Source organism: Cupriavidus sp. 10L43_2, from assembly GCF_056395265.1.
Genome location: NZ_JBFTJE010000003.1, coordinates 222,767 through 277,714, shown reverse-complemented (window position 1 = coordinate 277,714; position 54,948 = coordinate 222,767). Strand labels below are relative to the sequence as shown.

Genomic DNA, 54,948 nt, shown 5'->3' with positions numbered 1-54,948 from the left:
AGCGATGGCCGGCCCGGATCCTCAGCGCAGGAAATGGTGGAGCCGCTGCATCGCTTCCTCGATGTTCTCCATGGCCGTTGCGTACGAGATGCGGATGTAGTCGCGCGCCGTATGCGGGCCGAAGTCCGTGCCGGGCACCATCACCACACCGGCGTCATGCAGAATGGCCTGCGTCAGCTTGTCGGCATCGCCCGCATGGGGGTGGTTCACGTGGCGGCAGTCGGCATAGACATAGAAGGCGCCGTCCGGCTTCACCGGCACGCGCAGCCCCAGCGCCTCCAGCGCCGGCACGATGGCGTCGCGGCGGCGGCGGAATTCGGCCTTGCGCTCGTCGTAGATCGCCAGCGCCTCGGGCGTGAAGCAGGCCAGCGCCGCGTGCTGCGCCACCGCCGACGCGCAGATGAACAGGTTCTGCGCGACCTTCTCGAAGGCCGGCACCAGCGCGTCCGGCACCACCAGCCAGCCCAGGCGCCATCCCGTCATATTGAAATACTTCGAGAAGCTGTTCACGGTGACCACGTTGTCGTCCAGCGACAGCGCGGACACCGGCGGGGCATCGTACGACAGGCCCTGATAGATCTCGTCGAGGATGGCGAAGCCGTTGCGGCGGCGGACTTCGGCGAGGATGCCGCGCAGCTCGTCCGGCAGGATCGACGTGCCGGTGGGATTGCTCGGCGACGCCAGCAGCACCCCGCGCGTGTCCGGCCCCCAGTTGGCGGCCACCTGGGCGGCGGTGAGCTGGAAGCGCTCGGCCGGCCCGCTCGGCACCATGCGCGCCCGGCCGTCGAAGGCGGCCACGAAATGACGATTGCAGGGGTAGCTCGGATCGGGCATCAGCACTTCGGCGCCAATCTCTACCAGTACCGCGCAGGCCAGCAGCAGCGCGCCGGAAGCGCCGGCGGTCACGATCACGCGGCGCTCGGGAATATCGATCCCATAGGCGGTCTTGTAGTAGCCAGCGATGGCCTCGCGCAGCGCGTGGATGCCCAGCGCCCCGGTGTACTGCGTCACGCCCCGGCGCATGGCCGCCTCCGCGGCATGCACGACCGGCGCGGCGGCGGTGAAGTCCGGCTCGCCAATCCCCATGTGGATGATGTGGCGCCCGGCCCGTTCGAGTTCGGCGGCCTGCTTGGCCAGTTCCATGACGTGGAAGGCGTCGATATTGGCGAGGCGGGAGGCAGTGGCAAGGCGCTGGAGGTCCATGGCGGTCAGGATAGGCAGAGGGCTGGGGTGGCTTGAGGGTAAGGGTAGGCAGCGCGGCGCGGATCCCAAAGGATCACGCGATGCGCGGAAATATGGCGCCGAAACAAAAACACCCGCCGGGGCGGGTGCTCTGGGCTGGTGCCAGCCAGCAGTGACGGGAGGCTTAGCGGCGCGCAGCGACTTCCGGCGCGCGAACCTGGGCGGCGAGCTTGTCCAGCACGCCATTGACGTACTTGTAGCCTTCCACGCCGCCGAAGGTCTTGGTCAGCTCCACGGCCTCGTTGATGACGACCTTGTAGGGAATGTCCAGACAATGCACGAGTTCGAAGCTGCCAACCAGCAGCGCGGCGCGCTCCACGGGCGACAGTTCGGCCACGGGGCGATCCAGGAACGGTTCGAACGCGGCGGTCAGGCGCGCTTCCTCGCGCACGGCGCCGTTGAGCAGGGCGTCGAAGTGCTCGCTGTCGGCCTTGTTGAAGCCTTGCGCGTCATGCAGGTGGGCTTGAATCGCACCAATATCGTTACGATTCAGCAGCCATTGATAGAGGCCCTGCAGTGCCAGCTCGCGCGACCGGCGGCGCGCGCTCTTCGGCGGGGCCTTGGGCTCGGTGCGGGCCGGCTTGGCGCCGCCCGGCTTGCCGGCGTCGCCGGTGTCGGTGGCGTCACTCATCATGCTTCCTCGTCTTCATCTTCGTCGTTCTGGCCGCTGCGCAGGGAGTCCAGCGCGACTACCAGGTTCGCCATTTCCACGGCGGCGCGGGCGCAGTCGCGGCCCTTCTCGCGCGTGCGGGCGTGCGCCTGCGCGTCGGTATCCACGGTCAGGATGCCGTTGGCGATGGGCACGTTGAAGTCCAGGCCCACGCGCGTGATGCCGGCGCCGGACTCGTTCGAGACCAGCTCGAAGTGGTAGGTCTCGCCGCGCACCACGGCGCCGAGTGCGATCAGCGCGTCGAACTGGCCGCTTTCGGCCATCTTCTGCAGCGCCAGCGAAATTTCCAGCGCGCCGGGCACCGTCACGACCAGCGTGTCTTCGCCTTCGACGCCGAGTTTTTCGAGTTCGGCCACGCAGGCCTCGCGCAGCTCGTCGCAGACGGGCTCGTTGAAGCGACCCTGCACGATGCCGATGCGCAGGCCTTCACCTTCGAGGTTGCTGGGGTAGAAGCCGTGATCCATTGTCAGTTCTCCAATTGTTCGGGGAAGGGTGGCTGGCCGCGCCGGAAGGGCGCTGGCCGCCATCGATATTCGTGAAAATTCGTTCGTCTTAGTCGCAGTTGGCTTCGCCGTGCATCGGCTGGCAGCCGGTCACTTCGAGATCGTAGCCGGTCATGCTCGGCATCTTCTGGGGCGAGCCCAGCACGCGCATCTTGCCCACGCCGAGGTCGCGCAGGATCTGGGCGCCCATGCCGTAGGTGCGCAGGTCCGGCTTGCGGCGCGGACGGTCTTGCGGGGCGTCCAGCGCGGCGAACTGCGAAAACAGCTGCTCGGGCGAATCGCCCACGTTCAGCAGCACCATCACGCCTTGCTCGGCGCCATGCAGCACCTCGAGCGCGGCCGGCAGGCTCCAAGAGTGCGTGGTGCGGGCCGATTCCAGCAGGTCGAGTACCGACAGGGGCTCGTGCACGCGCACCAGCGTCTCGGTGTCCGGGCGCGGCTGGCCCTTGACCAGCGCCAGGTGGGCGCGGCCGGTGGGCTTGTCGCGGTAGATCACGCCCTGGAAGGTGCCCCACGGCGTCTGCATGGTGCGCTCGCCCGCGCGCTCGATGATGCTTTCGGTGCGGCTGCGGTAGTGGATCAGGTCGGCGATGGTGCCGATCTTGAGATCGTGCTCGCGCGCGAACTCGACCAGATCCGGCAGGCGCGCCATGGTGCCGTCGTCCTTCATGATCTCGCAGATCACGGCCGCCGGCGTCAGGCCGGCCAGGGCGCCGAGGTCGCAACCGGCTTCGGTATGGCCGGCGCGGATCAGCACGCCGCCGGGCTGCGCCGTCAGCGGGAAGATGTGGCCGGGCTGCACGAGGTCGCTGGCCTTGGCGTCTTTTGCCACGGCAGCCTGCACGGTGCGCGAGCGGTCGGCGGCGGAGATGCCGGTGGTCACGCCTTCGGCTGCCTCGATCGACACCGTGAAATTCGTGCCGTGCACCGTGCCGTTGCGCGACACCATCGGATACAGCTCCAACTGGCGGCAGCGTTCGGCGGTCAGCGTCAGGCAGATCAGGCCGCGCCCGTACTTCGCCATGAAGTTGATGGCTTCCGGCGTGACGAAGTCGGCCGCCAGGACCAGGTCGCCTTCATTTTCGCGGTCTTCCTCGTCAACGAGGATGACCATGCGGCCGGCGCGAATGTCGGCAATGATGTCTTCGGTACGGGCGATAGTCATGGCTGGGGCAACGTCAGGGAATACAGCGGGTGGCAGTAGGCGGGCAGGGCCGGAGGCAGGTGCAACAAAGCCGGCGAAATCAAGCCCGCTATTGTACGCCAAGCGGCCGGGTTCGGTCCCGCCCTAGGCCGGCTCTAATATGGCGCATCAGGCACTTATATGCCGCGGTGTGACGGACGACAGTTACGGACGCGGCTGCCCGCTTATCATGTCACTCACTGGATACGTATCGGGAGCCTGCCGCATGACCTTGCCGCTGATGGGAATTCGTGTCGTTGAGTTCGAGGGGATTGGCCCCGGTCCGCTGGCGGGCCGGATGCTGGCCGACATGGGGGCGGAGGTCATCGTCATCGCGCGCCAGCAGAAAGTGGCCGTGGCGGCGCAACTTGGTGGCGATAAGGAGAGTCCGCTGCGGCGGGGCAAGACCATCGTGCCGCTCGACCTGAAGAACCCGGCGGGGCTGGCGGAAGCGCTCGCGCTGGTGGCCGGCGCCGATGCCTTGATCGAGGGCAACCGCCCCGGCGTGATGGAGCGGCTGGGACTCGGCCCCGCCGACTGCGCCGCGCGCAACCCGCGTCTGGTCTATGGCCGCATGACCGGTTGGGGGCAGGCCGGGCCGCTGGCCCAATCGGCCGGACATGATCTCAACTACGTGGCGCTCACGGGCATGCTGTCGCTGTCCGCGCGGCCCGGCGAGACGCCCGCCATCCCGCCGACCGTGGTGGGCGACGCCGGCGGGGCGCTGGGCCTCGCCTTCGGCATCGCCTGCGCGCTGGTCGATGCGCGCGCCAGCGGCCGGGGGCGCGTGGTGGACGGCGCCATCGTCGACATGGTGGCCATGCTCGGCGGTATCGCGCTATGGGTGCGCAACAACGGCCAGATCGACGGCCCCACGCCAAGCCCCTTCCATCAATCGCCGTTTTACGATGTTTATGCCTGCGCGGACGGTGGGCATATCACCATCGGCGCGCTGGAACCGCAGTTCTACGCGCTGCTGCTCGCCAAACTCGGCATGACCGATGTGGATCCCGCTGCGCAGTACGACCACACGACGTGGCCGGCGCTGAAATCGCGATTCGCCGACTTGTTCCGCAGCCAGCCGCGTGCCCACTGGGATGCGCTGCTCGGCGGCACCGATGTCTGCTACGCGCCCGTGCTGAGCGTGGCGGAAGCGGCCAGGCATCCGCACAACGTGGCGCGCGGCATTTTCATCGAGCGCCCGGACGGCACGCTCGACGTGGCCGGAGCGCCGAGGTTCTCGGACGCGTTGCCTTCAGAGCAGTGAGACGGACTCGCCCTGCGAAGCCGACAGCATCCGCTCCACGTACCGCGCGATCAGGTCGATCTCGAGGTTGACGCGCGCGCCAGCCTTGAGTTCGTTCAGCGTGGTCACTTCCACGGTGTGCGGGATCAGGTTGATCGAGAACTCGCAGCCTTCGGCCACATCGCTGACGCTGTTCACGGTCAGCGAGACGCCGTTGACCACAACCGAGCCCTTGTAGGCCAGGTAGCGGCCCAGCTCGCGCGGGGCGCGGATGCGCAGTTCGTGCGATTCGCCAACCGGGGCAAAGCGCACGACGTCGCCAAGCCCATCGACGTGACCGGACACGAGATGACCGCCCAGCCGGTCTGCCAGCCGCAGCGCCTTCTCGAGATTGACGCGGCCCGGCTTGTCGAGGCCCACGGTCTTGTCGAGCGATTCTCGGGAAACGTCTACGTCGAACTGGCCGTGCTGCAGAGCCACGACGGTCATGCAGGCGCCCTGAATGGCGATGCTGTCGCCGATGATCACATCGGTCAGGTCCAGCTCGCCGGCGGCGATGCGCAGGCGCACGCCAGCGTCGGCGTTGCCCAGCGGGGAGACGGTGTCGATGCGGCCAACGGCCGCCACAATGCCAGTAAACATGCTTGCCTCGGAATACGTAGGGTCTGTCTGTTCAGGGGGATGTCAGTGCTTGCTGTCGCCACGGCGGGCAATCAGCCGGAGGTCGTCGCCGATCTGGCGCACCTCGTGCCAATGGAAGTCGACGGCGTCTTCGAGCCTGGCCAGCGGCGGCAGGTTGAACATGCCCTGCGCATCGCCCAGCAGCCGGGGCGCAAGGTAGATCAGCAGCTCGTCGGCGCAGCCCTCGCGGATCAGGGATCCGTTGAGCTTGAAGCCGGCTTCCACATGCAATTCGTTGATGCCGCGCTTGCCCAGTTCCTGCAGCATGCGGCGAAGTTCGACCTTGCCGTGCGGATTGGGCAGGACCACTACCTCGGCGCCGCGTGCCTCCAGTGCACGCTGCCGCGCGGCGTCTTCCACGGCGCAGAAGACCAGCACGGGCTTGGCGAAATCCCCGGTGTCGCGGTTCAGGATCTGCGCATCGAGCGACACCTCCAGCCGGGAGTCCACCAGCACGCGCTGCGGCTGGCGCGGCGTGGGAATGGCTCGCACGGTCAGCGCGGGATTGTCGTCCCGCACGGTGCCGATGCCGGTGAGGATGGCGCAGGCCCGGGCGCGCCAGGCATGGCCATCGTCGCGCGCGGGTTTGCCGGTGATCCACTGGCTGGTGCCGTCATGCAGCGCGGTGCCGCCATCGAGGGAAGCGGCCACTTTCACGCGCACCCACGGCAGGCCGCGCGTCATGCGCGAGACGAAGCCGATGTTGAGGTCGCGCGCTTCTTTTTCCAGCAGGCCGCAGCGTACGTCGATACCGGCATCGCGCAGCCGTTGCAGGCCGCGCCCGGACACCGCCGGGTTGGGGTCTTCCATGGCGGCCACCACGCGGGCGATGCCCGCACGCACCAGCGCCTCTGCGCACGGCGGCGTGCGGCCGAAGTGGCTGCACGGCTCCAGCGTGACATAGGCGGTGGAGCCGGCGGGATCGTGGCCGCGCGAGAGGGCGTCCTTCATCGCCTGGATCTCGGCATGGTCCTGACCGGCCGGCTGGGTATAGCCCTGCCCGATGATCTCGCCATGCTTCATCAGCACGCAGCCAACGCGCGGGTTGGGCGTGGTGGTGAACATGCCCCGCGCGGCGAGCGCGAGGGCCAGTTCCATGGCGGTATGGTCGGAGTCGGAAAACATGGCGAGGCAGTCTGTGCCGTTAGGTGAGAAAGCAGGGCGATCAGTCGCAGTCGGCATCGGGGCCGGCGCCGCAGATCCGGATGCGCCCCTGGGCGCCGAGCCTGACCTGCCGCTGCGCACCGCGGCATCGCACATGGAACGTGGCCGCGTAGAAACCGCCGCGTTCCGATCGAGAGTATCCCACAGGTGTCAAGCGGAGCGCAGGCGGTCCCTTGGCGCCATCGGTGCCGCGCAGGGTCACGCGCAGGCAGGCGGCATCCAGCGCCGTCACGGCGATGGGCGGCCCGGTGGTCGCCTGGGGTGCCACCGGTGCGAGCTGCCATCCGCCATCGAGCGTGGTGGCGCCCGGCAAGGGCCCGAGCCGGATTTCGACGCGCCGGTTGGCCGCCGTGGTGCGTGCCATGGCCAGCGATGCCGCCAGCCGGTCTGCGGCGTAGGTCACGGTGTGCTCGGCCAGCATGTGGCGCAGGGTGGGCAAGGCGATGGCCGCGAGGATGGCGGCCACGGCCAGCGAGACCAGGAGTTCGGTCAGCGTCATGCCGCTGCGCCGGCGGACGTGCTTGATTGCAGCCTGTTGCATTTCAGCATCCTTCGGGGGTTCGAGCGGGCGGATTCGCCGCGGTGAGCAGGGAAAGCCACTCGCCCGTGCTCCGCAGCACGAGAGTGCCGCAGCGCGTATCGACAAAAGTGGGCGTGGCGCGGACTTCGACGCAGCGGGACAGGTCAAGTCCGGCGCAACTGGTGGCCGTCAGCCAGTGCCGGACCGGGGCGGGCGGCGCGGGCACGGGGCGGGGCCAATGGCCGGCCGGGGCGGTTGCGTCTAGGGCGCTCGCAAACGTCGACGCGCTGAGGGCATGCCGCTCGAGCGCCAGCATCGCGGTGACCGCTTCGGCACGTGCCTGCATGCGCCACGCCCGGTGGAAATGCTGCCGCCATGCCGGTAGCGCCATGGCGGCGAGGATCACGACGATCATCAGGGTGATCATCAACTCGACGAGGCTGAAGCCGCTGCTTTGGGTGCGCGGCAGGCAGGGTCGGTGCGTCATGGCGATGCTCATAGCGGTGTCCGGATCAGTTCGCGCCAGCCCAGCCGACCGCGCCGGCGTGTCAGGTAGGCGTGTTGTTGCAGGTAGGCGCCGTCGCCATCGACCTGCCACAGGGCAAGGGAATGGACATCGCGCCGGGAGATGCCGGGCGCCGGAGTGGCACCTTCGATGACCGGGGAGAGGCTGACGAACGGACCACCGAAGGCCGGATCGAACGGCAACCCTGTGATGGCGGCGCCGGGTTTGCCATCGGCCTGCAGGACGGTGACCGACTCCCCGGTAGCGGCGTCGATCAGGTAGCTCCGTGCACGGCCATCGGGTGCCAGCGTGGTGAAGGAGAGATGGGCAGGGCTGGCGGCGTCCAGTGTCTCGATCTGTTCGCCCGGATGGGGTAGCGCGAGCGTCCATCCTGTCGTGCCGGGGGGGTCCGACGAGGGGACGGCACGCAGCACCACGCCGTTACCGCTCGGGATTGCGCGGATCTGGCGTGGGTTGGCTGGCTTTTCGGTGTGGTCCGGAATGGCGGACACGGCGTTGCCGGTGCCGTAGACAATAAGCGGGGTAGCACCGGTGTACGTGATCACGGGTGGTTCGACACTGCCACGTCTGCTGGCGGTCTGGCGATGCAGGCATGTTGCGGGTGGCGTATCGGCGCCAAGGGCGTCGAGGGGGAACCGCCAGAGGCGGCCTACATCGTCGATGGCGTAGGCGGCGCGGGCGGCGCCACTGGCATCGCTCCGCACCGTGACGGCGAGGAGTTGCGTGGTGGCCGTCTTGCTGTCGCAGCCTTGTTCAGGTAGCGGCAGTCGCGGAACACGGCCGGTGGTCGCCCAGGCGCCTGCCGGCCGGTCCAGCGGAAGCAGCGCCAAGGCCGCCCGTGCACCCGCCGGCGTGCCCGGCGCGAGGATGCCGACGGCGAACCAGCGCCGCTCGTTGTCGACCCTGAGCATGGCGGCGCGTAGCGGGCCACTGCCGGTCAGCGGCAAGGCGTCGCTTCCCGTCACTTCCCAGATCAGTTGGATGGGTGTGTCGGCGTCCGGAGTGGATACGTCGAGGACGAATGCGGTGCCGGGCGTGCGCGCCGTAGCGGGTGTGGCGCAAAGGAGAAGGGTGCGCCAGCGGCCGTTTGGGTCAGCATCCACGCTATGGGGCCTTGGGCACGGCGGGGCCGGCACCCGCGTGCCCACGGCGGTTAGGGCGGCGGCTTCGGCCAGTGCGGCGCGCGGTAGGTAGCCGGCGCGTTCCCGGCCCGTCATCGCGTCGAAGCTGTGCAGGATGCCATCGCGCGTGCCCAGCCAGACGGTGGTTGGCCGCAGTGCATGTGCGTTGCGGAAGGCGGTGTGGCCCGGTTGCATGGGCTGCCACGCCGGTGGCGCCACCACGTGCACGCGCGCGCCGGCGGCGCTGGCAAGCCGGGTGTCGCGTGGGCGCATGAGCGGGTTGGGGCGGTTGCCACGAAGCCACGAGAGCCGGTCCGCGCCGTGGGTGTCGGGCTGGCCGGTTGTGGGATCGATGTTGAGATGTTGCTTGGCCTCCGCATCGATGGCGGGCCACCGCAAGGGCGTCAGCCGCGTCCCGCCCAGATAGAGGCGACGCGTGTCCGTGTCGCGCTGGTCGAGCCTTTCTCCCGCTTCCCAGAGGTGCAGTACCCCACGCCGGTTGGCATCGGCGGTGGTGCGGAAGCCGATGGCATGGAGGCGCCCGGTCCAGGGGTAGCCGGCAGGCGCCACACGGTAGCCCATCGGCAAACGGCCGGCCTCGCTGGCAACGGCGCCGGGGCAGCCGCTAAGCCCTAGCACGATCCCGATGCACCCCATGACAAGGCGGATCATGGCTGGAACTCCGTCTGGAGCAGCACGCGCACGGACGGATCGCGGGCAAGACCGAGCGCGGTAATGCGGAAGCGCGGCCACTGCGCCGTGCCGGCCAGTGTCTGGAGGGTCTGGTGGTGGTCGAGGACTTCGATGAGGTAGCGGGGCGGATGCGTCGCCCCGGCCACGCCTTCGGGCAGATCGGGCAGGCGCGCCCCGGTGAACGCACCAATCGATAGCGCCGGGACGCTCTCGGGTGGGCTGCCCTCGATCCATGGCCACCAGGCCGGCTGGCCGGTGCCCGTTCGACAGATGGCGCGCTGGGCCTCCACGCCGCAATGGCCCGGGTCCGGCCACGACGCCAGCCGAGCATGCGGCGACGCGGCAGCCGCAAGCAGATCCGCCTCCGCATCGAGCAAGGCCGCCTCCGCCGCGCGGAACGCGATCTCGCGGTCCAGTTGCAGCCCTGCCAGTTGACGGCCGGCGTGGAGGAAGTGCATCGCTGCGGCGCAGACGCTGGCCGTGAGCACCAGCATCGTCGTGACGAAAGCGAGAACGGCGATGCCATCCTGCGTGCGGCGGGTCAGCATAGGGTCTCCAGGCAGGGCGAAGGGTTGCGCAGGCGGAAGGTGGTGGTGAAGACGCGCCGGCGGACCGCATGCCGGGTCGCAGGGGGGAACGACAAGTCCTCGTCGGCGTCGCCATGGGTCAGCGCGGGCAGCAGGGTCAGCGGCTCTGGCCGGGTCGTCTGCCCGGTAGCGCGGTCGCCCCGGATCACCAGGGCGATCTGCACCGTGCGCACGCGATGCCAGCCGGCATCGCCCTGCGCCCGGATGTCGCGGGCGCGGAGATAGGTGTCCGCCTCCCCGTCGCCGTCCCGGTCGACGCCATAGCGCAGCTGCATGGCCTCCACGCCACGGACGAGCGTCCCCGAGGTGTAAGTGACGGCTTGCATCTGGCGCCCCTGCCGGCGCGGATAGCGGCACAGCAACTGCGGCACGCCATCACTGCCGAGGCCGATGTACAGCAGGTTCATCGCGGCGTGATGCGAGGTGGGCACGCCATCGACCGGTTGGGCGGTTGCCGCCAGCGCATGCCCGCCACAGTCGGTCATGGTGCCGTCGGGCCGCGTGGTCGCATCGCCGCTGCTGCTGCCGGAGAAGCGCAGGCGCAGGGCATCGCTCTGATGCCGGCCCCGGGTGCCGCACGGGGCAGATAGATCGACGGCGGGCTGGCCGCAGTCGTCGTGGCCCTCGAGCGGCGCGGTTGGCGCCGGATGCCCTGGGGTGAGCGAGGCCCGACCGGGAATCCAGCCCGCCTGACGCACCAGTTGAGCGACGATGCCCAGCGCCCGATGGCCGCGCTCCGCCATCATCACGCTGTCCGCGACGTTGGCGTATGCCTGCCGGACGACTTGGAACGTGGTGATGGCCAGTACGGATGCCAGCAGCCCGAGCACCATCCCCACCATCATCCCGGTGAGCGTGAACCCACGCTGGCGAGGGCGACGCGTCATGGCGCTACCCATAACGCCACGTGGGCGGGAGGTGCCGTCATGCCGGGCGAGGCGTCCGCCGTAATGCGGACCGGCCCGGCCAGCACAATGCGCGCACCGGGCGCGCAGAGCGGCCGAGCGCCGGCCCCGACGCCGAGCGCGCCACACAGCTGCGCGTGGCGCCCGCCGGGCGGCACCATCGAACCGGCACCGGCCGTTTCGGCGAACTCCGACGCCCACTGCGTGGTCTGCGCCAGACTCTCCTGCTCACCCGCCAGCCGGAGCCACAAGGGGCCGAGCACGGCCAGCGGCATGGCGCCGATGCCGATGACGGCAAGGCAGATCAGCGATTCGAGGAGGATGTAGCCGCTGGAGCGCCGCTGAGGGCGGCGGCCGGAAGGGGAGGGTGGAGCAAGGGACATGGCGCATCGGTTCGAACAGAACGGATGTCCACGATAGCCTCGGGCGAGGCCCTAAAACGTGTCCGGATGTGGAGGTTTTTTGGAAGTTTGTGTCCGAGGCCGACTCGGACGGTTCCCTTGCAGGATCAGGGCAGCACGCAGCTCGTTTCGCGGTTGGGATCGCATACGCGCGCGCGTCCCAGAAGGCTGACTTCGACGACACGCTTTGCATCACCGATCTGGAAGCCGGCGCTCATCGACATTTGGCTTTTTGTCGTCGTCTGCGAATACCCGACCGGAGAAAAGGAGATCGAAGCAAGCCCTGTGGGAAAGGTAGAGGTCGTCACCACGACATCGGACGGTGGCTTGTCGTATTGCGCAATGAGATTCTCGGTCCCCTCTTCGTAGGTGCCATTGGGGGTGAGACCTTCGGAGAAAACTTGCCACCCATTCTTCCAGTCGTTCCCGATCGGTGCCACGGTCACATAGCTATTGGTCGTGGCCGCGATGGATCGTGCCTTCGAAACCGCCGTGTTGAAGCTGTCTGCCACGGTCAACACGCGATGATTGCGCATGAACGTGGTCATGCTAGGCACCGCAAAGCCCACCAGAATCACGCCGACGGCCATCGTCGTGATCAGTTCTATAAGCGTGAAGCCTTGTTGTGGCTGGACGGCTCGTTTGTCGACGCGCATGGGGATCACCAGCAATTGGGAGTGTTGACTTCTTGGCCGTTCAGCATGTTGTTCTTGACGCCTGTGCTCTTGATCGTCAGAACGCCGCAGGTGGCATCGGCCCGCTTGGGTGTCGCACGCAACTCCACGCACTGGCCGCTGTTGCAATCGAACGCGGCGATCGTGTAGTTGCCGCTGGTCGCATTGTCGCCGGAGTACGCCTTGTAGCCGGTCCAAGGCGTCGTCGTACCCGCTGCATAGTAGGTGTTGACTTGCGAAAAGTGCCGCTCGAACAACTGCATGTTCTCCATCAGTGCCGCCTTGGCCTCGGTGCGCCGACCTTTCAGGATGAATTCCTGATAGGAGGGGTAGGCGAATGCACTGAGGATGCCGATGATGGCCACGGTGACCATCACCTCGGCTAGCGTGAAGCCGCGCGGCCACTTGCGGAGTCTATATGTCATGGCTGTCCTGGATGTCAGTTCGTTATCGTGAAATTGCGGATTTCCTTCCATCCCTTGCGCATAACGCGCTTGTCGGTCGCGTTGGTGCTGGTTGTGGTCAGCGTGCCCGCGGAGCCGAAGCCCAGTACCTGCGTCGTCGTGGATTGCACCCCACCTCCAGCGCCGGTACGGTCAGTCTTCGACACATTGATGACGATGATCGACGGCGCGCCAAGCAGGCCGACGGAGGACAACATGCCCGAGATGCCATTGGTAGGCAGGCCGGTCAGTGGGTTCAGGGCATAGCTCCGGCTACCGCCGGCGGTGCCGCATGTACCGGTGGCCGTGTAGATCGAGTTGAAGAAGATCATGCCGCTTGCGACGGCGGCGGATGTGACCTGCCGCTCGGTGCTATCGAGGAAATCGAGCACCCAGCCAGGTTTGCGCCCGCCCGTGTAGCCCGGATATGCAGCCGTGCCAGTAATGGAGATGGACTGCCCCCCCGAGGTATAGGCCGAGGACAACTGGCTTAACTGGCTCCGGCCGCCGCTCACATAGTCGGTGCCACCGCCGTCATAAATGCCGTAGAAGGAGTTGGTCTGCGTCGGGGTGGTACTCGTATCGGCCAGTTCGTAGTACTTGCCGGTGCCAAACAGGACCATGAAGCCACCCGGGGCGTACACCACCTCTGGCTGCATCGTGATTGGCTGGCGATTGCCGTTGCGGTCGGTTGCCACGAACAGCGGCTTGCCCGGCGTGCCGCCGTACGGCGGCAGTGCGCCGTCGCTGCCGGCGTTCCACGTGGAGGGCAGGCCGGAGACGTTGAACTTCCACAGATTGCCCTGCAGGTCGCCCGCATAGATGGCCAGGCCGATTCCGCTTGTGGAAGTGGTCACGGCTGGCGTGCTCAGGCCGTTTGCGGTGACATAGGGCGGCGTGGCCGAAGGCGACGGGGTGACGATCTTCCAATAATTGTTGTTCAGCGACCACGCTTCGCTGGGCGACTTGTCCAGCGAGAGGAGGAACAGCGCGCCCGGCGCCCGGTCGTTGGCGTAGCCATCGGCCTGATTGCTGTTCAGGCCGTTCCCGACAATGGCGAACCACTTGTACACGGGCACATTGTTGGTGTCCTTGCCGACAAGCATCTTGGCGATCACCGGGCGGCCCATGACGTTGCCCATGTCGGCGTCGTCCTTGTCCGTGAACTCCCACATGACATTCGATGCACCGAAAACGCTGCCTCGGCTACCGGTCGGGTCGGTTACATCCAGGGCGTACACCCCCTGCGCGCCGCCGCCCATGCCGCCCACCAGCACCGTTTTCCAGTTGCTGCCGATCTGGACTTCCGAAGTGACTGGCGTGGCATCGACATAGGCGCGATGCGAGTAGGTGGCGCCGGTCAGCTGGTTGAGCTTGCTGACGACTGCCGCCGGGACGTAGGCGAATACTTCGTCGCCAGTATTGGCATTGAAGCCGTGCAGCATGCCGTCGTTGGCGCCGACATAGACCATCGGCGTCCGGGTTGCGTAGTTCGTGGCGAATGCGGCGTAGCCGGCGCCGCTGCGGGTGGTGGAGGGCAGACCGACGAACGTCGGGCCGGAGTTGATGATGTCACCGAACACCGTCTTGCGTGCCCGGAACAGCCCGCCATTGCCCTGGCTGTCGGCTTCGTTGCTGCGATCTCCCCGCAGGTACTCCACGCGTTGCTGGCCCAGCCCGTCGCTGCTGCTCGTGCCCGGGTTGATGTTCAGTGCATCCTGCTGTGCCTTGCCGAGGTTGGCCCAGCTGAATGCGGCGCCCGTCCCTGTGGCGCCGCTCAAGGTGAAGATGGAACGCGTCGAATAGGTCCGGGCCGCGAGGCGCGAACCGGCCTCCCAGGCTGCCGTGGACGAGATCGAGACGGAACCGTCGCTATTTTTGAGTAGCGGGTAGGCGCTGAGCTTACCGTTCCATTGCTGATCAAAGCCCGGCGTGTAGACAAATTCGTTCTGGATGATCCGGGTGTTGCTCAGTGCCACGCCGGAGAGCGTGCCGGCTGCGGTCGTGATCTGCGTGAAGATTTGCTTGATCGCGCTGATCATCTGCGCCGGCTGGCTGGCGAGGAACCAGTTGGACGGGATGTTGGAGCCAATAGGGGCCGCCTCCCACTCCGTGTTGTTGGTCACCACGGCGCCGCCGGAACCCAGCGTCTTGAACGGGTTGCCGTCCTTGTTGCCGCCATCGTTGGTCTCTTCCTTGAAGCCGCCGTACTTGGCTGCGAGGAAGATCTGGCTTTGCCGCTGGCTGTCGCCGACCGTGCCGTTGCCGTTTTCGTTCACGTCGATACCGAAGGTGGTGACGCGAGCCTCGGGCATGGTTGGCCGGAATGCCGAGGTATGCGCCCAGTAGGCAATGCCGGCAAGGTAGTACGACGACTTAGAGGACGTGGGGTGGTTCTTGGTGCCGAGGCTCAGGAATGACGAGCCGAGCGGATTCGAGTTCCCGGCGGCGGGTGTGTTCGTCTCGAGCGCGCCGACCTTGTTGGTCCAATCCACCACGTCGAATTTGCTCCAGGAATCCTTCGCACGGGCCGGGTCGCCCTGGTTGGCGATGGTATTGCCGGGAATGTAGTGATCCTGGTGGGTGTTGATATCGCCAATCGTCAGCACGTAGTTGCGCTGACAACTGTTCAGCAGGGGGTCGGTGTCCCAACTTGTGTACACGGGAAAATTGTCCGTGTAGGCCGTGGTGAGATTGTTCACGGCTTCGGGAGTCGGGCCATCGGGGTGGAACTGCAGGTAGCGAATGCTCTCGTAGTAAAGCTCGCTCAGTGGATCGTACGTCTTGTATCTGCCTACCGGATTGTCGGTGGGTCCGCCGAGGTCGGTCACCATTGTGCGGCCGAACTTGTTCAGGTAATTGATCACGCCGCTATTGGCGTTGGTGGTCAGGTTGAGCGGGTTGTTCAGCAGCACCCCGTACGCATCCCATTCCTTGGCCGGGTTCGTGATCGTATTCAGCGAGGTATTTACTGCGTTGTCGCCCACATACTTCATCGGCGCCCGCAGTACACCGCCGTAACGCTCGTTCTGGGTCTTGCTTGTATCGTTGGTGGCATCGTTCAGGTAGCCGAAGGCCGCGAACCGCACGCGGTCGGCATTGCGCTGCATCTCGCCCACGGGCTTGTAGTTGGTGCCGTCGTAGCTGTAGCAGAGGTCCGTACGGCTGGTAGCTTCGCTGCTGTCGCAGACCTGCACCTGAACGCGGAAGCCGCGCCGTTCCGTCACCGTGCCGCGGCTGTTGGTCACGTCGGCGTACTTGCGCAAACTGGTACACGAGGCGGAGGAGTCGTCCGCGTCCGAGAAGTAAATATGGTTGCCGCAGGACGCCATGTACAACGTGGTGTACTTGAACGGCGTCACCTTGCTCGGCGCGCTGTTCGTGCCGCTGCCGTTGATGCTCTTGAGCGGGAAGTAAGACGAGCTCTTGAAGAAGTCGGCTTGCAGCAGGGCGCGTTGCAGGACAGTTTGCGTGCGCGTGTCGACCACGCGGTCGCCGCCGGTCATGGCGAGGCGCAGCTCGTCAATGGCGGACGAGGCCGCCCAGTTCATGAAGTTGCCGCTGAAATCGCCGGAGCACTCGTGGGTGTCGGTGGTAGCGTTTCCGGAGATCGTGAAGTAGCCAGACGTGGCGTTATAGGCGTAGCACTTCGTGTTGTTGAAGTAGCCGAGGTAGCCGGTAGCCTTGTTGTAGGTGCCCCGGTATGCGGCGCCGGTGGTGGGGAATTCCACCGACAAAGTCAGCATCAGGTTCGGATGGATGTTCTGCGACTGGCCGTAGAGCGGCGTGGTCGAGATCGAAACCGTCGGCACGGTGGTCGGCGCGGCGCAGAGCGCAACGCTCCAGAGCATGGTGCACAGCGGCAGCAGGCGGCGGAAGAGGTTCATGGAATTCGGTCCCGGTTCGTTGGTTTGATCCGTCGGGGAAATGGGGTTAGTCCTCGCCCTTGTAGTAGAGCGACTGGACTACTGCGCGTGTGGTGTCATTGGGGCCGAAGCCGACGGCCGTAATCTGGTACATGAATTTCACATCGTCCGGATTGCTCGCGCTTTGATTGTTATCTCTGACCGTCATGATCTCAATCAGATAGCGCGGCTTGCGGCCGGGGGTCAGGCCTGAGCCAGTGGGGAATGACCTGCCGGTGAACGTTCCATACTCCACAGTCCTCTGGCCGACGGTGGCCAGCCAGTCGACGGTGTTCCAGATCGGCGGATTGCTGTTGTATGTGTCGCACAATCCCAGGTAAGGCCCGCTTGGGGCGGTGCCCGTGTTGCAACCGCCCGGCACATCAAAGCCGTCGCGCTTCTTCGATGAGAAGATCTGCGTGCGTTTGGCCGGGCCGGTTGCATTGCTGATATCGAGTTCCGCGTCGCGCAGCGCGGCTTCCGCTGCCTGGAACGCGATCTCAAAATCACGCTGGTTCCGTGATGTCTTCTTCGAGTCGAGTGCGATGCGCGCGCCCGAAATGGCCAGCAGCGTGATCACCAGCAGCATGATCACGGCGGTGATCAGGGCAACGCCTCGCTCGTTTCGCGAGCGGCATGCGGGGGTCATCCTGGAGGTCAGAGGCATGACGTGTCTCCCGGAACACAGTGGTTGTAGTTGCGGACCTGGAGGGTGGTGGTGAACAGGCGGCGTGCCGCCTGGGTGTCCTGCGTGGGTGTGAAGGTGCCGTCTGCGCCGTTGTAGAGCGACCCGAACATCTGGATGGCTCCGTTTCCCCCGGCGTCTGCGCTCGCGTTGTCAGCGCGTACGACGATCGACAGCTTGATGGTCGCGATGTGGAGCCATTCGAGTGTCGTCATTTCGTCGGCTCTCACGTACTTGTCCGGCACATCGTCGGAATTCGTGGAGATCCCATACAGCAACTGCATGTTCTCGACGCCGGTCACCAGTTCCTGCGTGACGTACGTGGTCAGCGACTCTTCTCCCGCAGTCCGCTGGCGGTACTTGCACATCAGGGTAGGTTTGCCTGCTGCGTTGTTAGCGACGAAGAAAACGGACAAGCCGCGCTGGCTGGCCGCGAGCGTTACATCGCCCTCGGTGTAGCCCGCCACGCCCTGGCCTGAGCAATCGACAATCGATTCGTCGGGCGTGCGGGGGTTTCCGGGAACCCCGGACCCGTAGTAGCGCACCATGAACATGTCGCTGCCATTGACTGACGCGCCTCCGTTGCAAACCAGATCTTCGCCGTCCCCCGGCGTGGAGCACGATTCGCGTCCGAAGATCATCTGGTCCGTAATCACCATCGCGCCGCCCGAGGGGCCTGGCGGCACATAAGACGCTTGCCGCAGCACACGGGACATTACCGAGATTGCGAATTGCCCACGCTCTTCCAGGTTCGCGTTGTCGTCGATCGTGGCGTAGCTGTTGCGGCTCATCAGGTAGAACGACAGGCCGGCAATCAACACCAGCATGCTGATGACCAGCGTCACCATCAGTTCGATGAGGGTATAGCCCGCGGCCGGCTGCCGCAGGCGGCGGGAGTCAGAGTGGCGGGGCATCAGTTGTTGACTCCGGGGTTGACGACCACGACGACCATGGGCGTCGCATCGCCATTCGCTGCGGCGGAGTCGGCCATGGTGGTGCCTGTAGCGAGATCAGCGCCGGCGCGATCGGTGAAACGGGAGGTCCAGCCTACCTTGATGACGATCGGCGTATCGCTTGGAGAGCCATTGCCACCGGCGGTCTGGGTGCAGCCCCACTGGTAACCGGTGTTGAGCTGGAACGTGGTCGAGTCGCGGCAGATGACCGCGCGGCCGTTTGGCAGGCTGGTCTGGACGCGGCGCGCCCAGTCAGCCTTGTCGAAATTCGCGGTGAGGGGCGCGCATGCGGCTGATGCGCCAGTGCAGGCCGTGCGGAACAGGTTGCCGCTGTCCGCGATATTCGGCGTGCCGGTCTTCGTGTCGAAAAGGTAGTTGTTTTTGTTGGCCTCATCGACGCTCGCCCGCATGCGGTCCGCCATGTCATTGGCGAGCTGAAGCGCAACAACGTCGTAGGACGACTGTTGCGCGAAGCGGAAAGACTTGATGAGCAGATTGGCCACGCCGAGCACGCCGAACGCCAGAACGACGATCGCTACCAATGCTTCGAGCATGGTGAAGCCGGCCGCCCCCCGGCGGCGTGACTGACCCATTTGTGACTCCCGTCCAAAAAATCGAACTGTTCTTTTGCTTTTCTACGGGCGGCGCGTTGGAGTTTTGCTGCGCCGGAGCCTCTGTTGGGCCCCGTTTACGCCGTGCACGCGCTCGCCATCCGGCCTCCTTACCCGAAGGAGGTCAGTGCAGATTAGACAGCTTTTTTTACGAAGTAGCTACCCCTTTCGTGGGGTAGGCGGGGAAAATTCGTCGAGTACGTCGCGAAATTCCGACACATCTTCAAAACTGCGATAAACGGAAGCAAAGCGGATATAGGCAATTTTGTCGAGTTTGCGCAATTCGCGCATAACCAGTTCGCCCACCTGGCTGCTGGCGATCTCTTTCTCGCCCAGCGCCAGCAGTTTTTCTTCGATCCGGGTAATGGCCTGGTCGATGGCCTCGGCGGACACCGGCCGCTTGCGCAGGGCCAGCCGCATGGAGTCCTTGAGCTTGCCGCGCGTGTAGTCCACGCGGGAGCCGTTTTTCTTGACGATGGCGGGGAAGAAGAGCTCGATGCGCTCGTAGGTGGTGAAGCGGCGGTCGCAGGCTTCGCAACGCCGGCGGCGGCGCACCGTGTCGCCGTCCTCGGAGACGCGACTGTCAAGCACCTGGGTGTTGGAATGACCGCAGAAGGGGCATTTCATGCCGGACCACCTGAAGATATATGCCGGGCCGCATTATCGCTCGCGGTGTGCAAAAGGTAAAACGGCGCTGCCGGGGCAGCGCCGTTCGTCACGCGCACTATATAGATAGGCGCGATGCCGGTTGTGGGCCGGATATCAGCCGTAGACCGGGAAGCGGCGGGTCAGGGCGGACACCTGCTCGCGCACCTTGGCGATATTGGCTTCGTCGTGCGGGTTGTCCAGCACGTCGGCGATCAGGTTGCCCACCTGGCGGGCTTCGTCTTCCTTGAAGCCGCGCGTAGTCATGGCCGGCGAGCCCAGGCGCACGCCCGAGGTCACGAACGGCTTTTCCGGATCGTTCGGGATGGCGTTCTTGTTCACCGTGATATGGGCGTCGCCGAGGATCTTCTCGGCTTCCTTGCCGGTGATCTGCTTGGCGCGCAGGTCCACCAGCATCACGTGGCTCTCGGTCTTGCCGGACACGATGCGCAGGCCGCGCGCGATCAGGGTCTCGGCCAGCACGGCGGCGTTCTTCACCACCTGTTGCTGGTAGGCCTTGAACTCCGGCGTCAGCGCTTCCTTGAAGGCGACGGCCTTGCCAGCGATCACGTGCATCAGCGGGCCGCCCTGGATCCCCGGGAAGATGGCCGAGTTGATGGCCTTCTCGTGCTCGGCCTTCATCAGGATCACGCCACCACGCGGGCCGCGCAGGCTCTTGTGGGTGGTCGTGGTCACGAAGTCAGCGTGCGGCACCGGGTTCGGGTACACGCCGGCGGCGATCAGGCCGGCGTAGTGGGCCATGTCCACCATGAAGTAGGCGCCAACATCCTTGGCCACCTTGGCGATCCGCTCGAAGTCGATGCGCAGGGCGAAGGCCGAGGCGCCGGCGATGATCATCTTCGGCTTCTTCTCGTGGGCCAGCTTCTCCAGCGCGTCGTAGTCGATGTCTTCCTGGGCGTTCAGGCCGTAGCTGACCACGTTGAACCACTTGCCGCTCATGTTCAGGGCCATGCCGTGGGTCAGGTGACCGCCTTCGGCCAGGCTCATGCCCATGATGGTGTCGCCCGGCTTGAGCATGGCGAAGAACACGCCCTGGTTGGCCTGCGAGCCCGAGTTCGGCTGCACGTTGGCGGCTTCAGCGCCGAAGAGCTGCTTCACGCGGTCGATGGCCAGCTGCTCCACCACATCCACGTACTCGCAGCCACCGTAGTAGCGCTTGCCGGGATAGCCCTCGGCGTACTTGTTGGTCAGCTGCGAGCCCTGGGCGGCCATCACGGCCGGCGAGGTGTAGTTCTCGGACGCGATCAGCTCGATATGGTCTTCCTGGCGCTGGTTTTCCTTCTGGATCGCGGCGAAGACTTCGGGGTCGATCTGCTCGATGGTGAAACGGCTGCGTTCAAACATGGCGTGACTCGTCTGTAAAAAAGGGATGCCGATGCACTTTTCGGATACGAACAGGCAATCGGGATACATCTCGGGGGTTTCGCAGAACTTCGCGATTAGGGCGCGCGGGGAAGGCATCGGCGTCCCGCACCGGTGACCTCTATATATAGAGGTCGTCCGGTGCAGGGCGCACCCTGCTTCCCATTCGCTGCCCAGGCGAGCGGCAGGCGTTTGTGATTCACGCCAGATAACTTGCGCTTCCTCGTGGTAGTACCCACTGACTTCGCCAGTCGCGCAAGATGGAATGGTTGCCGCAGAGTTTACGCGAGGCCGCGCCGCGCCGCAAGGCGGTGCCAGAGGGGGTAACGCGGGGGCAGGGCAGGCCGGATGTGGCGGGCGGTGCATCGGGCCAGCTTCCCGCAAAGCCGCGCGGCGCCTGGCTCGCAACTTGCTGTTGCATTTCTCCTGCGGGTTTACCTGCGGCGGGCCGTTGCGGTCCGTTACAATGCCGGCCATGCCGAACTATGTCTGGCCGCTGCGCGTGTACTGGGAAGACACGGATGCCGGCGGCGTGGTGTTCTACGCCAACTACCTGAAATTCTTTGAACGGGCCCGGACCGAATGGCTGCGCTCGCTCGGGATCGGTCAGCAGGACCTTGCCGATACGTCCAATGTGGTCTTCGTGGTACGCAGTACTGCTGTGGAATACAATGCGCCCGCCCGGCTGGACGACCAGCTGGAAATCCGCACCGTGATTGAACGGGTGGGGCCGGCCTCGGTCCAATTCGCCCAAGAAGCGTGGCGCGACGACCTCCAGCTGGCCAGCGGCAAGATCCGGGTGGGATGTGTCGATAAAGACACATTTCGTCCGGCCCCGATTCCTGCTCCTGTTCTCGCAACTATAAGAAACGCTCGATGAATCCGGTGACCGTCACGCAAGACCTGTCGATTATCTCGCTGGTGCTGCACGCCAGCCTGCTGGCACAGGCCGTCATGGCGCTGCTGCTGGTGATGTCCCTCTTCTCGTGGACCTATATTTTCCGCAAGCACCTGGCGCTGCGCGCCGCGCGCAGCCAGACGGAAATCTTCGAGCGCGACTTCTGGGCCGGTGGCGATCTCCAGGCGCTTTATAACAGCGCCGTCAACAACCGCCACAACACCGGCGCGCTCGAACGCATCTTCGAGTCCGGCATGGGCGAGTTCCTGAAGGCCCGCGAGCGCAGCAACGACGCCGGCGCGCTGCTCGACGCCGCCCGCCGCGCCATGCGCGCCGCCTACCAGCGTGAGATGGATGTGCTCGAGTCGCACCTGCCGTTCCTGGCATCGGTAGGCTCGGTCAGCCCGTACATCGGCCTGTTCGGTACGGTGTGGGGGATCATGAACGCCTTCCGCGGCCTGTCGAATGTGCAGCAGGCGACGCTTGCATCCGTTGCGCCCGGTATTGCCGAAGCCCTTGTGGCCACGGCTATCGGTCTGTTTGCGGCGATTCCGGCCGTGATCGCCTACAACCGATATGCAACGGAGATCGATCGTCTGGCCATCCGCTTCGAGAGTTTCATGGAAGAGTTCCTGAACATTCTCCAGCGCCAGACCCGCTAATCCACCTCATTCATCGCATTCGGAGCACTAGCCATGGCAGCCATCCAGCGCCGCGGCGGCTCGCGCCGCCGGGCCAGCGCCGACATCAACGTCGTGCCGTACATCGACGTGATGCTCGTGCTGCTCGTCATCTTCATGGTGGCGGCCCCCATCGTGAATCCGGCCGTGGTCGACCTGCCTTCCGTGGCGCAGGCCACGCCGCAGCAGAAGGCGCCGCCCATCGTCGTGTCCGTGCATGAGGACGGCACCCTGACCGCGAGCGGCAAGGACAACGCCGGCAACGCCTTCGAGCGCAAGCTCGACAAGCGCGGCCTGCTGGATTTCGTCCACCAGCGCCAGAATGAGAACCCGGACCAGCCCGTGGTGATCGCCGCCGACCGTGCCGTGAAGTACGAGGCGGTGCTCGACGTGATGTCCGTACTGAAGGCCGACGGCGTGAAGCGCGTGGGCCTGATGGTCAAGTCCAAGTAAGCACCGCGACATCCAGTGGCCAGTCTCTCGTCACGTCATCCGCAAGCCCGGCCGCAGCGCCGGGCCCAGGCAGCCGCCTATCCCTACCAGCCGGTGAAGGAGCGCGGCACCACGCGCTCGTTCGTGATGGCCCTGTTCATGCACCTGCTGCTCGGGCTGGTGCTCTACTACGGCGTGCGCTGGCAGAGCAGCACGCCGGTGGGCGCCGAAGCCGAGCTGTGGGACGAAATTCCCGACACTACGCAGGCCCCGCCGCCGCGCCCCGTGGAGCTGCCGCGCCCGACGCCGCAGCCAGAGCCGGCCGTACGCAGCAAGGCCGAGGAAGACGCGGACATCGCCCTGGAACGCCAGAAGCGCAAGCAGGCCGAGGAGGCCGCCGAGCGCGAGGCCGCCCGCAAGGAACAGGAAAAACGCGACGCCCAGCGCAAGGAAGAGCAGCGCAAGGAAGACCTGCGCCAGCAACAGCAGCGCGAAGAGGCGCAGCGCAAGGAAGACGCGAAGAAGAAGGCCGAGCTGGATCGCAAGGAGCAAGCCGAGCGCGACCGCAAGGAAGCCGCCGACGCGAAGGCCAAGTCCGACGCCAAGGCCCGCGCTGACGCGGAGCAGAAGGCGAAGGCCGCCGATGCCGAAGAGAAGGCCCGTGCGAAGGCGGATGCCGATGCGAAGGCCAAGCGCGAAGCCGCGGCCAACGCCCAGCGCAAGAGCGAGCTGGCGCGCCTGCAGGCCCTGGCTGGCGGCAACGCCACCTCCAGCGGCGGTGGCGTGGGCAGCGCGGCGGGCTCCGGCGCGGGTTCGGGCGGCAAGGCGTCGCCGGGCTACGCCGACCGCGTGCGCCGCAAGGTGAAGCCGAACATCAACTTCGGTGGCGATGTGGACGGCAATCCGGCAGCCGTGGTGTCGGTCTCGCTGGCGCCGGACGGCTCGCTGCTGTCCGCCCGCCTGAGCAAGTCCAGCGGGAACGCGGACTGGGACAACGCCGTGCTGCGTGCGGTACAGCGCTCCGACCCGCTGCCGACTGACGAGAACGGCAAGGCGCCTTCGAGCTTCACGATCACGTTCAAGCCGAAGGACTAGGCGCCTCATCTGCCATGTTTTGCAACATAATGCAACCTTCATCGATGGCGTCAGGTCGCATTGCTACCATGAACGGTTGCCTGACGCGGCCGGCAGCGTGCAATTGCACGCAGAACGGGCCATGCGCCAAGCGGCGCGTTGCCCGTCCTGCTGTAGTTGCTGTGCCCGCCGTACCGATGAATCCTGATATCGACTGAGGAGCAGCATGCGAAAGCTTTGGGCCCCCAACTGGCTGTCCGCAAGGCGGCACAACGCTCAATCCACATCGTCGCCCGCCACCCAGCCCACGCGTGAGCAAAGCCGCTACGCGCTGATGGCCTGGCTGGCGGCCGCACTGATGTCGGCCGGCGTGGCACACGCACAATTGAATGTGGAAATCACCGGAGTTGGCTCGAACCAGTTCCCGGTGGCCACCGCCAACTTCCAGGGCGAGGCGCAGGCCCCGCAGAACCTGACCGCCATCATCCGCAGTGACCTGGTCAACAGCGGCCGCTTCCGCAACGTGGATCCGGGCGGCGCCACCGTGGCCGAATCGGCCCAGGTGGATTTGGGTAGCTGGAAGTCGCGCGGCGCTGATGCCTTCGTTGCCGGCAGCGTCACCCCCGCCGGCAACGGCCAGTACGAGGTGCGTTTCCGCCTGTACGACACGGTCAAGGGCCAGAGCCTGGGCGGCCTGGCCTTCACGGTCGGCCAGAACCAGTTGCGCGTGACCGCGCACAAGATCGCCGACTACATCTACGAGAAGCTGCTCGGCGAGCGCGGCGTGTTTGCCACGCGCCTGTCGTACGTGTCGAAGGTGGGCAACCGCTACCAGCTGCTGATTTCCGATTCGGACGGCCAGAACGCGCAGATCGCGCTGACCAGCACCGAGCCGATCATCTCGCCGGCATGGTCGCCTGATGGGCGCCGCGTGGCCTACGTCTCCTTCGAGGCGCGCAAGCCGGTGGTCTACGTGCACGACCTGGCCACGGGCAAGCGCACGCTGGTGTCGAACCAGAAGGGCAACAACAGCGCGCCGTCGTGGTCGCCGGATGGCCAGCGTCTGGCGCTGGCGCTCTCGCGCGACGGCAACACGCAGGTGTACCTGGTCAATGCCGATGGTTCGGGCCTGCGCCGCATCTCGCGCAGCAGCGCCATCGACACCGAGCCGCAGTTCTCGCCGGACGGCCGGAGCATCTACTTCACGAGCGATCGCGGCGGTGCGCCGCAGATCTACCGCATGCCGGCCTCGGGCGAAGAGGGCGGCGCCGCGCAACGCGTGACGTTCAAGGGCAACTACAACGTCAGTCCGCGCCTCTCGCCGGACGGCAAGTACCTGGCCTTCATCTCGCGTTCGGGCGGCTTCAAGCTTCAGCTGCAGGACCTCTCCAACGGTGACGTGACGTCCCTCACCGATACGTCCAATGACGAAGCCCCGAGCTTCGCCGCCAACGGCAAGTACATTCTCTACGCCACCCGCGTGGGCGGCCGCTCGGTGCTGGCGGCGGTGTCCACGGATGGCCGTACGAAGCAGGTGCTGTCTCTCCAGTCCGGCGAGGTTCGCGAGCCGTCCTGGGGTCCTTTCATGCAATAGTGCAATAGAAAAAAGAGGAGTTATTGCCATGTCCCAAATGATGACCAAGTCGCTCGCCCTCGCCGCCCTGCTCGCACTGGGCGCCTGCAGCTCCGGCGTGAAGCTGGATGACACCGCCAAGTCGGGTACCGGCACTGCGCCGACCACCGACCCGCGCGCCGTGGCGCCGGTGGACGTCTCGCGTGACCCGCTGAACGATCCGAACAGCCCGCTGGCCAAGCGCAGCGTGTACTTCGACTTCGACAGCTACAGCGTGAAGTCCGACTACCAGAGCCTGCTGCAGGCCCACTCGCAGTACCTGGGCGCCAACAAGGGTCGCAAGATCCTGATCCAGGGCAACACCGACGAACGCGGCACCAGCGAGTACAACCTCGCCCTGGGCCAGAAGCGTGCCGAGGCCGTGCGCCGTTCGCTGTCGTCGCTCGGCGTGCCCGAGTCGCAGATGGAAGCCGTGAGCCTGGGCAAGGAAAAGCCGAAGGCCACCGGTCACGACGAAGCCTCGTGGGCCGAGAACCGTCGCGCCGACATCGCCTACTGATCTACGGATAAGTCTTCATGAATGCTCGCGCATCCACCCTGTTGTGGCTGGCAGCCGTCTCAGGCGGCTTGCTGGCAGCCACGTCCGCACACGCCGGCGTCTTCGACGACGACGAGGCGCGCCGCGCCGTGATCACGTTGCGGGACCAGTTCAACGGTTTCCAGGCAACGGCTTCACAGCGCATCGACCAGAGCAGCAAGGCCCAGCTCGACATGCAGAACCAGCTCGAAGGTCTGCGGCAAGAGGTGGCCCGCCTGCGCGGTCAGAACGAGGTGCTCCAGAACGCGGTGGATACGCTGCAGAAGCAGCAGAAGGACTACTACGCTGACCTGGACGCGCGGCTCAAGAAGTTCGAGCCGCAACAGGTGACCGTGGACGGCCGGGAGGGCATGGCCCAACCGACCGAGAAGCCCGAGTACGACGCGGCGCTGAAGCAGTTCCAGTCGGGCGATTTCAAGGGTGCGGGCAATGCGTTCTCGGCGTTTGCCAAGAAGTATCCGCAAAGCCCCTACCTGCCGCTGGCGCAGTTCTGGCTCGGCAATTCGCTCTACGCGCAGCGTGACTACAAGGGCTCGACGACGGTCCTGCAGAGCATGGTGTCGGCCAACCCTTCACATCCGAAGGTGCCGGACGCCATGATCGCCATCGCCAACAACCAGCTTGAGTCCGGCCAGAAGGCCGCGGCGAAGAAGACGCTGGAGACGGTGGTGGCCAAGTATCCGGGCACGGAAGGGGCCCAGGCCGCGAGCAACCGGCTGAAGACCCTGAAGTAACCGGTCTGCCTCGCAGTACCGTTGCAGGAGGAAGCCCGCTGGAAATTCTGGCGGGCTTTTTCTTTTGGGGCTTTGCGACCATGGAAGGAAGCCGGGCGATGGGCGCCATCAGTCCAGCCTGATTGGGGGCGGCCCGCCGGCGCGCTAAAATACGCGCTTTCGCAGTCAGCGACCCCCATTCCGCGCCGTCCGCGCCCCCGATCATGACCAAACGCGCCATCGTCCTGCTTTCCGGCGGACTCGACTCCGCCACCGTCCTCGCCATGGCCAACGCCGCCGGGTTTGAAACCTACGCGCTGTCCATGCGCTACGGCCAGCGCCATTCGTCCGAGCTGGAGGCCGCCAAGCTGGTGGCGGCGGCGCTGGGCGCCAAGCGTCACGAGATCATCGAGCTCGACCTGCGCCGCTTCGGCGGCTCCGCGCTGACCGACGATACCCTCGACGTGCCGACCGACGGCGCCACGGGCGGCATTCCGATTACCTATGTGCCGGCCCGCAACACCATCATGCTGTCGCTGGCCCTGGGCTGGGCCGAGGCGATCGGCGGCCGCGACCTGTTCTTCGGTGCTAACGCCGTGGACTACTCCGGCTATCCTGACTGCCGTCCCGAGTATGTGTCCGCCTACGAGGCGCTCGCCAACCTGGCCACCAAGGCTGGCGTGGAGGGCGACCGCTTCCACGTGCACGCGCCCATCATCGACATGACCAAGGCCGAGATCATCCGCGCGGGCGTGAAGCTGGGCGTGGACTACGGCCTGACCGTCTCCTGCTACAAGGCCGACGACGCAGGCCGCGCCTGTGGCGTGTGCGACTCCTGCCGCATCCGTCGCGCCGGCTTCGAGACGGCGGGCGTGCCCGACCCCACGCGCTACCAGGCCGCTGCCTGATCGATCCCCGCGCCAGCACATCATAAAAATACGAGTCACCCCCGGTCCACCATGCCTGACATCGACATCCCCGCGCTCTCCCACACCGTGCTGTGGAGCACGTTCGCCCTGACTTTCCTGTTCGGCGCCATTCTCCAGCGCACGCATTTCTGCACGATGGGCGCCATCTCGGACATCGTGAACATCGGCGACTGGAGCCGCATGCGCATGTGGGTCATGGCCATCGGCGTGGCGATGATCGGCACCGGCGCGCTGGCCTGGGCCGGCCTGATCGATCCGACCAAGACGATCTACACCTCCGCGAAGCTGGCCTGGCTGTCAGCGGCGGTGGGCGGGCTGATGTTCGGCTTCGGCATGGTGCTGGCCTCCGGCTGCGGCAGCAAGACGCTGGTGCGCATCGGCGCGGGCAACCTGAAGTCGCTGGTGGTGTTTGTGTTCCTGGGGCTCTCCGCCTATATGACGCTGCGCGGGCTGTTTGGCGTGGTTCGCGTGAACACGGTCGACACGGTGGCCGTGGCGCTGCCCGTCACGCAGGACCTGCCGTCGCTGGTGGCGCAGGGCAGTGGCATCGCGCGCGGCACGCTGCAACTGGTGCTGGGCGGCGTGATCGGCGCGGTGCTGGTGCTGTGGGCGTTGGCGGGACGCGGGTTCCGTAGCTTCGACAACGTGCTCGGCGGCCTTGGCGTGGGGCTGATCATCGTCGGCATGTGGTACGTGTCCGGCCATCTTGGCTATGTGTCGGAAGACCCGAGCACGCTCGAGGAACTGTTCGTCAGCACGAATAGCGGCCGGATGGAAAGTCTGAGCTTCGTGGCGCCGTACGCCTACACGCTGGACTGGCTGATGATGTTCAGCGACAAGAGCAAGGTGCTGACCATCGGCATCGTCAGTGTGATTGGCGTGATTGCCGGCGCGGCGGTGTACGCGCTGGCCACGCGCACGTTCCGCTGGGAAGGCTTCGGCAATGCCGAGGACGTGGCCAACCACATGGTGGGCGGCATGCTGATGGGCGCGGGCGGGGTGACTGCGCTGGGCTGCACGATCGGGCAGGGGCTCTCGGGCGTCTCGACGCTGGCCGTGGGCTCGTTCATCGCGCTCGCGGGCATCGTGGTCGGCGCATGGCTGGCCTTCAAGTACCAGATATGGCGACTGGAGCGCATGGCCTGAGGGTTGACGCCTGACAGGTAGCTCTCTATAATCGCGGATTCGATTTTTGCGGGTCGTTAGCTCAGTCGGTAGAGCAGCGGACTTTTAATCCGTTGGTCGCGTGTTCGAGTCACGCACGACCCACCAGCATTGCAGAAGGGCCTGTGGCGCAAGTCACAGGCCCTTTTTGTTTTGACTTTCCGCCGTCGGCGTTCGCCACCGCACAGAACTCCTGCGCCGCGCGTCCACAATCCATGGTTCATCCCGCGCGCCTCTGCCAGCGCGCGAACCCCTCATTTCGATGGCGATGAGACGACACGATGAACAGGCTTCTGGCTCGCCTGGCCACGCTGCTGGCGTGGGGGCTGGTCGCGATGGGCGGCGCGCAGGCGTCTGACTTCGCCTGCCAGCTGGCGCCGCAGTCCGCCTCGGTGCGCTGCGACGATCTAGTATCGCCCGGCCAGCGCTGCGGCAGCCCGCCGGACCGCCGCCCCGTGGCCCAGCGCATGATCTGCGAATACGCGATGCTCCACATGGGCTACGTGCGCATCGACGACGACCAGCGCCGCCAGCTGCGCGCGGGCACGCTGCGCATGGGCGACTTGCAGGCGTGGCGCCGCAAGCGCGATGCCTGTACTTCCGTGCCGTGCCTCGACGCCGTGTTCGCCGAGTGGTGGCGCCACCGCAGCGACCGGCTGTCCGCCGGGCGGCCGCCCGCGCAGCCGCCGGCCAGGCCGCTGCAGGCGCGGCCCGCGCAGGAATTCGCCATCCCGGCCCGCCCGGAGCTTCCGCCGGCGACCCTCGTTCCTGCCGCACCCTCCGCCGCCGCATCGCCCCCCATGTTGCCCGACGCCGAGCCCGTGCTGGCGATGACGATGGCGACCGCGCCTGACGCCCTCCCGCAGTCGTCGCTGCTTTCATCGGTGCACGACACCCGGCCGCCGCTGCCCAAGGAGGAGATCGGCGCCGCTTTCGCCACCTTCTCCACCCGGCATGCGATGGCCTGGGCCTGGCTGCTGTGGCTAGGGCTGCTGCTGGTGGCAAGCGTCGGACTGGACTGGGTCCTGAAGCGCCGCGGACGGGCGCCGCAGGCGGAGGGCCAGCCGGAAGCCGCGGGCACGGCCGGTGTGGCCCGACATCATCCGGCCATGTCCCGCGTGGCGATTGTGCTCGGCATGCTGCTGGTACTGAACGCGATCCTGCTGCTGGCGGTGTTCGTCAGCCGCTAGGGTCCAATTAACCAGTCTGAGTTAGAGACAGCCCCATTCCCGGTCATCGAAAATGCACTTGGCACGCTGCACGCCGGCGTGGCCATCGGTTCATTCGTCCAATGGGTGAGCGCCGCACGCCGGCGCGGGAAGTGTCTATGCAGCAAGGCGGTACTGCCCTCCCGGTCAATGAGCATGTTCTGCGCATCATCTGGCCGTTCCTGCCCGTGGTGGTGGCGCTCGCATTGTTCTGTCTGGCCAGCGTCGACATGTTGTCCGCCGCGCGCGGTTTCGTGGCGGGCGAGAGCCTGTGGTCGAAGGGGCAGAAAGATGCGGTGATGCATCTGCTGCGCTACACCGACTCGCGCGACCCTGCCGACTTCGCCGCCTACCGGCGTGCCATCGCCGTGCCCCTCGGCGACAAGCAGGCGCGTCTCGAACTCGAAAAACGTCCGGATTTCGATCGTCAGGTCGCCGTGGAAGGCCTGCTCGTCGGCGGCAACCACCCCGACGACATCCCCGGGATGATCCGGCTGTACCGCTATTTCCGGAATGTGACCGAAATCGACCAGGCGATTGCCGTCTGGGCCGCCGCCGACGTGGACATCGCCCGTCTGACCGTCGTGGCAGACAAGTTGCGAGAATGTGTCGGCGCGCGGGACGAAGCGGCCTGCCTGCCGCCGCTTCAACGCGAGATTGCCGAACTCGACGCGCGGCTCGGGCCGATGGAGATTGCGTTCTCGGCCACGCTCGGCCAGGCATCGCGGCGTGTGCGGGGCGTGCTGCTGTCCGGCACCGTCCTGCTGACGATCCTGTTGCTGGGCTGTGCCTCATGGCTGTCGATGCGCACCCAGCGCAAGGAGCGTGAGCTGCGCGCCGCGCTGGCCAAGAGCGAGCAGCGGCTGCAACTGGCCGTGGCGGGCAGCGACGATGGCCTCTGGGACTGGCATCCCCACCATGGCGAACTCTATTTCTCGCCGCGCTGCGCGGAGATGCTCGGCTTTGGCGCCGACGAGTTGCCGCACGCACGCGAAACCCTGCTGGCCCTGATGCATCCGGCCGACGTCGCCGAGTTCGACCGCCAGTTGGCCCGCCACGTGCGCGAGGGCACGCCGTACGACGTGGAGATCCGCCTGCGCCGCAAGCAGGGCGGCTACCTGTGGGTCCGCGCGCGCGGCCGCATGGTGCGCAGCCCGGTGGGCAAGGCGGTGCGGATGGCGGGCTCCCTGAGCGACATTTCCGACCGCAAGCGCTTCGAGGCGCAGTTGTTCGCCGAGAAGGAGCGGGCGCAGGTCACGCTGCGCGCCATCGGCGAGGCGGTGGTGACGACCGATGTCTGGGGCCGCATCGATTCGATGAACCCCGCCGCCGAGGGGCTGACCGGCTGGTCCGAGGCCGAGGCAGCCGGCTGCTTCCTGGCCCAGGTTTGCCCGCTGCTGGACGAATCGACCTGCACGCCGGTGACCGACCTGGTGCCGCGCGCGCTGGAAGACCGCTGGCCGAGCCAGTGCGTGATGCTGCTGGCGGGGCGTGCCGGCGGCGGCCCGGTGGTGGTCAAGCCATCGGTGGCGCTGATGCGGGACAAGGGCGGGCACGCCATCGGCGTGGTGTTGGTGCTGCACGACGTGAGCATGGAGCGCGCCCACGCCGCCCAGCTGGCGCACGAGGCCAGCCACGACGCGCTGACCGGGCTGGTCAACCGTGTCGAGTTCGAGCGCCGCGTGGCCACCGCCATCGCCCGCGTGCGGCAGGAGGGCGCCGCGCACACGCTGATGTACCTCGATCTCGACCAGTTCAAGGTGGTCAATGACACCTGCGGCCATGCCGCCGGCGACGAGCTGATCCGCCAGATGGCCGCCGTCATGCGCCAGCAACTGCGCAAGGGCGATACGCTGGCGCGGCTTGGCGGCGATGAGTTCGGCGTGCTGCTGGAACACTGCGATGCGGGCGATGGCGAACGCGTGGCCGAGGCCCTGCGTCGTGCCATCGCCACGTTCCGCTATGCGCATCGGCAGAGAATCTTCTCATTGGGTGTCAGCATCGGACTGGTACGAATCGATGCCGGTACCGGCAAGGTCGAGGAGGCGCTGAGCGCAGCTGATGCGGCGTGCTACATGGCGAAGGAGGGCGGCCGCAACCGCGTGCAGGTGTATCTGCCGAACGACAGTGTGGTGCGCGCCCGGCACGGCGAGATGGAGTGGGTCAGCCGGGTGCACGCGGCGCTGAGCGCGGGGCGTTTCTGTCTCTACGCGCAGGACATCGTGCCGTTGCAGCCGTCCGAATCGGATTCGGCAAACGCGGCAGGGCGGCATATCGAAGTGCTGCTGCGCCTCGTGGACGAGCAGGGCCAGCTGGTGCCGCCGATGGCCTTCGTGCCAGCGTGCGAGCGCTTCAACCTCATGCCGATGATCGACCGATGGGTCGTGGAAACCGCGTTCGCGGCGCTGGCGCGGCTCCAAATCGAGCGGCCTGGCGAGATCGGCATGTGCTCCATCAACATGTCCGGTGCCTCGCTGGCCGACGCGCACTTCCCCGGCTTCGTGCGGCAGCAGGCTATCCGCCATGACATCGCTTTGTCTGGCATCTGTTTTGAAATCACGGAAACGGCGGCGATCAACAACCTCGCGCAGGCGGCGGCCTTTATCGAACAGCTGCAGGGCATGGGCTGCGTCTTCGCGCTCGACGACTTCGGCGCGGGCATGTCGTCATTCGCCTATTTGAAACACCTGCCAGCGGCTTACCTGAAGATCGACGGCAGCTTCGTGCGCGAGATGCTCGATGACCCGGTCAATGCGGTGATGGTAGAGGTGATCCAGCGGATCGGGCACGCGATGGGCAAGAAGACCATCGCCGAATTCGTCGAATCGGAAGCCATGCGGGAGCGGCTGCAGGCGTTGGGCGTGGACTACGCCCAGGGGCAGCTGATCGGCGCGCCGCTGCCCTTCGCGCGCGGCAACGCCGTGGTGGTGGACGGCGCCGAGCGGTTCGCCGTCACCCTCTAAGGCAGGTTCAGGGCAGGTTCAGGGCTGGGCCGGCGGCGGTGCGTCCGGCGTGGGGGAAGGCACCAGCGGATCCCGGAAGCCGGTATCGAACGCCTTCGCGGCCACGACCTCGGTCGCGCTGGCCGGGGCTTTCGTGTCCTGCCAGGTCTTGTAGGCCCAGTATCCGGCGCCAGCGACCATGCCGTATTTCGACAGCTTCCAGGCCACGCGGCCGATGGCGGTCCGGCGCAACAGCGGCATCGCCAGGGTGATGGCGGTACTCAGCATCGGGTATTCGCGCGTCACGCCCAGCATCTTGAGCCAGCCCGAGGGCCGGGTCAGCCGGGGCAGCCAGGAGCCCAGGTTGGTCATGCGGCGTGCGCCGCCGCGTACCTGGCGCAGCGCCTGCACGGCGTCGTAGCGTTCCAGTGCCGCGCGGGTGATCAGCAGTTCCTTGCGGACGGCCAGCGGCAGCTGTACCTCGCGCGAGAATCGCACCGGGCGCGGATGCTCGGCGCGGCGTTCGTCCATGGAGTCGTCGTCGGGCGTGGTCATCGGCGCAGCATCTCCCGGTCCTTGTCGAGTTCGGCGAGCGTGTCCGCGAACAGCGGCGGGGCGTTGCGCACCATGCGGCGCGCGGTAAGCAGGCAGGCGGCCATGCAGACCAGATAAATCACGACGATCGCGCCGATGGCCTGCCAGCGGTAGGTTTCCCAGAACAGGATGGCGACGAGAATCGTGAACGTCATTAGCGCCATGCCGAAAAATACCAGCCCGAAGCAGGCCAGCAGGGCGACTTTCATCAGCCGGGTGCGTTCCTCGGCCAGTTCCACGCTGGCAAGTTCCAGGCGCGTCTGGACCATCGACACCATCGAACCGGTCAGGTTGCGCAGGGAGTCCAGGAACTTAGGGGAAGGGGATTCGCTCATGCGGCTCCGGCGAAGAATCGATGCGCCAAGATTGGCGGCATCCTCGATGAGCGGACCGGGCGGCGGCATGGCGCCGCGCCTCCCGGGCCTTCGGCGCGGGCCGGCGCGGGCGCGGGGCCCGGATGCCGGCCGGCTTGCGCCTGTCTTACTTGCGGTTCAGCAGCAGGCCGATCAGCAGGCCCACGCCGGCCGCCACGCCCACGGCCTTCCACGGGTGGTCATGCACGTAGTCGTCGGTGGCACGCGCGGCGGCCTTGCTCTTGGTGACCACGGCGTCCTGCAGATCCTGGGCTTTTTCCTTGGCCTGCTTCAGCAGGCCCATGCCGCGCTCGCGCAACTCGGCAGCCTTCTCGCCGGTGGTCGAGGCCGCTTGCTTAAGCAGTTCTTCGGCATCGGACAGAACGGTCTTCACATCGCTCATCAGTTTCTCCTGTTTGCGGGCGGTTGGTTCGAATGGTGACATTTTGCCTTGCTCGCTATCGCTTGTGGCGCTTTCTGTCTTCCACTTAGGATATGTGGCGGCAACCCATCGTTTCAAGGCAAGCCGCTCACCCGACCGTCTTTATGACTTCGAGTGATTTTATAGTGACTTTATATTCGTTTCGGTTGGATCGCAATCCAACTAAGCTGGTTCCTTCAACCTTCCCCCTGGAGATTTTCAACAATGGCACTGCGTCTTGGCGACATCGCCCCGGACTTCGAGCAAGAATCGAGCGAGGGCCGCATCCGCTTCCACGATTGGCTGGGCGACGGCTGGGGCGTGCTGTTCTCGCACCCGGCGGATTACACCCCGGTCTGCACCACCGAGCTGGGCCTGACCGCCAAGCTGAAAGGCGAGTTCGAGAAGCGTAATGTCAAGGCCATCGCCCTGTCCGTGGACAGCGTGGAGTCCCATAAAGGCTGGATTGGCGATATCAACGACACCCAGTCGACCTCGGTGAATTTCCCGATTCTGGCCGATGCGGACCGCAAAGTGTCTGAGCTTTACGAGATGATTCACCCGAACGCCAACGAAACGCTGACCGTGCGTTCGCTGTTCGTGATCGATCCGAAGAAGAAGGTAAGACTGATCATTACCTACCCGGCCAGTACCGGTAGAAATTTCAACGAAATCCTCCGCGTCATCGATTCCCTGCAACTGACCGACCACCACAGCGTGGCCACGCCGGGCAACTGGCAGGACGGCGACGACGTGGTGATCGTGCCGTCGCTGAAGGACGAGGAGATCATCCGCCAGAAATTCCCGAAGGGCTACAAGGCGGTTCGCCCCTACCTGCGCCTGACGCCCCAGCCGAACAAGTAAGCCGGCCGGCAGGCAGGCAAGTGTAAAAAAGCCCGGCTTGCCGGGCTTTTTTACATCGTCTTCCGCTGAAAAAACGCGATCAGAAGAAGGCTTGCAGGCCGGTCTGGGCGCGGCCCAGGATCAGCGCGTGGATGTCGTGGGTGCCTTCGTAGGTGTTGACCACCTCGAGGTTGACCACATGGCGGATCACGCCGAATTCGTCCGAGATGCCGTTGCCGCCGAGCATGTCGCGGGCTACGCGGGCGATGTCGAGCGACTTGCCGCACGAATTCCGCTTCATGATCGACGTGATTTCCACGGCGGCCGTGCCTTCGTCCTTCATGCGGCCCAGGCGCAGGCAGCCTTGCAGGCCCAGCGTGATCTCGGTCTGCATGTCGGCCAGCTTCTTCTGCACCAGCTGCGTGGCGGCCAGCGGGCGGCCGAACTGCTTGCGGTCCAGCGTGTACTGGCGGGCGGTGTGCCAGCAGAACTCGGCGGCGCCGAGCGCGCCCCAGGCAATGCCGTAGCGGGCCGAATTCAGGCAGGTGAACGGGCCCTTGAGGCCGCTCACGCCCGGCATCAGGTTCTCTTCCGGCACGAAGACCTGGTCGAGCACGATCTCGCCCGTGATCGACGTGCGCAGGCCCACCTTGCCGTGGATGGCCGGCGCGGACAGGCCCTTCCAGCCTTTTTCGAGGATAAAGCCGCGGATGGCGTCCTTGCCGTCGTCGCCGACCAGCTTGGCCCAGACCACGAAGACATCGGCGATCGGCGAGTTGGTGATCCACATCTTGGCGCCGGACAGCTCGTAGCCGCCGTCCACCTTCTTGGCACGGGTGATCATCGAGCCCGGGTCGGAGCCGTGATTCGGCTCGGTCAGGCCGAAGCAGCCAATCCATTCGCCGGTAGCCAGCTTGGGCAGGTATTTCTGCTTCTGGGCTTCCGTGCCGAATTCATAGATCGGCACCATCACCAGCGACGACTGCACGCTCATCATCGAGCGATAGCCGGAATCCACGCGCTCCACTTCCCGTGCGATCAGGCCGTAGCTGACGTAGTTCAGGCCCGGGCCGCCGTATTGCTCGGGAATGGTCGGTCCCAGCAGGCCCAGTTCGCCCATCTCGCGGAAGATCTCGATGTCGGTCTTCTCGTTGCGGAAGGACTGGAGCACACGCGGCATCAGCTTGTCCTGCGAGTACGCGGCGGCGGCATCGCGCACCATGCGTTCTTCGTCGGTCAGTTGCTGATCCAGCAACAGGGGGTCGATCCAGTTGAATTCGGCATTGGCAGCCATGGAGGTCTCCTTCTTTGGTGGCGCGCCGAGGGGCGGGGGCAGCCCTCGAACAGGTGTAGTGAAGTTCCGCATTGCGGAACCTTGTTCCGATGAGCTAGTATAGCCGAACCGATCCGCAGTGCAACAGGGGGTGGACCCGATCCCGCCCTGCCGCACGCCAGGTGGATCATCCTTCTCATGGAGCCACGCCTTGGCCACTTCCTCATTGCCCGCCCCGGCGGCAAACGCCGATACCGAGCGCCCCGCGCGCGAAAGCGATCCGAACTTCGTGACGGCGCTGGCGCGCGGCCTGGAGCTGCTCCGTTGCTTCCGCACCGGCGAGGCGATGCTCGGCAATCAGGATTTCGTGCGCCGCACCGGCTTTCCGAAGGCCACGGTGAGCCGGCTGGCCGGCACGCTGGTGCAGCTGGGCTACCTGCGCTATGACGACAGCCTGGGCAAATACGCGCTCGATGCCGGCGTGCTGGCGCTCGGTTTCTCGTATTTATCTGCCTCGGACGTGGTGGCGCTGGCGCGTCCCCACATGCTGGCGTTCGCGCAGGCGTATGGCGTGTCGGTGTCGCTCGGCAAGCGCGAGCGGATGGAGGTGATCTATCTCGAATCGATACGAAATGACGCCGGCGTGATGCTCGGCCTCGGCGTGGGGTCGCGGCTCTCGCTGATGTCGAGTTCGATGGGGCGCGCCTATCTGGCCGCGCTGCCGGCCGCGCGACGCGAGCGCGTGCTGGGCGAATTCGCACTGGCCTATCCGGAGCAGTGGAAGCAGCAGGAGGCGCCGATGCGCGCCGCGCTGGCCGAGGCTGAGCGGCTGGGTTATTCGGCCTCGTTCCGGGACTGGCATCCCGCTATCCACGCCTGCGCCGTGGCGTTCCGGCCGGTGGGGGAGAAGGACCTGCACATGATTAGCTGCAGCGCGTCGTATGGCACGGTGGCCGAGCAGGTGTTCCACGAGACCCTGGCCCCGGCGCTGCAGGCGCTGGGCGCGCGGCTGTCCGACCCCGGCGCGCGCTGATTGGACGCAAGTTCAAAGGTCCGTGCGCAGCTTCCACAGTTCCGGGAACAGCACCACGTCGAGCATCTTGCGCAGGTAGCCGACGCCCTCGGTGCCGCCGGTGCCGCGCTTGAAGCCGATCACGCGCTCCACCGTGGTCACATGGCGGAAACGCCATTGCCGGAACGCATCCTCGAGGTCGACGAACTTCTCGCCCAGCTCGTAGAGCTCCCAGTATTTGGACGGATTGCGATACACCTCGAGCCAGGCCGTCTCCACGGACGCGTTGTAGATCGTCGGTTGGGTCCAGTCGCGCTCCACCACCTCGGCGTCGATCTGGAACCCGCCCCGCGCCATCAGGCGGATCGCCTCGTCATACATCGACGGCGTGTGCAGCGCGGCATCCACCAGCGCCAGATGCTCGGGCCGGTGCGCGTGCGGGCGCAGCAGCGCCGCGTTCTTGTTGCCGAGGATGAACTCGATCTCGCGATACTGGTACGACTGGAACCCCGATGACGCGCCCAGGTAGGGCCGCATCGCCGAATACTCGGGCGGCGTCATTGTCGCCAGCACGTTCCACGCCTGCACCAGTTGGTCCATGATGCGCGACACGCGCGCCAGCATCTTGAACGCCGGGCGCAGTTCGTCATTGCGCACGCCGTCGCGCGCGGCGCGCAGCTCGTGCAGCATCAGCTTCATCCACAGTTCCGTGGTCTGGTGCTGGACGATGAACAGCATTTCGTTGTGGTCCGGCGAGCGCGGATGCTGGGCGCTCAGGATCTGGTCCAGACCCAGGTAGTCGCCGTAGCTCATGTCCTGCGCGAAGTCCATCTGCGCGCCGTGCCACTTGTCGTCCGCCGCATCGCCGGTGTTGGCCGATGCGCCGTGTCCCATCGGACATCCCTTGAATTCGCTCATGGTCCGCTCCGGTCCGCTCAGGTCACTGCCGTCCGCACGGCGAAGCGCGCGTCGCGATAGGCGCCGCTGTCGAGCACGTCTCGCAGAATCTCCACGGCGTCCCAGACTTCCGTGAAGCTCGTGTAGAGCGGCGTGAAGCCGAAACGGGCGATGCCGGGCTCGCGATAGTCGCCAATCACGCCACGTTCGATCAGCGCCGCGACCAGCGCGTAGCCGTCCGGATGGGCGAAGCTGACCTGGCTGCCGCGCCGGGCGTGCTCGCGCGGCGTGACCAGGGTCAGCGGGTGCGTGGCGCAACGCGCCTCCACCAGCGCGATAAACGCATCGGTCAGTTTCAGGGACTTCGCGCGCAGCGCGGTCATGCTGGTCTGGGCGAAGATGTCCAGCCCGCATTCGACCATCGCCAGCGAGGTCACCGGCTGCGTGCCGCACAGGAAGCGGCCGATGCCCTCGGTGGGGCGGTACTGCGGCGACATCGCGAACGGCGCCTGATGGCCCCACCAGCCGGACAGCGGCTGCCAGAACGCGTCGCGCAGCGCCGGCGCCACCCAGACGAAGGCCGGCGAGCCGGGGCCACCGTTCAGGTACTTGTAGGTGCAGCCAATGGCGTAGTCGGCGCCGGCCGCGGTCAGGTTCACCGGCACCGCCCCGGCCGAGTGGGCGAGATCCCACACCGTCAGCGCGCCGCGCGCGTGGGCCAGTTCGGTCAGTCCGGCCATGTCGAGCATCTCGCCGGTCTTGTAGTTGACGTGCGTCAGCATCAGCACAGCGGTGTCGGGGCCCACGGCGGCTTCGATCTCGGCCGGGCTGTCCACCAGGCGCACCGAGTAGCCTTGCTGGAGCAGGTCGGCCAAGCCCTGGGCGATGTAGAGGTCGGTCGGGAAGTTGCTGGCCTCGGAGACGATCACGCGGCGTGCCGGGTCGCGTTGCTGCTGCACGCGCAGCGCGGCGGCCAGCACCTTGAACAGGTTGATCGAGGTCGTGTCGGTGACCACCACCTCGTCGTGCCCGGCGCCGATCAGCGGGGCCAGCCGGTTGCCGAGCCGGCGCGGCAGATCGAACCAGCCCGCCGAATTCCAGCTACGGATCAGGCCCTCGCCCCATTCGGCGGACACCACTTCGGCGGCGCGCGCGGCGGCGGCACGCGGACGGGCGCCGAGCGAATTGCCATCGAGATAGATCACGCCGGCAGGCAGCGCGAACTGCTCGCGCAGGCCGCGCAGGGGGTCGTCACGGTCGAGCGCGACGCAGTATTCACGGGTCAAATTCATGGGCTGGAAATCAGACGATTCTGAAAAAGGTCAGGCGAGGGCGCGCAGGATGGCGCGTACCGGGCTGGCATCGAGCGTGGCAAGGCGCAGCGGCAGGGCGATCAGTTCGTAATCACCCGCCGGCACGTCGTCGAGCACGATGCCTTCGAGAATGGCAAGCCGGTGGTCGCGCACGGCGTGGTGCGCGTCCATCGTCTTCGAGTCCTGGGGGTCCAGCGAGGGGGTGTCGATGCCGACCAGCTTCACGCCGTGGCGGGCCAGCAGCGCGATCGTCTCGGCGGCCACCGCGCAGAAGTCCACATCCCACGTGCCCTGCGGCGCCGTGGCGTAGGTGCGCAGCAGCACGCGCGGCGGCGTGCCGGCCAGCGCGGCTTCCACGTGGCGCGGCAACACGTGCGGGCCGGCGCCAATGCAGTCGATCACGCGGCACGGGCCGAGGTAGGCGTCGAGCGGCACCGCCCCAATCGGCGCGCCATCGGCCACGTAGTGGAGCGGGGCATCCGCATGGGCGCCCGTATGGGGCGACATCGTCATCCGGCCGACATTGACCGGGCACTGGCCATCCATCACCCAGGCGGGGTCGTGCTGGAACGGAGTGTCGCCGGGCCACACCGGCGTGGCCGGTGAGACGGGTGGGGTGATGTCCCAAATACGGCGGGCATCGTGAAAATCGGGGGCGTGGGGCATGGGGGCGGCCGGATCGTGTGGATCGTCGTTCGATGACCGCATCATAGTCAAAAGCGCCCAGAAGAGGCTTGCGAAATGCCCCGTCTGGCGGGGCATGTTTCGCATAGAATTGTGTAGATTGAATTGAAATTCGCAGATTCTGCGACAAAGACCGCAATGACCCTCGACCCCATCGATTTGCGCATCCTCACCTGCCTGCAGGAGAACGGCCGCATCAGCAATCAGGATCTGGCCGACAAAGTGGCGTTATCGCCCTCCGCGTGCCTGCGGCGCGTGCGCTTGCTGGAGGAGCAGGGGGTGATTGGCGGCTATCGCGCGTGGTTCGATGCCGAGCGGCTGGGGCTGGAGATCGAGGCCATCGTGCAGGTGTCGATGCGCCACGACCTCGAAGGCTGGCACGACACCTTCAACGCCGCCGTGCAGGCGTGGCCGGAAGTGCTGACCGCCTATGTGATTACCGGCGACAGCAACTACATCCTGCGCGTGCAGGCGCGCAACCTGAAGCACTACTCGGATTTCATCGTCAACCGGCTCTACCGCACGCCGGGGGTGATGGATATCCGCTCGAACATCGTGCTCCAGCGGATCAAAACGGATGGCTCGCCGCTGGCGGCGCTGCATGCCGACCAGGGCGGGAAAGCGTAGAAACGGGAAGGGGACCGGCTTAGCGGTCCAGTGGCGAGACCGTGGAGAACTGGCCGCCCTGGAACACCAGCGGCTGGCCGCCGCAGTCCTGCAGGCCGCAGCGCTCCACTTCGCCGACGAAGATCACGTGGTCGCCTTCGTCGTAGCGGCTGCGGTTATGGCATTCGAACCAGGCCAGCGCGTTGGCGAGGATCGGCAGGCCGGTTTCGGAGAGGCGGTAGTCCACGCCGGCGAAGCGGTCGCCCTTGAGCGAGGCGAAGCGCTGGCATAGATCCATTTGCGACGCGCAGAGCACATTGATGATGTAGTGCGTGCCATCGCGGAACATCGGCAGGCTGTTGGCGCGGTTGGCCATGCTCCAGAGCACCAGCGGCGGGTCCAGCGAGACCGAGTTGAACGAGCTGGCTGTGATGCCGACGAACGGCGCGCCGTTGGCGTACGGATGCCCCGCCGCGCGCGTGGTGATGACGGTCACGCCGGTGGCGAACTGCGACAGCGTCCGCTTGAAATGCTGCGAATCGAAGTCGGGCGAGGCGGCCTTGCGGCCCGTGATGGGGTCGTCGTCCTCGGCAGGCATGCCCATGTCTCGGGCTCCACACAAATCCATGATTTTCATTGCATCGTCAGCCGGTACGCCTTGTACGGATGTCACCTTGCGCCGCGCGCAGGGGCGCGTCGGTGGGATTTCGTACAAAACGGGCCGGAATCGCGGCGGCCGAAACCCGGCGCCGATCGTCCCCCGATTGTAGCGGAGTCCGGACATTTGGCCCGACGGTAGGGTCTTTCGCGCCGGCTGGCCCGATACGCGTTCAGAGCCGGTCCGCGATGGCCTCGGCCAGCCGCGCGATGCTCAGCGGCGCGCAGCCTTCGGCGTTGTTGCTGACGATCACGTAGGCCGGCTGGCCCGTGCGCAGCGTGCGCGCCACCACATCGGCAATGGCGTCGCGCGTCTCCGGGTCAGGTTCGACGATCTTGTCGAACGGGCCGTAGGCCTTTTCGGCCATCGCATAGGAGCGGCCTTCGCGCAGCATCCAGCGCAGCACCAGCGGGCCGGGCGCGCCCTCGTCCATCAACGCCTGCGCGGCGGACTGGCGGGCCACGGGCGGCAGGCGGTCGCGCGCGGCGAGGCAGAAGCGCACGCCACGGTCCCGCAGCAGGCGGATGTAGCGCGGCGTGAGCAGGGCCGCGTCGCGGATCTCCACCGCGTAGCAGGCGTGCGGGGTCAGCGTGGGGTCCAGCGGCGGCAGCGCGGCCAGGAAGGCGTCCAGCCGGGCGAGGAAGGCGGGGCCGTCATCGCCCACGCCCGCCAGCGGCGACAGTTGGAACAGCAGCGGGCCGCAATGCTGGCCGAGCCCGCCTGTGGCCGGCACGATGCAGTCCCGGATCGCGATCTCGGGATTGAGGAAGCCCGCGTTCGGCAGCCGCCCGGCGCCATCGGGCCCGCGCAGCCAAGCATCGCAAACGCTGGCCGGCGCCTTGACGAGGAAGCGGAAGCCCTCGGGCACCTGTGCCGCATACTGCATATAGTCGGTCAGCGGGATCGGCCCGTAGAAGCCCCGGTCGATCCCCGCCGCGCGCAGCAGCGGATGCTGGCCGCAGGCGCGCAGCCCCTTGCGCGAGAGCAGGCTCTCGGTGTACTGGCCATCGTAGACCAGCCCGTGCCAGCCCGGATACGACCACGACGAGGTGCCGAAATGGAGGTTGGGCGGCAGCCGCTGGCCGAGCGCGACCAGCGCGGCGTCGGGCGTCCACGGCGCGACGACCTTGCCGGCGGGCTTCTTCTTGGGCAGTTCGCCAGCCGCAGGATCGGCGGCTGGCGAGGGTTCGGAGGAGGCGGGGAGCGGCGATGCGGGTGCATCGCCGAACAGGTCAAGCGTATCGTTCAATCGATTCAGACGGCATTGCCGATCGTGGCGTCATAGATATAGCGTCGCGACCAAGGCAGGGTGTCGGCCGGGCGGCGCGCCTTGTGGCACACCACCTGGTAGATCGACATCTGGTCGGTCGTGAACGCGTGGGCGGTACCGGCCAGGTAGATGCGCCAGATGCGGTATTTCTTCTCGCCGACCATCTTCCGGATCGTCTCGCCGTTGGCCTCGAAGTTGTTGGCCCAGTGGAACAGCGTCTGGGCGTAGTGCCGGCGCAGCAATTCTACGTCGAAGCCCTCGAGCCCGCCCTGCTGCAGGGTCTGGAGCACCATGCCGATGTGCGGCAGCTCCCCCTGCGGGAACACGTAGCGATCCATGAAGCCCGAGCCGTCCATCGGCACCTCGCCGCTGTGCGGGTCGGTGGAGGTGATGCCGTGGTTCATGGCCACGCCGTCGTCCGCCAGCAAGTCGCGAATGCGGCCGAAATAGGCCGGCAGGTTGGCCTTGCCCACGTGCTCGAACATGCCGACGCTGGTAATGCGGTCGAACTGGCCGGCGGTGTCGCGGTAGTCCTGGAGGCGGATCTCGATGCGGTCAGACAGCCCCGCGGCGCGTACACGCTCGGTGGCGAGGTCGAACTGGTTCTGCGAGAGCGTGATGCCCACGCAGCGCGCGCCGAACTTCTGCGCGGCGCGCAGCACCAGCGCGCCCCAGCCGCAGCCGATATCAAGCAGGGTCTGGTCCGGCTGGAGCCGGATCTTGGTCAGGATGTGGTCGATCTTCTTCAGCTGCGCGGTGGCGAGGTCTTCATTGCCGTGCTCGAAGTACGCGCACGAATAGACCATGTTCGGATCGAGCCAGAGGCGGTAGAAGTCGTTCGAGACGTCGTAGTGATACTGGATCGACGCCTGGTCTTCCTGCTTGGTATGGGTGAAGTGCTCGGCCACACGGGCGAGGGCGCCGCCGGCACTGCGCGCGGCTGCGGCGGAGAAGCCGAAGGCGACGTTGATGATGTCGGCCAGGCGGCCTTCGAGGTCGATCTTCTCCTGGACATACGCCTCGCCGAGGTTGTCCAGGCTGGGTACCAGCAGCAGCGGCAGGGCGGTGGCCTCGCGTACCGTCAGGGTGACGTCGGGCTTCTCGAAATGGCCGAGCGGGTACTCTTTGCCATTCCAGAGCCGGAGCTTCACCGGCAGGTTGGCGTGCTCGCGCACGTCGGCGATCCAGCTGTCGAGCTGCTTGTCCAGGGCTTGTTTGAAAAACATGCGGCTTCCTCCCGAATTGGTTGCGGCACACCTCTCGTACGACCCTAAAACTTTACGCCAAAAGTTTGGATTGTGCAGTGCGCGTCCCCGGACGCCGCTGTCTGCCGCGTACTTGTCTGAACAGGCAGACAAGTACGCGGCGCGGGATTCAGGGCGACAGCCGCACGATATTCCAGCTGCCGTCGTCTTGCTTGCGATAGCCGATGCGGTCGTGCAGGCGCGACGGGCGGCCCTGCCAGAACTCGATCCAGGTGGGCGCCACGCGATAGCCGCCCCAGTGCGCGGGGCGCGGCGGGTTCTCGCCGAACTTGCTGCGGAAGTCGGCCTCGCGGGCCTCGAGCACGTCGCGGCCGGGCACCTCGCGGCTTTGCTCGGACGCCCACGCGCCCAGCCGGGAGCCAAGCGGGCGCGAGGCGTAGTACGCGTCGCTCTCGGCCTCATCCACCTTTTCCACGATGCCTTCCACGCGCACCTGCCGCTCGAGCTGTACCCAGTGGAACAGCAGCGCCGCGCGCGGATTGGCCTGCAGGTCGAGCCCCTTGCGGCTCTCGTAGTTGGTGAAGAACGTGAAGCCGTTGGCGTCCATGCCCTTCAACAGCACGATGCGCGCGGACGGCTGGCCGTCGGCATGAACCGTGGCCAGCGTCATGGCATTCGGCTCGGGCAGCTTGGCCTGGAGCGCCTCGTCGAACCAGGTCTGGAACTGGCGGATCGGGTCGGCGGCCACGTCGGATTCGGAAAGCGCGCTCAGCATGTAGTTGCGGCGCAGGTCGGCTAGTTGGGTCATGTCGCGATCACGAAGGAAGATGCACTTCGAGTATAGCGAATGCGCCGCGCAGCGCATTTGCGGTGTCGCAAATCGCCGCGCTTGTTTTAAGCTTTATTCGATCTCCGCCACCCGCGGCTTGCGGGACTGGTTGCGGGAGTAATAGCCCGCCATGCCCATCGCGCCTGCCATCGAGAGGAAGATCGGCAACATGCCGAGCGCCGTGCCGACCACACCGAAGGTCAGCGGCCACACCACCTGGCTGGTGTTGAGCACGGCCGAGCGCAGCCCAAGGGCCTCCCCGGCGCGGCCCGAGGGCGAGGCGGTATGGAGGATGTTCATCACATTGGGCTGTGCGCTGCCGAGCGCGAGGCCCAGCACGAAGGCCAGCCCGCACATCAGCCAGAATTCGGCGACGAAGGGGTAGACGAGGTAGGCCATGGCGCCCACCATTAGCGCGGTCCGAATGATCTTCCATTCAGACAAATGGCGCGATACCAGCGGCATGGCAATGCGGATGGCCAGCGTGGCGAGGGCGAACGCGCCGAGCACCCAGCCGATGGACGACGGCGACAGGCCGATGCGCGAGCCCTGGATCGGGATCAGGAACGCGTGCAGGTCCCACGCGGCCGAGAGCACCGCGCTGGCGATAAACACCGCGCGCAGTTCGGGATGCTGGAGCAGGTCCAGCGTGGAGCGGCGGCTGCCGTCCTCCACCGCGATCCGCCCGGCGTTGCCGCCCGTGGCCGGCAGGCGCGGCCGCACGTACTGGAGCCCGGCCTGGCCGAGCAGCGCCACCACCACCAGCACGCAGAACGCGGGCCGGAAGCCAGCGTGTTCGATGACATAACCCATCACCACCGGGCCGAGCGTGCCGGACACGGACAGCCCGAGCGCGTGATAGGTGTAGTTGCGCAGCCGCGTGTCCGGCGTGGAGACCTGCCCGATCAACAACTGCATGGCCACCTGGACCAGCATGAAGCCGACGCCGATCAGCGCGCACGCGACGTAGAGCGCGCCGATTTCCGGCCAGATCGCCGGCAGCAGCGTGCCGCCCACCACCATCAGCGAGCCCGCCGTCATCGGCAGGCGTGGGCCGATCTCGTCGATACGGCGCCCGGCGCGGATCGCCAGGAACATCGGCAGCAGCGCATAGAGCGCCATCAGCATGCCGAGCGTGACCGTGGAGGCTTTGAGCGAGATTGCAAACAGGGAAACGACGACGCGACTGGCGTTGAACGCCACGTGATTGCACACCGTCAGGGCGATCAGCCAGCTGATCGGCGGAACGGCGGCGTGAGGCAACGTCATGGGACGGGGCAGGTAGGGGGGAACTGCGTGGATCGCGCCGCCGGCAAGGTCTCCGTCCGGGTCGAAAAGTGCGCGAGAAAAAATAAGTGCGGCCGTGGCCGCACCTCACAAGGGCACCGTCACCGGACTGGAACCGGCAGCGACGACCGATGCATGCCATTCTGTTCAATGCTTTGCTTGTAAATGGCCGTTTAATTATGCGACCGTCCCGGGTCCGGACACAATGGTCATGTGGGGGGAAGTGCAAATCCGCAACACCCGGGGCCGATAGATACGGATCGGATGTTGCGGATTTCGTCGAATGACGAGGTGAGGAGGGCCTTATCCGCCCTGATAAAGCTGCGCGTCGTTGGACGGCTGCATCGGCTTCTGCTGGACCGATGGCGTGGGCTTGCGCGGCTCGGTCGGCGCCGGGCCCGGCTGGCCCTGCGCGGCGGCCGACTTCGACGGCGACTCGGGAATCGCCGGGCCGGCGGCCTGCTTGCCGGCGCCGCCGGTGGCCGGGTCCTGATAGCTCTTGCCCGGCGGTGGGGCGGTCGGGCGCTTCTTCAGCTCGGCCAGCAGGCGGGCGCACTGGCTTTCGTCGCCGCCGGGTGAGAGGTCCAGCAGGGGCACCACCAGCGCCACCGGCGCGGTCAGCGCCAGCGCCAGCGCGCCGCCGGCCCGCAGGGCCAGCACGGCGATGTTCGGGCTCACCGTTGGGTTCTTGAACGTGCCGCCCACATACAGCGGCGACCGCAGCGAGATGATCCGCAAGCCCTTGGAATCGGGATGGATGGTCAACGCCAGCCGCTCCTCGCCGAAGTCGATCGCGCCATCGGTGGTGATCACGGCGTCCTGGGTGTCGAGCACGAAGGTGCGGGCCCGGGCGATGCCGTCCTTGACCGCGAAGTCGCTCACGCCGCAGTTGATCTGCACGGGTTTGTCGCCGAACAGCTTGGAAACCACCACGCTGCCCACGTTCAGGCCGATGGCCTCCAGGATGAACTTGCTGACCGTGCCGTTTTCCACCAGCAGCTTGGCCTCGCCGTTCGACGAACCCATCAGCGCGGCGACCGAGTTGCCGGTGCCGGACAGCTTGGCGCTGCCATTCACCTCACCAACGCTGGCGCGCATCGAGTCCGCCTTCGGGAACAGTTGCTTGAGCTTCAGGTGGCGCGCGGTCATGTCGACCATGGCGCCCATCGGCTCGCGCTTGCCGTCCAGCCGGATCGTGGAGACGAGGTTGCCGCCGGCCACGCCGAAGTTGAGCGGGTCGAGCAGCAGCACGCCATCGGTCAGCTTCAGGTGGGTCTTCAGGTCGGTGATCGGCAGGTCTTCGTCGCGGACGATGCGCTTGCCGGTGAACGTCACGTCGGCGTCGATCTCATCCCAGCGCTCGGTGCGGAACGGCGCCACCGGCAGCGCCTTGTTGGCTGGCTGCTTGACCGGGCTCTCGGAGGCAGCCTGGCCGGGCTTGGCATCGGCGCCGATCAGCGGCGCGAGGTCGGCGAACAGCAGTTGCTTGGACACCAGCTCGCCAGACAGCAGCGGGCGCGGCGAGCGCTGGGCGAAGGTGAGCGTACCGCCCAGGTCGCTGCCGCCGACCTTGCCGGTGAAGTCCCGATACGTATAGGACGACGCCCCTTTCTTGAGCGTGGCCACAAGCCGGCCGCGCGTTTCATACGGTGGGGTGGAGGGCAGCACGATGCCGGTCAGCGCGTAGAGCTTGGCCATGTTGTCGCCGGACAGCATCAGGTTGACGTCGAGCGCGCCCAGGTGGGCCGGGTTGGTCAGCGTGCCTTCGATGACCGCGCGGGTGGCGCCCACGCGCACATCGGCCTGCACGGGATAGGGCGTGTTGACGTCGCGCAGGCTCAGTACCGTGCCGGCCTTGCCGCTGGCGTTGATGGTGGCCTGGTTGTAATGCCCGACTGCCTTCCAGCGGATGCCGTAGCGGCTGTCGGGCGCGGTGTCCTTGGTGTCTTTGGTGTCCTTCGCGTCCTTGCTGTCCTTGGCGATGGGGGCCGAGGCATCGACGGCCGATGCATCGGTCGGCGGCACCAGCGCGCCATCGCGGGCCTTGTCGTAGAGCGCCTGGTCGCCCACGGTGTCCAGCGTGGCCTGCATGTCGATCTTCTCGGCGGCATCGGCCAGTGCCAGATTGCCGCGCTGCAGCACGACCTCGCCAATATCGAGTTCCCAGCTCGACTTGCCGGTCTTGGGCCCGGTGTCGAAGGTCCAGTTGTTGCGCTTGTCGGCCAGCCGCTCGAGCCAGACGGCCGGGCTGTCCACGACGATGGTCGGCACGGCGATCTGGTGCGCCAGCAGCGGCAGCGGGCGCAGTATGAAGATGACCTCCCGCACGGTGGCCATATTGGGCGCGCGGGCCCAGTCGGGGTTGCCCACGGTAATGTCCCGGGCCGACAGACGCGGCCACGGCACCAGCGTGCGCCAGCCGGCCTCGCCCTGCGCGCGCTTCCAGGTGACGACGAGGTCGCCATTGATCGCAAACGGGCGGCCGATAGCCAGCGACACCTTGTCGTTGAGCCAGGGCTTGAGACGATTCCAATCGAAAGTCAGGATGACGATGACCAGGATCGTAATCAGGGCGAGCGGGGTGAACACGCTCCAGAGAATGATTTTTTGTCGGCGCGAGGCGGGCATGAGGTCGGACTCCTGTTGGCGCGCAGGGCCGGGCCGGCGTGGATAAGCCTGGCCTGCCATGCGGCGGATCAACCACTGCACATCCAATTTTAGGGGAGCGCGCCGCGCCGGCTTGTCGGCCTTGCGCTGACATTGCGGTCGCCGGACCGCCGATTTTTGGCGCCAGCCGGGCGGCCGGGGTGACATAAAATAGCGAAATTCGCGATTTTTCCGCTTTGCGCGCTCCTCCCCCTGTCATGACCATTGCCGAGCTTTCCGGGCTGCCCGAGCCCCTGACCCACGAGACCCCCGAGGACGACGACTACCACCGGCGTTTCGGCGGCGTGGCGCGGCTGTACGGGCCGGATGGCATGGCCCGGCTGGAGGCGGCCAGCGTCTGCGTGATCGGCATCGGCGGCGTGGGCAGCTGGGCGGCCGAGGCGCTGGCGCGCAACGCCGTGGGCCGCATCACGCTGATCGACCTCGACCACATCGCCCCGTCGAACACCAACCGCCAGATCCATGCGCTGGGCGATGCCTATGGCCGCGCCAAGGTGGAGGCGATGGGCGAGCGTATCGTGGCGATCAACCCGCGCTGCCGCGTCTCGCAGATCGACGATTTCGTGACTGAGGAGAACGTGGCCGAACTGCTGAGCGGCTTCGACTACGTGATCGACGCCATCGACGCCGTGAAGATCAAGACCGCCATCCTCGGCTGGACGCGGGGGTCGGGGCGTGGCGCGCGCATCCTCACGTGCGGCGGGGCAGGCGGGCAGCTCGATCCCACGCGGGTGCGGCTCGAGGATCTTTCCCGGACCGTGCAGGACCCGCTGCTGGCTAAGGTGCGCGGCAACCTGCGCCGCCAGCACGGCTTCCCGCGCAACCCGAAGCGGAAGTTCGGCATCCTGGCCGTGTATTCGGACGAACCGGTGCGCTATCCGGAGCCCGAACAGCAGGCTTGCGAGATCGACGAGGCCCCGCCCGCGCCGCGCGAGGCCCCGCAAGGGCTGGCCTGCGCCGGGTATGGCTCGTCGGTGGCGGTGACGGCGGTGTTCGGCTTCGTGGCGGCGTCGGCCGTGATCGGCGCGATTGTGGCCGGCAACGATGCCCGGCCGGCGACCGACGCAGCGGACGAGGATTGAGGACTGAGGATTGAGCGCTGAGCGCTAGCTCGCCAGGGTGCGCAGCAAGCCGTCCAGTGCGGCGGCGTCCGGGGCCAGGTTGTCGAAGAAGATCAGTTCGGGATACTCGGCGGGGTCCGGCATGAAGCGGCGTGTCCGATACGCCTCCCAGTGGGTGAGCTTGTAGGCATCGTTGGGATTACCGCGCCGGACGATGCGCGCGTGCGCCTCGTCCTCGGGCAGGTGCACCCAGACCACCTCCGTGCGCGTGCCGGCCGGCATGTGCAGCCAATCCGGATCGGTCAACTGGTGGGCGCGCACTTCGCGCGAGAGCGGCCCCACCACCAGCACGCTGATGCCGAGCATCAGGTTCTCGCGCGCGGTGTCGAGCAGGCCCTGGTATTCGGGGTCGCGCAGGTTATCCAGATAGGCTGGGCTGTCGCGGTCGTTCGGGTCGCCGGTGATGGCGCCCATCGCCGCCGCGCTGTAGCGCCCATAGAGCGTGTCCTTGTCGAGGATGCAGAACGGCTCGCCGGTGGCCTGCATCAGCGGGCCGATCAGCTTGTGGGACAGCGAGGTCTTGCCGGTGCCGGCGTGGCCGCAGAAGAAAATCAGTCTTGGCATGGCGGGAAGGGGCGCGTCGGCCACAGCGGGGGTGCGAACGGCAAGGATACCCCGCATCGGTCCGATAACGACTTGTAGATTTGCGGAAAATCAGATCGACGCGGCGGGAAATCGGTATCCTTGCCGCGTTACCGACTTGCTCCTTGCCCGCCACATGTCCGCCGCCGCACTCGACACGCAAGATCCCTATCAAGGACTGTCGTCCGAGGGCCTGCCCGAAGCGCTACGCCTCGGGGAGCCCGTGACCGACGCCACCCACGCCGAATTCCTCCAATTGCTCGATGCGGCCGCCCGCGCCGACGACGCCGGCTTCCTGGAAGCCTATGACGCGTGGATCGACCATACGCGCCATCATTTCGCGCAGGAAGAACAGTGGATGGAGGCGATGGGCTTCGGCCCGCGCCATTGCCATGCGGGCGAGCACCAGCAGGTGCTGGCCGTTGCGCAGGCCGTGCGCGACAAGGTGGCGGAGGAGGGGGTGGTGAGCCTGGGACGCCGGCTCGTGGGTGAGCTGTCCGGCTGGTTCGACCAGCACGTGAAGTCGATGGACGCCATGATGGTAGAACACATGCAGGCCAACGGCTTCACGCTGATCGAAGGCCCCCAGGACTGAAGCCGGGGGGCTCCTAGCTCAGTTCAGCGCCGCGCTAAGCTGGCGGCGCCAGCGCGAGACCACGTCGGGCCGGCCGGCAAGCAGGTCGAACACCGACAGCATGGTCTTGCGTCCGATGTCTTCGTCGAAGCCGCGGTCGCGGCGCACGATTTCCAGCAGTTGTTCCAAGGCAGGCTCGTACTCGCGGCGCGCGATCAGCGCGTTCGCCAGGTCGAGCTTCGCGCCGAGATCGGCCGGATTGGCCTGCACGCGGGCGATCAGCGCGGAGGCGTCGGGCAGGTCGTCCACGTGCCGCAGCGCCTCCAACTGAGTCTGCACGGCGGCGTAGCCTTCCTCCTGCGGGGCGCGCGGCGATAGCCGGGAGAACTCGGCCTCGGCGGCGTCGACCTCGTTGTGATCGAGCAGGAAGCTGGTATAGGCCAGCCGTGCATCGTCGGCGCCCGGATCGAAGGCCAGCGCGGCCTGGAAGGCGGCGCGCGCCCCCTCGGCATCGCCAGCGGCCACCAGTTCGCGGGCCTCGTGCAGCGCCTGCTCGCCCGGGTTCGGGGTCAGGCGGTCCAGGAATTCACGCAGGCCCGACTCCGGCAGCACGCCGACGAACTGGTCTACGGCCTGCCCATCGGCAATCGCCACCACATGGGGAATGCTGCGCACGCCGAAGTGCGCGGCCAGCTCCTGGTTCTCGTCCACATTGACCTTGGCGAGCTTCCACTTGCCGCCGGATTCGGCTTCCAACTTCTCCAGCATCGGTCCGAGCGTGCGGCATGGGCCACACCAGGGCGCCCAGAAATCGACCAGCACGGGCACCTGCCGCGACAGTTCGATCACATCGGCCTCGAAATTCTGCAGGGTGACGTCGCTCATGTTCTGCCTTTCGGAATGGTGGAGGCCGGATAGCGGCCGGACCTCCCTATTGTGAGGGCGAAGCCGCGGAAAGCAACCTTTGGCCTACCCCGATCGGGAAAACCTCCGCTTGAAAATAGAACGGTCGTTCAGTTATATTGCCCCTCTGTTGACGAAACCAAAAAGCCGGTCGCAAAGACCCAGGAGACAAGATGACCACCACGCCCGCGCGCCCGCATTTCCAGTTCTGGCCGAAGCGTCTGCCCACGCAGATCGTGCTGCCCGAGACCTCGCTCTGGTACAACCTCGAAGTCTCCGCGCACCGCTACGCCGAGAAGCCGGCGATCCGCTACTTCGGCAATGCCATCACGTTCCGCACGCTGGAGGCGCAGGCCACGGCGCTGGCGGGCTGGCTCCAGCAGAAGGCCGGCGTGAAGAAGGGCGACCGCGTGCTGCTGTATATGCAGAACTGCCCGCAGTTCATCGTCAGCTACTACGCGATCCTGCGTGCCGACGCGGTGGTGGTGCCCGTCAACCCGATGAACCGTGCCGAGGAGTTCAAGCACTACGTGAGCGATGGCCAGGCGCGCGTGGCGATCTGCACGGCAGATCTCGCCGCCGGCGTGGCCCAGGCCAACGCCGAACTGCCGGCCGACCAGCAGCTCCAGCACGTGCTGGCCACGCAGTACGCGGACGCGCTGCCGGCCTCCTACGAACATCCCGAAGACGCGCCGCCCGCGTGGATCACCGCCGAGCATCCGCTGCCGGCAGGTGCCACGCCGTGGGCCGAGGCGCTCGGCGCCGGCCTGCAGCCGGGCCCGCACACCGCCGGCCCGGACGACATGGCCGTGATGCCCTACACCTCGGGCACCACGGGCTTCCCCAAGGGCTGCATCCACACCCATCGCTCGGTCATGCATAACGTGATCGGCGGCGGCACGTGGTCGGGCAGTGGCGCGGAATCGGTGATCCTGTCGGTCCTGCCGCTGTTCCACGTGACCGGCATGCAGTACGGCATGAACGGGCCGATCTACAGCGGCGCCACCGTGGTCATGCTGCCGCGCTGGGACCGCGAAGTAGCCGGCCGCCTGATCTCGCGCTACCAGGTCACGCACTGGACCAACATCCCGACCATGGTGATCGACTTCCTGGGCAGCCCGAACCTGGCCGCCTTCGACATGACCAGCCTGCGCTACATCGGCGGCGGCGGCGCGGCCATGCCGCAGGCGGTGGCCGAGCGGCTCAAGGAACAGTTCGGCCTCAGCTACCTGGAGGGCTATGGCCTCTCCGAGACCATGGCGCCGACGCACAGCAACCCGGCCGAACGCGCCAAGCTCCAGTGCCTGGGCGTGCCGACCTTCAACACCGAGGCACGCGTGATCGACCCCGTCACGCTGCAGGAACTGCCGCCGAACGAAGTGGGCGAGATCATCGTGCGCGGCCCGCAGGTCTTCAAGGGTTACTGGGGCAAGCCCGATGCCACGCGCGACGCCTTCATCGAGTTCGAAGGCCGGACCTGGTTCCGCACCGGCGACCTGGGCCGCATGGACGATGACGGCTACTTCTTCATCACCGATCGCCTCAAGCGCATGATCAACGCGTCCGGCTTCAAGGTCTGGCCGGCCGAGGTGGAAAACCTGCTCTACAAGCATCCGGCCGTGCAGGAGGCGTGCATCATCGGCACGCGCGACGCCTATCGCGGCGAGACCGTGAAGGCCGTAGTGGTGCTGCGCACCGCCGCCAAGGGAAATACCACGCCGGAAGACATCATCGAATGGGCGAAGGAGAACATGGCCGCGTACAAGTATCCGCGCGTGGTCGAGTTCGTCGATGCATTGCCGAAGTCCGGCACCGGCAAGGTGATGTGGCGCCAGCTGCAGGAGAGCGAGAACGCGCGCACCGGCGCGTAATTCGCCTGCCGATCAGTGCCCGCGGGCGCGCATCAGCATCCTGACCATGGTCTTGTAGCCGCGCTCGCGTGCATGGCGGGTGGGCGTGACGCCTTCACGGTCGGCGAGGTTGGCGTCCGCGCCCGCATCGAGCAGCAGTTGCACCACTTCCTCGTAGCGCGCGCTGCCGTCGCCGAGCACCACGGCCTCGAGCAGCGCAGTCCAGCCGAGTTGGTTCACGTGGTCCACGCTGAGCCCGGCCTTCAGTAGCAATTTCACGATTTCGACATTGCCGTGCTGGCTCGCGGCGATCAGCGCCGTGCCGTCGTAGCGGTCGGTGCTGCGCGGGTCGGCGCCGTGTGACAGCGCCAGCCGCAAAATGTCGATCTGTCCCGTGGCAGCCGCCACCAGGAACGGGCTGTTCGACTCCCCATCCTTGCGATTCACATCGGCGCCGGCCATGATCAGCGTGCGCGCCACCTCGTTGCGCCGCATGTAGACGGCGGCCAGCAGCGCGCTGCGGCCGCGTTCGTCCACGGCCTGCATCGACGCCCCGGCAGCGAGTAGCCGATTGACGAGTTCCGAGTCGCCAATGCTGGCGGCGGTGATCAGGTTGCGGTCCAGCGCGGCCATGCCGTCGCTGCGCGGTGGCAGGGCGGGGGAATCGACCGGACGCGGCGAGCGCGGCCCCTGCGCGAGCATGGAGCCGTTGCCGATGCCAGTCAGGGTGCGTGCCAGCGTCTGGCCGCCCTGGCCGGCGAGCAGGCCGCCGCCCATCAACAATCCCAACAACCCGAGCATTTCGGCGATGGCCTGGCGGCGGGGGCGGGTCTGGGAGCGCGTCATGGGGAGGGCGTCGAGGGCGCTGGGTGGCTCAGACGGTTTCGTGCGGCGCGTCGGCGGCGGCGATGCCGTCCGTGCCGTCGGCCTGCATGACGGGCGGCCGGTGGCGGTGCGGGTCGTCCCCGGCCGGGTGCGCGGCATCGGCGACGTCGCTGTCCTGCAGCAGGCGCCAGAGGCGGCCCAGGTAAGGATCGTCCACGCCGTTGGTGGC

The 54,948-nt window shown here is 66.6% G+C and carries 55 protein-coding genes, 1 tRNA gene and 1 riboswitch (1 of these 57 running past the window's edge); of the genes, 19 read left to right on the top strand and 37 right to left on the bottom strand.

Annotation, left to right across the window (positions count from 1 at the left end; genetic code table 11):
- Window positions 1–21: 21 nt before the first annotated feature.
- From AC1DEL_RS06055 to ribBA, 4 genes are all read right to left on the bottom strand, one after another.
- Entirely contained in the window at window positions 22–1,203 is a 1,182-nt protein-coding gene (locus AC1DEL_RS06055; protein WP_092290547.1) for a pyridoxal phosphate-dependent aminotransferase, read from the bottom strand.
- A gap of 163 nt (window positions 1,204–1,366) precedes the next feature.
- Entirely contained in the window at window positions 1,367–1,873 is a 507-nt protein-coding gene (gene nusB / locus AC1DEL_RS06050; protein ID WP_092290545.1) for a transcription antitermination factor NusB, read from the bottom strand.
- Window positions 1,873–2,376, bottom strand: coding sequence for a 6,7-dimethyl-8-ribityllumazine synthase (gene ribH / locus AC1DEL_RS06045; protein WP_092290543.1), 504 nt, complete (start codon window positions 2,374–2,376; stop codon window positions 1,873–1,875). The genes nusB and ribH overlap by 1 nt, the downstream gene beginning before the upstream one ends.
- A gap of 88 nt (window positions 2,377–2,464) precedes the next feature.
- Complete coding sequence (ribBA, locus tag AC1DEL_RS06040) at window positions 2,465–3,580, bottom strand: bifunctional 3,4-dihydroxy-2-butanone-4-phosphate synthase/GTP cyclohydrolase II (protein WP_477125464.1); 1,116 nt, start codon at window positions 3,578–3,580, stop codon at window positions 2,465–2,467.
- Between the two features lie 244 nt (window positions 3,581–3,824).
- On the opposite strand from ribBA, the gene AC1DEL_RS06035 reads away from it, so the two are divergent.
- The gene (locus tag AC1DEL_RS06035) at window positions 3,825–4,865 is read left to right on the top strand and encodes a CaiB/BaiF CoA transferase family protein (RefSeq protein ID WP_441590635.1); all 1,041 of its coding nucleotides are present in this window, start codon (window positions 3,825–3,827) and stop codon (window positions 4,863–4,865) included.
- Here AC1DEL_RS06035 and AC1DEL_RS06030 read toward each other — a convergent pair.
- The 16 genes from AC1DEL_RS06030 to glyA all read right to left on the bottom strand — a co-directional run bounded on the left by AC1DEL_RS06030 (window position 4,854) and on the right by glyA (window position 20,723).
- On the bottom strand, window positions 4,854–5,486 hold the full coding sequence (locus AC1DEL_RS06030; RefSeq protein ID WP_211943228.1) for a riboflavin synthase: 633 nt from the start codon (window positions 5,484–5,486) through the stop codon (window positions 4,854–4,856). The genes AC1DEL_RS06035 and AC1DEL_RS06030 overlap by 12 nt on opposite strands.
- A 42-nt stretch (window positions 5,487–5,528) precedes the next feature.
- On the bottom strand, window positions 5,529–6,650 hold the full coding sequence (gene ribD / locus AC1DEL_RS06025; RefSeq protein WP_092290535.1) for a bifunctional diaminohydroxyphosphoribosylaminopyrimidine deaminase/5-amino-6-(5-phosphoribosylamino)uracil reductase RibD: 1,122 nt from the start codon (window positions 6,648–6,650) through the stop codon (window positions 5,529–5,531).
- Between the two features lie 40 nt (window positions 6,651–6,690).
- On the bottom strand, window positions 6,691–7,230 hold the full coding sequence (locus AC1DEL_RS06020) for a GspH/FimT family pseudopilin (RefSeq protein ID WP_477109811.1): 540 nt from the start codon (window positions 7,228–7,230) through the stop codon (window positions 6,691–6,693).
- Window position 7,231: 1 nt separating this feature from the next.
- Entirely contained in the window at window positions 7,232–7,708 is a 477-nt protein-coding gene (locus AC1DEL_RS06015; protein ID WP_441645198.1) for a type IV pilin protein, read from the bottom strand.
- Window positions 7,705–9,495: a pilus assembly protein gene (locus AC1DEL_RS06010; RefSeq protein WP_255370675.1), complete on the bottom strand. Its 1,791-nt coding sequence runs from the start codon at window positions 9,493–9,495 to the stop codon at window positions 7,705–7,707. Before AC1DEL_RS06010 ends, AC1DEL_RS06015 begins: the two co-directional genes overlap by 4 nt.
- Window positions 9,496–9,524: 29 nt before the next feature.
- Window positions 9,525–10,097, bottom strand: a complete 573-nt coding sequence (locus AC1DEL_RS06005; protein WP_441645200.1) for a pilus assembly protein — start codon at window positions 10,095–10,097, stop codon at window positions 9,525–9,527.
- Complete coding sequence (locus AC1DEL_RS06000; RefSeq protein ID WP_143093846.1) at window positions 10,091–11,023, bottom strand: PilW family protein; 933 nt, start codon at window positions 11,021–11,023, stop codon at window positions 10,091–10,093. Before AC1DEL_RS06000 ends, AC1DEL_RS06005 begins: the two co-directional genes overlap by 7 nt.
- Window positions 11,020–11,424, bottom strand: a complete 405-nt coding sequence (locus AC1DEL_RS05995; RefSeq protein ID WP_092290527.1) for a type II secretion system protein — start codon at window positions 11,422–11,424, stop codon at window positions 11,020–11,022. Before AC1DEL_RS05995 ends, AC1DEL_RS06000 begins: the two co-directional genes overlap by 4 nt.
- Window positions 11,425–11,549: 125 nt before the next feature.
- Window positions 11,550–12,098 (bottom strand): GspH/FimT family pseudopilin, encoded by a 549-nt coding sequence (locus AC1DEL_RS05990; RefSeq protein WP_441645832.1) that lies wholly within the window; start codon window positions 12,096–12,098, stop codon window positions 11,550–11,552.
- A gap of 5 nt (window positions 12,099–12,103) precedes the next feature.
- Window positions 12,104–12,541 carry a type IV pilin protein gene (locus AC1DEL_RS05985; protein WP_441645833.1) on the bottom strand — a complete coding sequence of 146 codons (438 nt, stop codon included), beginning with the start codon at window positions 12,539–12,541 and terminating at the stop codon, window positions 12,104–12,106.
- A 14-nt stretch (window positions 12,542–12,555) separates the two neighbouring features.
- Entirely contained in the window at window positions 12,556–16,446 is a 3,891-nt protein-coding gene (locus tag AC1DEL_RS05980) for a pilus assembly protein (protein WP_477109813.1), read from the bottom strand.
- Window positions 16,447–16,492: 46 nt separating this feature from the next.
- Window positions 16,493–17,131, bottom strand: coding sequence for a pilus assembly PilX family protein (locus AC1DEL_RS05975; protein WP_441645835.1), 639 nt, complete (start codon window positions 17,129–17,131; stop codon window positions 16,493–16,495).
- Complete coding sequence (locus AC1DEL_RS05970; protein ID WP_477112832.1) at window positions 17,122–18,063, bottom strand: PilW family protein; 942 nt, start codon at window positions 18,061–18,063, stop codon at window positions 17,122–17,124. Before AC1DEL_RS05970 ends, AC1DEL_RS05975 begins: the two co-directional genes overlap by 10 nt.
- Window positions 18,063–18,695, bottom strand: coding sequence for a type IV pilus modification protein PilV (gene pilV, locus AC1DEL_RS05965; RefSeq protein WP_441645837.1), 633 nt, complete (start codon window positions 18,693–18,695; stop codon window positions 18,063–18,065). The genes AC1DEL_RS05970 and pilV overlap by 1 nt, the downstream gene beginning before the upstream one ends.
- 177 nt (window positions 18,696–18,872) lie before the next feature.
- Window positions 18,873–19,340, bottom strand: coding sequence for a transcriptional regulator NrdR (nrdR, locus tag AC1DEL_RS05960; protein ID WP_092290516.1), 468 nt, complete (start codon window positions 19,338–19,340; stop codon window positions 18,873–18,875).
- 135 nt (window positions 19,341–19,475) lie between these two features.
- Window positions 19,476–20,723, bottom strand: coding sequence for a serine hydroxymethyltransferase (gene glyA, locus AC1DEL_RS05955; RefSeq protein ID WP_092290514.1), 1,248 nt, complete (start codon window positions 20,721–20,723; stop codon window positions 19,476–19,478).
- Between the two features lie 182 nt (window positions 20,724–20,905).
- Window positions 20,906–21,006, bottom strand: a riboswitch (ZMP/ZTP riboswitch).
- Window positions 21,007–21,216: 210 nt separating this feature from the next.
- Here glyA and ybgC point away from each other — a divergent pair.
- The 12 genes from ybgC (at window position 21,217) to AC1DEL_RS05895 (ending at window position 32,973) form a co-directional block, all read left to right on the top strand.
- Window positions 21,217–21,621: a tol-pal system-associated acyl-CoA thioesterase gene (gene ybgC / locus AC1DEL_RS05950; RefSeq protein WP_092290881.1), complete on the top strand. Its 405-nt coding sequence runs from the start codon at window positions 21,217–21,219 to the stop codon at window positions 21,619–21,621.
- Window positions 21,618–22,301, top strand: a complete 684-nt coding sequence (tolQ, locus tag AC1DEL_RS05945; RefSeq protein WP_177219836.1) for a protein TolQ — start codon at window positions 21,618–21,620, stop codon at window positions 22,299–22,301. Before ybgC ends, tolQ begins: the two co-directional genes overlap by 4 nt.
- Window positions 22,302–22,334: 33 nt before the next feature.
- Window positions 22,335–22,772, top strand: coding sequence for a protein TolR (tolR, locus tag AC1DEL_RS05940; RefSeq protein ID WP_092290512.1), 438 nt, complete (start codon window positions 22,335–22,337; stop codon window positions 22,770–22,772).
- A 15-nt stretch (window positions 22,773–22,787) separates the two neighbouring features.
- Complete coding sequence (gene tolA / locus AC1DEL_RS05935) at window positions 22,788–23,846, top strand: cell envelope integrity protein TolA (protein ID WP_477104850.1); 1,059 nt, start codon at window positions 22,788–22,790, stop codon at window positions 23,844–23,846.
- Between the two features lie 205 nt (window positions 23,847–24,051).
- Window positions 24,052–25,419 (top strand): Tol-Pal system beta propeller repeat protein TolB, encoded by a 1,368-nt coding sequence (gene tolB, locus AC1DEL_RS05930; RefSeq protein WP_092290508.1) that lies wholly within the window; start codon window positions 24,052–24,054, stop codon window positions 25,417–25,419.
- A 28-nt stretch (window positions 25,420–25,447) separates the two neighbouring features.
- Window positions 25,448–25,957: a peptidoglycan-associated lipoprotein Pal gene (gene pal, locus AC1DEL_RS05925; RefSeq protein WP_177219835.1), complete on the top strand. Its 510-nt coding sequence runs from the start codon at window positions 25,448–25,450 to the stop codon at window positions 25,955–25,957.
- A gap of 17 nt (window positions 25,958–25,974) precedes the next feature.
- On the top strand, window positions 25,975–26,730 hold the full coding sequence (ybgF, locus tag AC1DEL_RS05920; RefSeq protein ID WP_441644008.1) for a tol-pal system protein YbgF: 756 nt from the start codon (window positions 25,975–25,977) through the stop codon (window positions 26,728–26,730).
- A 203-nt stretch (window positions 26,731–26,933) separates the two neighbouring features.
- Window positions 26,934–27,617: a 7-cyano-7-deazaguanine synthase QueC gene (gene queC / locus AC1DEL_RS05915; RefSeq protein ID WP_441590616.1), complete on the top strand. Its 684-nt coding sequence runs from the start codon at window positions 26,934–26,936 to the stop codon at window positions 27,615–27,617.
- Window positions 27,618–27,668: 51 nt separating this feature from the next.
- Window positions 27,669–28,784 (top strand): YeeE/YedE family protein, encoded by a 1,116-nt coding sequence (locus tag AC1DEL_RS05910; protein ID WP_441590614.1) that lies wholly within the window; start codon window positions 27,669–27,671, stop codon window positions 28,782–28,784.
- A 50-nt stretch (window positions 28,785–28,834) separates the two neighbouring features.
- Window positions 28,835–28,910 (top strand) — tRNA-Lys (locus tag AC1DEL_RS05905).
- 173 nt (window positions 28,911–29,083) lie between these two features.
- Window positions 29,084–29,992 carry a hypothetical protein gene (locus tag AC1DEL_RS05900; protein WP_092290500.1) on the top strand — a complete coding sequence of 303 codons (909 nt, stop codon included), beginning with the start codon at window positions 29,084–29,086 and terminating at the stop codon, window positions 29,990–29,992.
- A gap of 137 nt (window positions 29,993–30,129) precedes the next feature.
- On the top strand, window positions 30,130–32,973 hold the full coding sequence (locus AC1DEL_RS05895; protein ID WP_477125540.1) for an EAL domain-containing protein: 2,844 nt from the start codon (window positions 30,130–30,132) through the stop codon (window positions 32,971–32,973).
- An 18-nt stretch (window positions 32,974–32,991) separates the two neighbouring features.
- On the opposite strand, the gene AC1DEL_RS05890 is transcribed toward AC1DEL_RS05895, so the two are convergent.
- The 3 genes from AC1DEL_RS05890 to AC1DEL_RS05880 form a co-directional block, all read right to left on the bottom strand.
- Window positions 32,992–33,507 carry a DUF3318 domain-containing protein gene (locus tag AC1DEL_RS05890; RefSeq protein WP_477125465.1) on the bottom strand — a complete coding sequence of 172 codons (516 nt, stop codon included), beginning with the start codon at window positions 33,505–33,507 and terminating at the stop codon, window positions 32,992–32,994.
- Window positions 33,504–33,881, bottom strand: coding sequence for a phage holin family protein (locus AC1DEL_RS05885; protein ID WP_092290877.1), 378 nt, complete (start codon window positions 33,879–33,881; stop codon window positions 33,504–33,506). Before AC1DEL_RS05885 ends, AC1DEL_RS05890 begins: the two co-directional genes overlap by 4 nt.
- A 145-nt stretch (window positions 33,882–34,026) precedes the next feature.
- Entirely contained in the window at window positions 34,027–34,344 is a 318-nt protein-coding gene (locus AC1DEL_RS05880; protein WP_313818631.1) for an ElaB/YgaM/YqjD family protein, read from the bottom strand.
- A gap of 201 nt (window positions 34,345–34,545) precedes the next feature.
- On the opposite strand from AC1DEL_RS05880, the gene AC1DEL_RS05875 reads away from it, so the two are divergent.
- Entirely contained in the window at window positions 34,546–35,184 is a 639-nt protein-coding gene (locus AC1DEL_RS05875; RefSeq protein WP_477125466.1) for a peroxiredoxin, read from the top strand.
- A 79-nt stretch (window positions 35,185–35,263) separates the two neighbouring features.
- Here the strand turns inward: AC1DEL_RS05875 and AC1DEL_RS05870 are convergent, their stop codons facing one another.
- Window positions 35,264–36,457 (bottom strand): acyl-CoA dehydrogenase, encoded by a 1,194-nt coding sequence (locus tag AC1DEL_RS05870; protein WP_092290488.1) that lies wholly within the window; start codon window positions 36,455–36,457, stop codon window positions 35,264–35,266.
- Between the two features lie 190 nt (window positions 36,458–36,647).
- Here AC1DEL_RS05870 and AC1DEL_RS05865 point away from each other — a divergent pair, with 190 nt between their 5' ends.
- Window positions 36,648–37,469: an IclR family transcriptional regulator gene (locus AC1DEL_RS05865; RefSeq protein ID WP_092290486.1), complete on the top strand. Its 822-nt coding sequence runs from the start codon at window positions 36,648–36,650 to the stop codon at window positions 37,467–37,469.
- Window positions 37,470–37,481: 12 nt separating this feature from the next.
- Here AC1DEL_RS05865 and kynA read toward each other — a convergent pair whose 3' ends face one another.
- Genes kynA through kynB form a run of 3 tightly spaced genes read right to left on the bottom strand, consistent with a single transcriptional unit; the run spans window position 37,482 to window position 40,324 of the window.
- A complete protein-coding gene (gene kynA, locus AC1DEL_RS05860) occupies window positions 37,482–38,366 on the bottom strand; it encodes a tryptophan 2,3-dioxygenase (RefSeq protein WP_477125467.1) in 885 nt (294 codons plus the stop codon).
- Between the two features lie 17 nt (window positions 38,367–38,383).
- On the bottom strand, window positions 38,384–39,637 hold the full coding sequence (kynU, locus tag AC1DEL_RS05855) for a kynureninase (RefSeq protein WP_092290482.1): 1,254 nt from the start codon (window positions 39,635–39,637) through the stop codon (window positions 38,384–38,386).
- 30 nt (window positions 39,638–39,667) lie between these two features.
- A complete protein-coding gene (kynB, locus tag AC1DEL_RS05850; protein ID WP_477125468.1) occupies window positions 39,668–40,324 on the bottom strand; it encodes an arylformamidase in 657 nt (218 codons plus the stop codon).
- 156 nt (window positions 40,325–40,480) lie between these two features.
- Here kynB and AC1DEL_RS05845 point away from each other — a divergent pair, with 156 nt between their 5' ends.
- Window positions 40,481–40,969, top strand: coding sequence for an Lrp/AsnC family transcriptional regulator (locus AC1DEL_RS05845; protein ID WP_092290478.1), 489 nt, complete (start codon window positions 40,481–40,483; stop codon window positions 40,967–40,969).
- A gap of 19 nt (window positions 40,970–40,988) precedes the next feature.
- Here the strand turns inward: AC1DEL_RS05845 and AC1DEL_RS05840 are convergent, their stop codons facing one another.
- The 6 genes from AC1DEL_RS05840 to AC1DEL_RS05815 all read right to left on the bottom strand — a co-directional run bounded on the left by AC1DEL_RS05840 (window position 40,989) and on the right by AC1DEL_RS05815 (window position 48,825).
- On the bottom strand, window positions 40,989–41,552 hold the full coding sequence (locus AC1DEL_RS05840; protein ID WP_092290476.1) for a flavin reductase family protein: 564 nt from the start codon (window positions 41,550–41,552) through the stop codon (window positions 40,989–40,991).
- 226 nt (window positions 41,553–41,778) lie between these two features.
- Window positions 41,779–42,855 (bottom strand): DUF72 domain-containing protein, encoded by a 1,077-nt coding sequence (locus AC1DEL_RS05835; RefSeq protein WP_092290474.1) that lies wholly within the window; start codon window positions 42,853–42,855, stop codon window positions 41,779–41,781.
- 5 nt (window positions 42,856–42,860) lie between these two features.
- The gene (locus tag AC1DEL_RS05830; protein ID WP_454757238.1) at window positions 42,861–44,102 is read right to left on the bottom strand and encodes a class I SAM-dependent methyltransferase; all 1,242 of its coding nucleotides are present in this window, start codon (window positions 44,100–44,102) and stop codon (window positions 42,861–42,863) included.
- 148 nt (window positions 44,103–44,250) lie between these two features.
- On the bottom strand, window positions 44,251–44,889 hold the full coding sequence (gene pdxH, locus AC1DEL_RS05825) for a pyridoxamine 5'-phosphate oxidase (RefSeq protein WP_092290875.1): 639 nt from the start codon (window positions 44,887–44,889) through the stop codon (window positions 44,251–44,253).
- A gap of 93 nt (window positions 44,890–44,982) precedes the next feature.
- Window positions 44,983–46,179, bottom strand: a complete 1,197-nt coding sequence (locus AC1DEL_RS05820) for an MFS transporter (RefSeq protein WP_092290470.1) — start codon at window positions 46,177–46,179, stop codon at window positions 44,983–44,985.
- Window positions 46,180–46,500: 321 nt separating this feature from the next.
- Window positions 46,501–48,825: an AsmA family protein gene (locus AC1DEL_RS05815; protein WP_477125469.1), complete on the bottom strand. Its 2,325-nt coding sequence runs from the start codon at window positions 48,823–48,825 to the stop codon at window positions 46,501–46,503.
- A gap of 236 nt (window positions 48,826–49,061) precedes the next feature.
- Between AC1DEL_RS05815 and AC1DEL_RS05810 the strand changes: the two genes are divergently transcribed.
- The gene (locus AC1DEL_RS05810; protein WP_092290465.1) at window positions 49,062–49,946 is read left to right on the top strand and encodes a tRNA threonylcarbamoyladenosine dehydratase; all 885 of its coding nucleotides are present in this window, start codon (window positions 49,062–49,064) and stop codon (window positions 49,944–49,946) included.
- 24 nt (window positions 49,947–49,970) lie between these two features.
- Here AC1DEL_RS05810 and AC1DEL_RS05805 read toward each other — a convergent pair whose 3' ends face one another.
- Complete coding sequence (locus AC1DEL_RS05805; RefSeq protein ID WP_092290463.1) at window positions 49,971–50,549, bottom strand: P-loop nucleotide/nucleoside kinase family protein; 579 nt, start codon at window positions 50,547–50,549, stop codon at window positions 49,971–49,973.
- A gap of 154 nt (window positions 50,550–50,703) precedes the next feature.
- Here AC1DEL_RS05805 and AC1DEL_RS05800 point away from each other — a divergent pair, with 154 nt between their 5' ends.
- Window positions 50,704–51,162: a bacteriohemerythrin gene (locus AC1DEL_RS05800; protein ID WP_092290461.1), complete on the top strand. Its 459-nt coding sequence runs from the start codon at window positions 50,704–50,706 to the stop codon at window positions 51,160–51,162.
- Window positions 51,163–51,180: 18 nt separating this feature from the next.
- On the opposite strand, the gene trxA is transcribed toward AC1DEL_RS05800, so the two are convergent.
- Window positions 51,181–52,026, bottom strand: a complete 846-nt coding sequence (trxA, locus tag AC1DEL_RS05795; RefSeq protein ID WP_477104857.1) for a thioredoxin — start codon at window positions 52,024–52,026, stop codon at window positions 51,181–51,183.
- 191 nt (window positions 52,027–52,217) lie between these two features.
- On the opposite strand from trxA, the gene AC1DEL_RS05790 reads away from it, so the two are divergent.
- Complete coding sequence (locus AC1DEL_RS05790; protein ID WP_441590604.1) at window positions 52,218–53,915, top strand: long-chain fatty acid--CoA ligase; 1,698 nt, start codon at window positions 52,218–52,220, stop codon at window positions 53,913–53,915.
- A 12-nt stretch (window positions 53,916–53,927) separates the two neighbouring features.
- Here the strand turns inward: AC1DEL_RS05790 and AC1DEL_RS05785 are convergent, their stop codons facing one another.
- On the bottom strand, window positions 53,928–54,740 hold the full coding sequence (locus AC1DEL_RS05785) for an ankyrin repeat domain-containing protein (RefSeq protein ID WP_092290455.1): 813 nt from the start codon (window positions 54,738–54,740) through the stop codon (window positions 53,928–53,930).
- Between the two features lie 28 nt (window positions 54,741–54,768).
- Window positions 54,769–54,948, bottom strand: the 3' portion of a protein-coding gene (locus AC1DEL_RS05780; protein ID WP_092290452.1) for a gamma-glutamylcyclotransferase. The gene runs 615 nt beyond the window's last position; the window shows 180 of its 795 coding nt (coding positions 616–795); the start codon falls outside the window, past its right edge; it ends in the stop codon at window positions 54,769–54,771.

Bases quoted from the DNA above. Each gene is read 5' to 3' on its own strand.
- AC1DEL_RS06055 (WP_092290547.1), bottom strand. From the start codon at position 1,203: ATGGACCTCCAGCGCCTTGCCACTGCCTCCCGCCTCGCCAATATCGAC.
- nusB (WP_092290545.1), bottom strand. From the start codon at position 1,873: ATGAGTGACGCCACCGACACCGGCGACGCCGGCAAGCCGGGCGGCGCC.
- ribH (WP_092290543.1), bottom strand. From the start codon at position 2,376: ATGGATCACGGCTTCTACCCCAGCAACCTCGAAGGTGAAGGCCTGCGC.
- ribBA (WP_477125464.1), bottom strand. From the start codon at position 3,580: ATGACTATCGCCCGTACCGAAGACATCATTGCCGACATTCGCGCCGGC.
- AC1DEL_RS06035 (WP_441590635.1), top strand. From the start codon at position 3,825: ATGACCTTGCCGCTGATGGGAATTCGTGTCGTTGAGTTCGAGGGGATT.
- AC1DEL_RS06030 (WP_211943228.1), bottom strand. From the start codon at position 5,486: ATGTTTACTGGCATTGTGGCGGCCGTTGGCCGCATCGACACCGTCTCC.
- ribD (WP_092290535.1), bottom strand. From the start codon at position 6,650: ATGTTTTCCGACTCCGACCATACCGCCATGGAACTGGCCCTCGCGCTC.
- AC1DEL_RS06020 (WP_477109811.1), bottom strand. From the start codon at position 7,230: ATGCAACAGGCTGCAATCAAGCACGTCCGCCGGCGCAGCGGCATGACG.
- AC1DEL_RS06015 (WP_441645198.1), bottom strand. From the start codon at position 7,708: ATGAGCATCGCCATGACGCACCGACCCTGCCTGCCGCGCACCCAAAGC.
- AC1DEL_RS06005 (WP_441645200.1), bottom strand. From the start codon at position 10,097: ATGCTGACCCGCCGCACGCAGGATGGCATCGCCGTTCTCGCTTTCGTC.
- AC1DEL_RS06000 (WP_143093846.1), bottom strand. From the start codon at position 11,023: ATGACGCGTCGCCCTCGCCAGCGTGGGTTCACGCTCACCGGGATGATG.
- AC1DEL_RS05995 (WP_092290527.1), bottom strand. From the start codon at position 11,424: ATGTCCCTTGCTCCACCCTCCCCTTCCGGCCGCCGCCCTCAGCGGCGC.
- AC1DEL_RS05990 (WP_441645832.1), bottom strand. From the start codon at position 12,098: ATGCGCGTCGACAAACGAGCCGTCCAGCCACAACAAGGCTTCACGCTT.
- AC1DEL_RS05985 (WP_441645833.1), bottom strand. From the start codon at position 12,541: ATGACATATAGACTCCGCAAGTGGCCGCGCGGCTTCACGCTAGCCGAG.
- AC1DEL_RS05980 (WP_477109813.1), bottom strand. From the start codon at position 16,446: ATGAACCTCTTCCGCCGCCTGCTGCCGCTGTGCACCATGCTCTGGAGC.
- AC1DEL_RS05975 (WP_441645835.1), bottom strand. From the start codon at position 17,131: ATGCCTCTGACCTCCAGGATGACCCCCGCATGCCGCTCGCGAAACGAG.
- AC1DEL_RS05970 (WP_477112832.1), bottom strand. From the start codon at position 18,063: ATGCCCCGCCACTCTGACTCCCGCCGCCTGCGGCAGCCGGCCGCGGGC.
- pilV (WP_441645837.1), bottom strand. From the start codon at position 18,695: ATGGGTCAGTCACGCCGCCGGGGGGCGGCCGGCTTCACCATGCTCGAA.
- nrdR (WP_092290516.1), bottom strand. From the start codon at position 19,340: ATGAAATGCCCCTTCTGCGGTCATTCCAACACCCAGGTGCTTGACAGT.
- glyA (WP_092290514.1), bottom strand. From the start codon at position 20,723: ATGTTTGAACGCAGCCGTTTCACCATCGAGCAGATCGACCCCGAAGTC.
- ybgC (WP_092290881.1), top strand. From the start codon at position 21,217: ATGCCGAACTATGTCTGGCCGCTGCGCGTGTACTGGGAAGACACGGAT.
- tolQ (WP_177219836.1), top strand. From the start codon at position 21,618: ATGAATCCGGTGACCGTCACGCAAGACCTGTCGATTATCTCGCTGGTG.
- tolR (WP_092290512.1), top strand. From the start codon at position 22,335: ATGGCAGCCATCCAGCGCCGCGGCGGCTCGCGCCGCCGGGCCAGCGCC.
- tolB (WP_092290508.1), top strand. From the start codon at position 24,052: ATGCGAAAGCTTTGGGCCCCCAACTGGCTGTCCGCAAGGCGGCACAAC.
- pal (WP_177219835.1), top strand. From the start codon at position 25,448: ATGTCCCAAATGATGACCAAGTCGCTCGCCCTCGCCGCCCTGCTCGCA.
- ybgF (WP_441644008.1), top strand. From the start codon at position 25,975: ATGAATGCTCGCGCATCCACCCTGTTGTGGCTGGCAGCCGTCTCAGGC.
- queC (WP_441590616.1), top strand. From the start codon at position 26,934: ATGACCAAACGCGCCATCGTCCTGCTTTCCGGCGGACTCGACTCCGCC.
- AC1DEL_RS05910 (WP_441590614.1), top strand. From the start codon at position 27,669: ATGCCTGACATCGACATCCCCGCGCTCTCCCACACCGTGCTGTGGAGC.
- AC1DEL_RS05900 (WP_092290500.1), top strand. From the start codon at position 29,084: ATGAACAGGCTTCTGGCTCGCCTGGCCACGCTGCTGGCGTGGGGGCTG.
- AC1DEL_RS05895 (WP_477125540.1), top strand. From the start codon at position 30,130: ATGCAGCAAGGCGGTACTGCCCTCCCGGTCAATGAGCATGTTCTGCGC.
- AC1DEL_RS05890 (WP_477125465.1), bottom strand. From the start codon at position 33,507: ATGACCACGCCCGACGACGACTCCATGGACGAACGCCGCGCCGAGCAT.
- AC1DEL_RS05885 (WP_092290877.1), bottom strand. From the start codon at position 33,881: ATGAGCGAATCCCCTTCCCCTAAGTTCCTGGACTCCCTGCGCAACCTG.
- AC1DEL_RS05880 (WP_313818631.1), bottom strand. From the start codon at position 34,344: ATGTCACCATTCGAACCAACCGCCCGCAAACAGGAGAAACTGATGAGC.
- AC1DEL_RS05875 (WP_477125466.1), top strand. From the start codon at position 34,546: ATGGCACTGCGTCTTGGCGACATCGCCCCGGACTTCGAGCAAGAATCG.
- AC1DEL_RS05870 (WP_092290488.1), bottom strand. From the start codon at position 36,457: ATGGCTGCCAATGCCGAATTCAACTGGATCGACCCCCTGTTGCTGGAT.
- kynA (WP_477125467.1), bottom strand. From the start codon at position 38,366: ATGAGCGAATTCAAGGGATGTCCGATGGGACACGGCGCATCGGCCAAC.
- kynU (WP_092290482.1), bottom strand. From the start codon at position 39,637: ATGAATTTGACCCGTGAATACTGCGTCGCGCTCGACCGTGACGACCCC.
- kynB (WP_477125468.1), bottom strand. From the start codon at position 40,324: ATGCCCCACGCCCCCGATTTTCACGATGCCCGCCGTATTTGGGACATC.
- AC1DEL_RS05845 (WP_092290478.1), top strand. From the start codon at position 40,481: ATGACCCTCGACCCCATCGATTTGCGCATCCTCACCTGCCTGCAGGAG.
- AC1DEL_RS05840 (WP_092290476.1), bottom strand. From the start codon at position 41,552: ATGGGCATGCCTGCCGAGGACGACGACCCCATCACGGGCCGCAAGGCC.
- AC1DEL_RS05830 (WP_454757238.1), bottom strand. From the start codon at position 44,102: ATGTTTTTCAAACAAGCCCTGGACAAGCAGCTCGACAGCTGGATCGCC.
- pdxH (WP_092290875.1), bottom strand. From the start codon at position 44,889: ATGACCCAACTAGCCGACCTGCGCCGCAACTACATGCTGAGCGCGCTT.
- AC1DEL_RS05820 (WP_092290470.1), bottom strand. From the start codon at position 46,179: ATGACGTTGCCTCACGCCGCCGTTCCGCCGATCAGCTGGCTGATCGCC.
- AC1DEL_RS05815 (WP_477125469.1), bottom strand. From the start codon at position 48,825: ATGCCCGCCTCGCGCCGACAAAAAATCATTCTCTGGAGCGTGTTCACC.
- AC1DEL_RS05810 (WP_092290465.1), top strand. From the start codon at position 49,062: ATGACCATTGCCGAGCTTTCCGGGCTGCCCGAGCCCCTGACCCACGAG.
- AC1DEL_RS05805 (WP_092290463.1), bottom strand. From the start codon at position 50,549: ATGCCAAGACTGATTTTCTTCTGCGGCCACGCCGGCACCGGCAAGACC.
- AC1DEL_RS05800 (WP_092290461.1), top strand. From the start codon at position 50,704: ATGTCCGCCGCCGCACTCGACACGCAAGATCCCTATCAAGGACTGTCG.
- trxA (WP_477104857.1), bottom strand. From the start codon at position 52,026: ATGAGCGACGTCACCCTGCAGAATTTCGAGGCCGATGTGATCGAACTG.
- AC1DEL_RS05790 (WP_441590604.1), top strand. From the start codon at position 52,218: ATGACCACCACGCCCGCGCGCCCGCATTTCCAGTTCTGGCCGAAGCGT.
- AC1DEL_RS05785 (WP_092290455.1), bottom strand. From the start codon at position 54,740: ATGACGCGCTCCCAGACCCGCCCCCGCCGCCAGGCCATCGCCGAAATG.